Genomic DNA, 57,671 nt, shown 5'->3' with positions numbered 1-57,671 from the left:
GCATCTGATAAGGCTCAATCAGCCTGGGTATCCAATATGGTCAATGCTGCTGAATCAAATGACAGAGATCCGGTGTATGCAGAAGCCATGGCCGATCCTGGAGTGGATCTGCCTGATTACCGTGCCGGTGAAGGCGAGCTGTTAACGCTTACAGCCTCGGAGGCAGCTTCTGAGGAAGTAGGTTATGCAGAATACATTGCTGACAGCAGAGAGGATCTTCTCAGCCAGATGAACCTGGGAGACGCGGCAGTAGAAGAAGCAGACATCAGTGCAGCCGAGCAGATAGCCAGATGGGTGACCAGTCCCTATGTAATCCCGATTTTACTGAGCGTCGGCATGATCGGGTTAATACTTGAAGTGTTTTCGCCGGGCTTTGGCATTTTTGGAGGTATCGGCCTTGCGTCTTTAGGACTTTTCTTTTTTGGTCATATGATTGCCGGGTTTGCTGGCTTCGAAGGGCTGCTTCTGTTTGGCGTCGGCTTAATATTACTGCTGGTAGAATTCTTTGTTCCTGGTTTTGGAATTTTTGGTATATTAGGTATAGGGGCAGTTGTCGGCAGCTTATTTATGTCCTCGTTTTCTGTTTCGGTCATGGCAATTTCCGTGGCGCTGGCAGCCGTAGCGGCTATCATTGCAGCGGTAGTCATGGTGGTTGGCTTTGGAAAACGGGGGCCGATGAAAAAGCTGGTCCTGCAGGATACTTTCTCTTCGAAGGAAGGATACGTGTCGAGTGAAAGCAGAAAAGATTTATTAGGCAGGAAAGGAACAGCATTAACCCCGCTGCATCCTACCGGCGCGGTAGATATTGACGGTGAAAAAATCGATGTTGTTTCAGACGGCCGCTATCTTGACCGCGGAGACGATGTGCAGGTAGTGCGTGTAGAAGGCACGCGTGTTGTAGTAAAGCCATACTCTAACAAAGAAAGAAGGGAATCATAACATGGGCATTGATTTAGGTCTCGTTGTTGTATTAGCTATTATTTTAATAGCACTCGTCATTCTATTTACTTTTGTACCAGTTGCGCTTTGGATTTCGGCGCTTGCAGCAGGGGTGAAAGTAGGTATTTTCCAACTGGTCGGTATGCGGCTCCGGAGGGTTATTCCGTCAAGAGTAGTAAACCCGTTGATTAAAGCGGAAAAAGCCGGACTTGATATTGAACTGAACAAGCTTGAAGGCCACTATCTGGCCGGTGGTAACGTGGACCGGGTGGTCAACGCCTTAATTGCTGCCCAGCGTGCAAATATTGAACTTACATTTGAGCGTTGTGCCGCCATTGACCTTGCCGGCCGTGACGTACTGGAAGCTGTACAGATGAGCGTTAACCCGAAAGTTATTGAAACACCGTTTATCGCCGGTGTTGCAATGGATGGTATTGAAGTGAAAGCAAAAGCAAGAATAACCGTACGGGCAAACATTGACCGTCTCGTGGGGGGCGCTGGTGAAGATACCGTCATCGCCCGGGTTGGTGAAGGCATTGTTTCAACGATCGGTTCATCCCAAAACCATAAGCAAGTATTGGAAAACCCGGACAGCATTTCCCAGACGGTTCTTTCCAAAGGCTTGGACTCAGGTACGGCTTTTGAGATTTTATCCATTGATATAGCCGATATTGATATCGGCAAGAACATCGGCGCAGAACTGCAGACGGACCAGGCGGAAGCAGATAAAAACATCGCCCAGGCAAAAGCCGAAGAACGTCGTGCGATGGCTGTAGCCCAAGAGCAGGAAATGAAAGCACGTGTAGAAGAAATGCGCGCGAAAGTTACCGAATCCGAAGCAGAAGTACCAATGGCAATGGCGGAAGCACTGCGTTCCGGAAATCTTGGTGTTATGGATTACATGAATATTCAAAATGTAATGTCTGATACAGATATGCGTGAATCGATCAGTAAATCCGGTAAAGACGACGATCAAAACGGACCGTATAGCCGTCCGCACACCGATAATTAAGGGACTTTGCCCGTAGAAGAAGGTGAATAAAGCGATGGAGCAGCTATTTGAACTAGTGTTTAATAACCTGTGGATTTTACTGCTGCTCTTCGGCGGTTTGATTACGTTTATGGGCCGGGGGGACAGCAGCCAGCAGCAGGACGGCAGTGGCAGCGATTCGAAGAAACGGGGCGGTGCTTTCGGAAAACTTGAGGACTTGTTTGAGGAATTTGAAAACGCCCGGAAAGAAAACACACCGAACCGTCCTCAGAATGATCCTTCCGGACGTTCCGGCAGTCATCCCACCCGCCGGGTGCCGGAAGCAGAGGCAGAGCTGTACAAGGAAGAGGCAGATGAACCTCAGAATAAAAGCGCAGCTTTAAAAGAATACGAAAAACGCCGTGAAGAGCTGCAGCAGCAAAAAAAGAATGCAAGCCAGCGTCTTGAGCGTGCTTCAAGACAATCTGCTGAACATGGCAGCGTCATGTCAGAGGGAGAAATCGGTGGAAGACGGAGAAATCCGCATGCAATAAACAAAAAAGAAGCAGCGAATGGACTTGTGTGGGCGGAGGTTCTCAGTCCGCCGGTTACAAGACGCAGCGGCTATCCTTACCAGCGGCAATCAACAATGTCGCGTGAGATAGTCGCGCCGCACCGTTCCACCAAAAAAAGCAGCAATGAGTAAGCCTGGTCTTCAGATCAGGCTCTTTTTTTGCTTCAATTACGTAAAATGTCTGCTAATTTTTGCAACACCTAAAGCGTGGTGGTAGAGTAGAGTTAGCATACTAACGTAAAAACTGATGAGAGCAAGGATATGATAATATATTCGAGGAGACTGAGCTATATTGACCGAAAAGAAAACGCTAGAATTACAAGTGAATGAAATGAATGACATCCAGCAGCTGTTCGGCCCCAATGACGTGCACATTGAAAGGCTTGAAGAAAAATTGGATGTTTCAATAATTACCCGCGGTGGATCACTGATCGTGGAAGGCGATGAAAAACAAGCGGCACTGGTGGAAGAAGTGATTGAAGCATTAGCGAGACTTTTGAAAAAACGGGTGCGGATTTCAGAACGGGATGTCGTTTATGCAGCGCAGCTTGCCGAGGAAGGAAAGCTTGAAAAGCTTGAAGATTTATTTCAGGAACAGATCGCTATAAACGCTGAAGGCAAGCCAGTCATGATTAAAACCTTAGGACAGAAGGAATATATCGATCAAATCCGCCGTAAGGATATGATATTCGGTGTAGGTCCGGCAGGGACAGGTAAAACCTATTTGGCAGTAGTGATGGCGGTCAATGCCTTAAAAGAAGGACGGGTGAAACGAATTGTGTTAACCCGGCCGGCGGTGGAAGCCGGAGAAAGCCTTGGGTTTCTCCCGGGAGATTTAAAAGAAAAAGTGGATCCGTACCTGCGCCCGCTGTATGATGCCCTGCATAATATTTTTGGGGCGGAGCATACACAGCGGCTCATGGAACGGGGTACGATTGAAGTAGCCCCGCTTGCTTACATGAGAGGGCGGACGCTTGATGATGCTTTCGTTATTCTTGATGAAGCACAAAATACGACGAAAGAGCAGATCAAGATGTTTTTAACAAGGCTGGGCTTTGGTTCAAAAATGATTGTCAACGGAGACCTCACCCAGATTGATCTTCCAAAAGGACAGCAATCTGGTTTGAAGGTTGCAGCCCGAATTTTAAGAAGCATTGATCATATCGGATTCGTTTATCTCGAAGCGACAGATGTTGTCCGGCATACACTAGTGCAGCAGATTCTGGATGCCTATGAACAGGAAGAAGGCGATCCAAAGCGTACGGTGAACCGGCCGGACAAACCAACAAACAACTAGCCGGGGGTGGACACGTGTGAGTATTGAAGTGGATATGGTGGATGAGACGGAGCGAGTAGAGTCAAAACACTGGGAGCTGGTACAGAATATACTGCAGTTCGCATGTGAAGAGGAAGGAGTCGTAGACGGGTCGGAAGTTTCCGTAAGCTTTGTAGACAATGAAATGATTCAAACAGTCAACAGAGAATACCGGGAAATTGACCGTCCGACGGACGTGATTTCGTTTGCATTGAATGACGACGAGATCCAGCCGCAGGCCGAAGGCATCCCGAACCTGCTTGGAGATATTATTATCAGCATCCCAAAGGCTCGGGAACAGGCGGAAGAGTACGAGCACTCATTTGAAAGGGAACTGGGGTTTCTGGCTGTTCACGGCCTGCTGCATCTGCTTGGTTACGATCATATGGAAAAAGAGGAAGAAGAGAGAATGTTTTCGCGTCAGGAAAGGATTCTTGAAGCGTATGGGCTACCGCGATAAATTGTTTCCCAAGCGCTGGAGAGACGGATTTGTGTTTGCCGGAAAAGGCATACGCCTGGCGTTTCGGGAGGAGCGTCATATGCGCTTCCATGTCTTTTTTGGCCTAGCAGCTGTCTTTCTGGGCTGGCTGTGCGGTATTGTATTATGGCAGTGGACCGTTCTCTTACTAGCGATCGCTGGCATGCTCGTCCTCGAAATGGTTAATTCAGCACTGGAGCGCCTGGTGAATTTGATTTCTCCGGAATGGAATAAAATCGCAGGAGACGTGAAAGATATTGCAGCCGGGGCGGTGCTCATTTACGCGGTATTTGCTGTTGCCATCGGATTGATGATTTTTGCGCCATTCCTTTGGGAATGGCTGAGCTGACAAAGGGGGAAGAACATTGGCTATAGAAAACGAACTGCTTGAACGGGCTAAACAGGCAAGAGAACAAGCATATGTCCCGTATTCCAAGTTCCCGGTTGGAGCGGTTTTCGTAGGGGAAAACGGCGAATGGTTCGAAGGATGCAATATTGAGAACTCGTCATATGGGTTAAGCAACTGTGCAGAACGGACAGCCGTATTCAGTGCACTGCGCACGGGCATGCGCAGTGGAAAAATGATAGCTGTCATTGCCGATACAAAAGGGCCGGTCGCCCCATGCGGCGCCTGCCGGCAGGTGCTTTCTGAGTTTCTGCCAAAGGACGCCCGGATTGTTTTAGGCAACCTGCAGGGTGACATGAAAGTAACAACAATGGAAGAGCTGCTCCCGGGAGCATTCGGCCCGGAGGATTTATAGTATGAAAGCAGGAAAGAAGAGGGAAAACAATGAGTGAATCGTATCGTTCCGGATTTGCCGCTCTAATCGGGCGGCCCAATGCGGGAAAATCTACATTAATGAATCAGGTGCTTGGCCAAAAAATTGCGATCATGAGCGACAAAGCACAGACCACGAGAAATAAAATCCAGGGAGTCTATACGACGGAAGAATCCCAGGTTGTTTTTATCGATACTCCGGGCATTCATAAACCGAAGCACAAGCTGGGCGATTTTATGGTTCGTGCTGCTTTGCAGACGCTGAACGACGTCGATATTATTTTATATTTGATTGATGCGTCCGAGTCCTACGGCCCCGGAGAAGAATATATTATCGAAAAACTGAAGCGGACAGACACACCGGTGTTTTTAATCGTAAATAAAATCGATAAAGTCCATCCGGATGAACTGCTCAAGGTTATTGCAAGCTATTCCGAACGGTATGATTTTGCTGAGGTAGTGCCGGTTTCTGCTTTGAACGGCAATAACGTGACGACGCTTCTCGAAGAACTTACCAAATACCTCGAGGAAGGCCCTCAGTTTTATCCGGAAGATCAGGTCACCGACCATCCGGAACGGTTTATTGTAAGTGAATTAATACGTGAAAAAGCTCTGCAGCTCACCCGGGAGGAAGTGCCGCATTCGCTCGCCGTCGTTATCGATGAAATGAAAGAGCGTGAAAATGGGGCCGTATATGTGGCGGCTACCATTGTCGTTGAGCGCCCGACCCAAAAAGGCATTATTATCGGCAAACAGGGATCGATGCTCAAGGAAATCGGCCAGCGGGCCCGGGCAGATATTGAATCGATGCTTGGATCGAAGGTATTCGTGGAACTTTGGGTGAAGGTGGAAAAAGACTGGAGAAACAGTGCGTATCTGCTTCGGGAGAACGGATATCGCGAGGACGAGTATTAAGAAAACGCCTGTGAGCGGAGGAACAGCATGATTCAGAAAACAGAAGGCATCGTTTTGCGGACTGCTTCGTACGGGGAATCCAACGTAGTGTTAACAGTATATACAAGAGAGCACGGCAAGATGGCGATGATGGCCAAAGGGGCAAAGAAACCAAGCAGCCGCCTGCGTTCAATCTCGCAGCCCTTTGTTTATGGAACATTTGTGTACTATCCAGGTAAAGGAATGAGGACACTCAGCCAGGGAGATGTAACAGATTCTTTCCGCAGCGTGCGCGAAGACATCGTTCTCACTTCCTACGCTTCCTATTTGTCCGAACTTCTTGATAAAGTTACTGTGGACCAGGAACGAAATCCCTATTTGTTTGAGCTGTTCTGGCAACTTCTGAGGCGTATCGACGAAGGGGAGGACGCCGAAGTGCTTATCCGCCTCTTTGAAGTGAAAATGACTGCGGTGGCGGGCATTCAGCCCGTGATTGACCGATGCGTGAATTGTGGCCGGCAGGAAGGAACATTTCATTTCTCTATTCGTGAAGCCGGATTTCTCTGCCACCATTGCTGGGAAATCGATCCGTACCGCTTCCGCATTCAGCCGAAGACGGTGCGGCTTTTGCGGACGTTTTTCTATATTGACGTGCATCGGATCGGTTCGGTTTCTGTATCGGCAGAAACGAAAAAAGAGCTGAAGGATGTCCTAAACAGCTATTATGATTCATACGCAGGTATTCATTTAAAGGCGAGGCGTTTTTTAGAACAGATGGAAAAGTGGAACGTCGAATGAGTGCTTGACACACTCGCAAATGTTAAGTACTATTTCAATACAATCATAACGATGCGCAAGGAAAGAAAGTAGTAGCAATCTTCTTCAGTCTTAGCGAGTGCAGGATAGTGAAAGCTGCACGCTGACAGGTTGTGAAGGCGTTCTGGAGCGTATGATGGATAAAGCGGCTTTTCGGTCATAGTGCCTAAAAGCAAGTAGGGTGGAACCGCGGTAATAACCGTCCCTATACCTGAGTGACAGGTATAGGGACTTTTTTAATGAAATAATCCAAAAGCAGAAGGGGTGTTTAACATGGCAATGAACATACAGGAAATGATTTTAACATTGCAGAATTATTGGGCCAGTCAGAATTGTATTATAATGCAGGCCTATGACGTGGAAAAGGGAGCGGGGACGATGAACCCGATGACGTTTTTGCGCAGCATCGGGCCCGAGCCGTGGAACGCAGCATACGTAGAGCCTTCGAGACGGCCAGGAGACGGCCGTTACGGAGAGAACCCAAACCGTTTGTATCAGCATCATCAGTTTCAGGTGGTCATGAAGCCTTCGCCGGACAATATCCAGGAGCTGTATTTAAAAAGCCTGGAAGCCATTGGCATTGACCCGCTTGCCCACGACATCCGTTTTGTGGAGGATAACTGGGAAGCCCCAACATTGAGTGCCTGGGGCCTTGGCTGGGAAGTGTGGATCGACGGCATGGAAATCACTCAGTTCACATATTTCCAGCACGTCGGCGGTATGGATGCTCACCCGGTGACAGCTGAGATTACGTACGGCATTGAACGGCTGGCGTCGTATATTCAGGACAAGGAAAATGTGTTTGACCTGGAATGGGTGCAGGGCGTTTCGTACGGGGATATGTTTTTGCAGGCAGAATACGAGCATTCGAAGTATTCGTTTGAAATTGCGGATAAAGAGCTGCTGTTGAATCAGTTCGCCGCCAGTGAAAAAGAAGCAGAACGGGCGATTGATGAAAAGCTGGTGCTGCCGGCCTACGACCACGTATTAAAATGCTCGCATTTGTTTAATCTGCTCGATGCCCGCGGGGCGATTTCAGTGACGGAAAGAACTGGATATATTGCACGTGTGCGCAATCTGGCAAGAAAATGCGGGAAGGCATATTATGAAGAACGGGAAAAACTAGGATTTCCGCTACAGAAGCAGGAGGCGATGAATTATGGCAGCTAATCATTTTTTACTTGAAATTGGCGTGGAAGAAATGCCTGCCCGCTTTGTGGAAGGGGCAGTAAAGCAGCTGAAGGAAAAAACAGAAACCTGGCTGGAGGAACAGCGCTTAAGCTATAGTGCCGTTCATATGTTTTCCACGCCGAGACGGCTCGCGCTCCGCGTGGAAGATCTGGCTGATTATCAGGAGGATATGGTCGAGGAAGCCCGCGGCCCGGCCAAGAAAATTGCCCTCACAGATGAAGGGGATTGGAGCAAGGCTGCTTTAGGATTTGCCAGAGGCCAGCAGGTCGATGCGGGGGATCTGTATTTTAAAGAGGTCAAAGGCACCGAATACGTTTTTGTGGAAAAAGAACATAAAGGACAATCAACTACAGAACTGCTGCAGGAAATGAAAACGATTATTACATCGCTTGCTTTTCCAAAAAATATGCGCTGGGGAAGCCATGAGCTCCGCTTTGTGCGTCCGATTCAATGGCTCGTTGCATTGTACGGTGAAGCAGTGATCCCGTTCACTATTACAGGCCATACAGCCGGAAATGTTTCTCACGGCCACCGGTTTTTGGGAAATGCGGTAACGATCCATAAACCGGAAACGTATGAGCAGCAGCTAAAAGAGGAGTATGTCATTGTAGACGCTGCTGAAAGGACAGAACTGATCCGCAGCCAGATCGAAGAGATCGAAGCGGAAAACAGCTGGCATATTCCGATCGATCAAGGGCTGCTTGCTGAAGTGAATCAGCTTGTGGAATATCCGACCGCGCTGCATGGCTCATTTGACGAATCATATTTGAATATTCCGCGGGAGGTGCTTGTAACCTCCATGAAAGAGCACCAACGGTATTTCCCGGTGGAAAATGATGAGGGCAGCCTTCTTTCATATTTCATTACAGTACGAAACGGTAACGCAGAACATCTTGACCAGGTTCGGAAAGGGAACGAAAAAGTGCTTCGTGCTCGCCTGGCGGATGCCCAGTTCTTCTATGATGAAGATCAGAAGCTATCACCGGATGAAGCGGTAGAAAAATTAAATCACGTTATTTATCAGGAAAATCTCGGTACAGTCGGTGAGAAGGTAATGCGGGTGGAAGCTGTCAGCACCCGGCTGGCAGAATATCTGCAGCTGGACAGCACAAAGGGGCAAAACATCAAACGCGCTGCCCACATTTCCAAATTCGACCTCGTTACGTTAATGGTGGATGAATTTACGGAACTCCAGGGTATTATGGGAAAAGAGTATGCCCTTCTGGCAGGAGAAAACACAGCAGTTGCCGAAGCTGTTGCAGAACATTACAAGCCCAAGGCTGCTGGCGATTCTCTGCCGGAAAACATTGAAGGCGCGGTCATTAGTGTAGTGGATAAAATGGATACTATCATTTCAAGCTTTGGGGTAGGGATGGTGCCCACCGGCTCCCAGGACCCTCACGGATTGAGAAGACAGGCAGCAAGTATTGTCCAGACAATCAACGGGCACCGCCTTCCGCTGACGATTCAACAGCTGATTGTCCTTGTAATGGATGAAATTAAAGAGCGTTCTCTTCTCCAGCGGGAGGAGGCGGATGTCTTGAAGGACCTCGAAGACTTCTTTGTTCAGCGTGTCCGCCAGAAGCTCCTTGATGAGGGGATCCGTCATGATATCGCGGATGCTGTGCTGCTTCATCTTGGCGAAAGAATTGATGTAGTGACAGAGAAAGCTGGATTTATTCAGTCACGTGCCGAAGAAGCAGACTTTAAAGAAACGGTGGAAGCCCTCAGCCGGGTGACCAATATCGCAAAAAATACAGATAGCGGCTCGGATATTCAAACAGAGCTGTTCCAGGCTGAAGAGGAAAGAGAGCTTTACGAAAAAAGCAAAACCTTGAATCAACAGCTCGATGACAGGCTCGACCAGGCTGACGTGGCCGGTGCTTATCAATCGCTTCAGGCAGTGACGCCAGCGATCAACGCCTACTTCGATCATGTCATGGTTATGGCTGAAGATGAACAGGTAAAGCAAAACAGACTGCAGCAGATGACACTGTTATCTAAAGAAATTGAACGGTTCGCCCGCTTTCGGAGTATTGTTTTTTCTTCATAAAACAGTGCCTCCGTGCGAAGCGCCGATGAAGGTGGGGAGTCATTATCGAATTAACAGAGCGTCAGGAAACCATCCTGCAGATTGTTAAAGACAACGGGCCAATCACCGGGGAGCATATCGCAGACAGACTCTCACTTACGAGAGCTACGCTGCGACCCGATCTGGCTATTCTCACAATGTCAGGGTTTTTAGAAGCAAGACCAAGAGTAGGGTATTATTACACCGGAAAAACGGATACGGAAGAACTGAATAATCAGCTGCACAAACTGACCGTTAAACATTATCAGTCGATTGCGGTGGTCGTTTCAGAATCGGATAGCGTGTACGATGCCATATGCACTATGTTCCTTGAAGATGTCGGTACCCTCTTTGTAGTGGATAAACAAAGCCACCTGGCCGGCGTCCTTTCAAGAAAAGACCTGCTGCGGGCTAGTCTTGGCCGCCAGGATACAGAAGCTATCCCGGTAAGTATTATAATGACAAGGATGCCCAATATCACAGTTTGTAAAAAAGAAGATCTGGTGGTTTACGCGGCCACCAAGCTGATTGAACGCCAGATTGACGCGCTTCCGGTCGTAAAAGATGCCGGCGGTGAAAAGTATGAAGTGGTCGGCAGGGTCACAAAAACGAATATAACCAAAGTATTGGTGGATCTGGCCAATAATCAATTATTTTAACCCGGGGAGGCAGACATGACCACAAAACAAGAGCGTCCAGTAGTGTACGTAGTGTCCGATTCGGTAGGAGAAACAGCTGAACTAGTAGTAAAAGCTGCTGCGAGTCAGTTTGGGGAAGACGGGATGGAGGTGCGCCGCATCCCGTACGTTGAAGATGAAGGCACGGTTGAAGAGGTCATCCAGCTCGCCAAGGAAGCCAAGGCGATGATTGCCTTTACGCTAGTAATTCCAGAAATCAATCAGTACCTTCGGGAACGTGCGGAGAAGGCTGGCGTAGATACTGTTGATATTATGGGGCCGGTGCTCGATAAAATGGTGACCCTCACGAACCAGCAGCCAAGATATGAACCTGGGCTCGTATATCGTTTGGATGAAGACTACTTCCGTAAGGTGGAGGCGATTGAGTTTGCGGTTAAATACGATGACGGCCGGGACCCGCGGGGCATCGTCCGGGCGGACATTGTGCTGATCGGCGTATCGCGAACTTCGAAAACGCCGCTTTCCCAGTATCTGGCCCATAAGCGCCTGAAGGTGGCGAATGTGCCGCTTGTACCGGAAGTGGACCCGCCGGAGGAATTGTTTAACATTCCAAGTGAGAAATGTATCGGCCTGCGGATCAGCGCTGATAAATTGAACCGTATTCGTTCAGAACGCCTGAAAGCCCTTGGACTGAGGCCGGAAGCAAATTATGCGAGCATGGAGCGTATCCAGGAAGAGCTTGACTACTCGGAAGAGCTGATGAACAAGATCGGCTGTACGGTCATTGATGTATCCAATAAAGCTGTGGAAGAGACAGCTAATATCATCTCCAATATGTTTCAGCAGCGCTAGGAGAGACTCAACATGACGAAAAAGGAACCCACAGTGTATGTGGACGCTGATGCATGCCCGCACAAAGAAACGATCGATACGTGGGGCGCAGATAAAAACATGGCAATCGTTTTTGTGGCGAGCAGTGCCCACGCATCAAATAAAATGTATGAAGCAGAGACCGTAATGGTAGAAAACGAACCCGAAGCAGCGGACATGTACATTTGGAATCATGTCTCTGCCGGCGACCTGGTTATTGCCGACGACCACGGCCTGGCAGCAATCGCCCTTGAGAAGGGAGCGTCAGTGCTCTCCTTCCGGGGGAAACGCTGGAAAAAAGGCGACGAAGAATGGCTGCTTGCCGGCCGGTATGCCGGCGTGTTGGCTAAACAGGGAAAGCAAAGAGTTAAAGGGCCTAAAGCAATATCGCCCGAAGAGCGCCAACGGTTTTTTGAAGGCCTGAAGGTTTTTGAAACAGGCGATAGTGCGTCCAAATGGTAATAGGCTCATCAGGGAGGAAGCAAATTGGCAGCGTTTATTCCGGAAGAAAAAGTTGCTGAGGTGCGGGAAAAGGTAGATATCGTAGAAGTTATCAATGATTACGTCCAGTTAAAGAAGCAGGGCAAACACTACCTTGGCCTGTGTCCTTTTCACGGGGAAAATACTCCGTCATTTTCCGTCTCGCCGGAACGGCAGTTGTATCACTGCTTTGGCTGCGGAGCGGGTGGCAACGCCATTTCTTTTTTGATGGAGCATGACGGCCTGACGTTTGTGGAAGCCATTCAGTCTCTCGCAGCTAAAACAAATGTGGATCTGCCTGAACTCGAAGATCAATATCCTGGCGAACGGGAACAGCATCAATCCAAAAAAGAAGCGCATCAAATGGCAGCCAAGTTTTATCATCACTTGCTGATGAATACAGAACAGGGAAAAGAAGCGTATGATTACTTAACAGCCCGGGGTATCAGTGAAGAGATTATTGAAGAATTTCAGCTCGGCTATGCGCCGGAGCGGAATGACATGCTTGTGCAGCTGCTTGAAAAAAGGGAATACGACCTTGAAGAAATGGAAGAGGCCGGCCTGATTCTCCGCCAGGAATCCACGTGGCAACGGTACGACCGCTTTCGAGGGCGGGTCATGTTTCCTATTCATAATCAGCGCGGGCAGGCTGTTGCCTTCGGAGGCCGTGCACTTGGGGAAGGAAAGCCGAAATACTTAAACAGCCCGGAAACGCCCATCTTTTTAAAACACGAAACGCTATATGCATTCCCCAAAGCGCGCCAGGCAATTCGCAAACAGGACGAAGCTGTCCTCTTTGAAGGCTACATGGACGTTATCGCCGCCTGGAAAGCTGGAGTGAAGAATGGAGTAGCGGGCCTTGGCACAGCTTTTTCCAAACGACAGGCCGAGCAGATCCGAAAAGCGACAGACAAGGCTGTAATTGCTTATGACGGTGATAATGCAGGTCGGGCAGCTGCCTGGAAAACCGGGGATACTCTTGTAAACCAGGGCGTTGACGTCCGGGTAGCGCTGTTTCCTGAACAGATGGATCCGGACGATTTTATCCAGGCCCGGGGCCCCGAAGCATTCAGAAAGCAGCTGGCGGAACGGGCTGTCCCTTTCATGTCCTTTAAGGTTCAGGAGCTTCGTGAAAATAAAAACCTTCAAAATGAAGGAGACCGGCTTGCCTATATCGAAGAAGTACTCCGGGAAACATCTGTAATCAGCAGTGCTGTGGAACGTGAATTTTACATGAAGCAGCTGGCAGAAGAATTTGATCTGTCGATGGATGCACTCCGGGAGGAAGAGCGCAAAGTCCAGAAAGAAGATCAGAAAGAAAAGGCTGCTAGGGCTCCGTCTGCTTCTGAAGCCGGTAAAAGATGGAGAAGCGGGGCGCTTCCGAAAAAGCAGGTATCGATGCGCTCAGCCTACGAAAATGCTGAACGGACGCTCCTTGCATTTATGCTTCAGAACCGGGAAATAGCTGAGGAGGTTAAGGAGCGCATTGGGGGAGAATTTAACATTGATGCCCATACAGCGCTTGCGGCTTATTTATATGCTTATTATGACGATGAGCATGAGCCGGACGTAAGTCGCTTTATGGAATACGTCGAAGAGCAGGAACTTATAAATCTTGTATCTGAGCTGGCGCATCTTGACATTCCAACAGAAATATCAGATAATGAAATGTCTGACTATGTTGAACAGATTAAAATTCGACCAAAACGGGAAGAATTACTGCAAAGGCAGAAACAGCTTAAAGACGCTGAAAGAAGTCGTGATTCAGAAGCAGCCCAAAAGCTGGGTGCGAGAATTATGGAATTGATGATGCAGCTGAAGAAAAACTAGCCTGAAGCAATTTGCTTGCGCTTTTCCTTTGTGGTTGATAAGATATGATCACGATAGTAGAAAAGCGTGCCAGTTTGATGTGCACGCTCTTTCTATGTGCCTGCCGTCCTTTCAACCAGCTAAGAAAATACCAGGAAAAGAAATCGTCGGCACAGACAATTGCGGGCATGTAAAGAGACAGGGTAGGATTCAAGGTGTGAAGCTTGGAAGGAGGGAGATCGAATGGCGGAAAAACCAAGCCGTCCGCTGGCGGAAGGTGAAATGTCGGTCGATCAGGTAAAAGAACAATTGCTCGAAACGGGCAAAAAACGTGGAACATTAACGTACGCAGAAATAACAGAAAAACTCTCCAGTTACGACCAGGATTCTGAGCAAATGGATGAGTTTTTTGAATACCTTGGTGAACAAGGCGTTGATATTATCAACGAGGGAGAAGAAGTTCCGAGCATGGAACAGGTAGAAAAAGAAGAATCTCTCGACTTGAATGATTTAAGCGTCCCTCCAGGCATTAAAATTAACGATCCAGTCCGCATGTATTTAAAAGAAATTGGCCGCGTGCCACTTCTTTCTGCGGAAGAAGAAATTAATCTTGCGACTAAAATCGAAGAAGGCGATGAAGAAGCAAAACGCCGTCTTGCAGAAGCCAACCTTCGTTTGGTGGTCTCTATCGCAAAACGTTATGTCGGGCGCGGCATGCTCTTTCTCGACTTAATCCAGGAAGGCAACATGGGCCTGATTAAAGCGGTGGAGAAATTTGACCACAGCAAAGGATTTAAATTCAGTACGTACGCTACGTGGTGGATCCGTCAGGCAATCACCCGTGCTATTGCCGACCAGGCGAGAACCATCCGTATTCCGGTGCACATGGTGGAAACGATCAATAAATTAATCCGCGTGCAGCGCCAGCTGCTGCAGGATCTCGGCCGGGAGCCGCTTCCGGAAGAAGTTGCCAAAGAAATGGACCTGACTCCGGATAAAGTCAGGGAAATTCTCAAAATTGCCCAGGAGCCGGTGTCGCTGGAAACTCCGATCGGTGAAGAAGATGATTCCCATCTTGGTGACTTTATTGAAGACCAGGAAGCAATGGCGCCTTCGGATGCAGCCGCCTATGAATTGCTGAAAGAGCAGCTTGAAGACGTGCTTGATACGCTTACGGACCGTGAAGAAAATGTTCTTCGTCTCCGGTTTGGTCTTGATGACGGGCGCACCCGTACGCTCGAAGAAGTGGGCAAAGTGTTTGGCGTAACAAGAGAACGTATTCGCCAGATCGAGGCCAAGGCGTTAAGAAAGCTTCGTCACCCTAGCCGCAGCAAGCGATTAAAAGATTTCATGGACTAATGAATTCATTATAGATACAAGGGGACGCATGCTTCCAATAAGCAGGTGTCCCTTTTTTATTTTACATAGAAGAGAGAGGAAAACATGAAGAAATCTGTATTGCCGGATAGACTGGCACTCATCGCTGAACAAATCGACCCGGGGGCGGTAGTCGCAGATATAGGCACGGATCACGGGCTTGTCCCGGTGGAAGCAGTGGCGCACCGCAAGGCGGAGCGTGCGGTGGCGGCAGATGTAAATGCGGGACCGCTCCAGGCTGCGTCGGACTACATTGCTTCCTGCGGACTGACTGATAAAATCGATATCCGCCTGGGCAGCGGTCTTGCTGTCTTAACTAAAAAAGACGCGGTTGATACGGTCGTTATCGCCGGAATGGGTGGCACACTGATCGCTGATATTTTAGAACAGGGGAAGATAAAGCTTCATTTTGTACAGAAGCTGGTTCTTCAGCCCAACGTTTCGGCGGTCCGCGTCCGCAAATGGCTGCTTGATAACGGCTGGAAGCTTACAGGCGAGCGAATCCTGAAGGAGGAGCGCCACGTATACGAAGTACTGACGGCTGTACCTGGAGAAGCAGAAGCGCCGTACCAAGAGTGCGGAGAACCGCTTGAAAAGCAGCTGCTGTTCGGGCCTTACCTGCTTGAAGAAAGAAACAATGCTTTTAAGGAGAAATGGATGAGGGAAAAAGATAACTGGCAGCAGATTTTGCACCAGTTGACAAACGCCGTTCCGACAGAAAAAATCACGGCAAAGAAACAAGAATTAAGCCAATACATTGCATGGGTTGAGGAGGTTATTGCATGAATACTGTACGTGACGTTATCCGGTTGTTTGAAGAGTGGGCGCCGCCATCGCTGGCTGTGGAAGGGGACCGGGTAGGGCTGATGATCGGGGATTGGAACCAGCCGGTAACAAAAGTACTTACGACCCTTGATGTGACCGAAGAAGTAGTGGATGAAGCGGTCAAAAACGGAGCAGAGCTAATCATTGCCCACCACCCGCTCCTGTTCCGCCCGATAAAGTCGCTTGACGTGGCGAACGGGCAGGGACCGGTAATTGAAAAGTGTATTAAGCATGATTTAACTGTCTATGCCGCTCATACAAACCTGGACATAGCTCCGGGGGGAGTGAATGACATGATGGCAGAAGCACTCGGTTTAACGAATACAGAAGTGCTGGCTCCAACTGGTGAAGATCAGCTGTACAAGCTGGTGGCTTTTGTGCCGGAATCCCACGCTGAAGAAGTACGGCAGGCAGTGGGAGACGCGGGCGCCGGTTATATCGGTGAATACAGCCATTGCACGTTTTCTGCCTCAGGGACCGGAACGTTTATCCCCGGAGACGGCACCGACCCCTTTCTGGGTGAGCAGGGAAAAATGGAATTTGCAGACGAAAAACGGATGGAAACGGTTGTGCCGCACTCCCTCCGGAAAAAAGTGGAAGCCGCTTTAACTGCCGCTCATCCATATGAAGAGCCGGCGTATGATCTGTACCCGCTTGCCCTCCCAGGAGAGCCTTACGGATTAGGCAGGGTTGGAGAACTCCCAGAGGAAATGACGCTTGACGCATTTGTGGAACAGGTGAAAAAGAGCTATGATGTGCCGTTTGTCCGGGTGGTGGACGGAAAAACCGACCGGATTAAACGCGTGGCACTGCTTGGAGGCGACGGCAACAAGTACTGGCAGCAGGCGCTTTCCAAGCAGGCAGATGTGTACATCACGGGCGATATTTATTTCCATACAGCCCAGGATGCAGCTATGGACGGTCTTACGATGATCGATCCCGGCCATCATGTGGAGAAAATCATGAAAAAGGGCGTTCAGAAGGAAATGCAAAGCCGCAGCCAGGGTCTGCTGCAGGTCGAATGGGTCGCTTCTGATCTGTCCACTGAGCCATTCCGGTTGGCGTAACAGAAAAATTCCTCCGCTTTTAACGGAGGAATTTTTTTATGATTTTGCTTTAACTTTTGGAAGAATTTTTGATTTATCGATCCGGGATTCGGTGTCCCACGTAGACGAATCATTAGGGTCGTACTGGTCGATAAACAAAATGACTTCCTTTGTGATTAGCGTCGGTGTGGAAGCGCCTGCTGTAACCCCGACAGAATTGACATTTTCAAGCCAGCTTAAATCCAGCTCGGCCAAGTTGCTGATCCGGTACGCAGTGGTTCCTGCAACCTGCTCCGAGACCTGGGCAAGCCGGTTGGAGTTGTTGCTTTTCGGATCGCCGACAACGAGCACAAGATCCACATCCTTTGCCTGCTCAGCTACCGCTTCCTGGCGTACCTGAGTGGCATTACAGATTTCGTTATGAACCTCTGCGTGCGGGTAAATTTCTCTCGCCCGGTCCATAATGTCGGAAACATCCCATTGACTCATCGTCGTCTGGTTGGTCATAATAATCCGTTCCGACTGGATATTTAAGCTCTCAAGATCATCGAGTGTTTCTACTAAATGTACGATGTCCGGAGCGACACCGACAGCGCCTTCCGGCTCCGGATGCCCCTTTTTGCCGACATAGATAAATTCATAGCCCTGGTCCCGTTTTTCCCGTATTAAGTCGTGCGTCACGGTAACGTCCGGGCAGGTAGCGTCAATAGTCGTCAGTCCTTTTTCTTCGGCGAGCTCGCGGACTTCCGGCGAAACGCCGTGAGCCGTAAAGACGACCGTGCCTTTGTCCACCTGGCGGAGTATTTCAAGCCGGTTGGGTCCGTCGAGAGAAATAACGCCTTCTTCCTCAAACGCGTCAGTCACGTGTTTATTGTGTACGATCATGCCTAAAATATAGATGGGGCGTGGGAGCTCCTGGTTGCCGGCGGCTTTCTTCGCCATTACCATCGCATCAACAACGCCGTAGCAGTATCCCCGTGGTGAAATTTTCGTTACTTCCATAAAGGCCTCCTGTTTCATAATTTGAACCGTGAGGTCTTGCGTGTACGCGCTGACTTTACGTATGCAGTCATATAAAACGATTCTGGATTCATTATACTACCTAAGCGTCTGGTTGAAAAGAAAGGACAGCTGGCCAAATACCATTCCTTTAATATTTTGTGAACAGAAGCAGAGGAGAAGCTATGGTTTCTATTTTAACTATGATAAAATATGGAGATGCAAAAAATGCGTAAATGAAAAGAGAGTTAGGTGAATAGCGTGGAAAACCGCTTTAAACAATATAACATTCCAGCTTATGCCCTCAAGCTGCTGGATAAAAAACGAATTCAAAAACCAACGGATATTCAGGAACGGCTGATTCCGTCTGCCATTAATGGAAAAGATGTTATTGGCCAGTCACAGACGGGGTCTGGAAAGACACTAGCGTACCTGCTCCCGATTTTGAGCAGGATCGACACCTCCAAAGCGGAATTACAGGCAGTCATTACAGCGCCTACACGTGAGCTTGCCGGCCAGATCTTCGGGGTGCTGAAGGAACTTATAGATGAAGACGAAACTTCTTCGGTACGTGCCAAGCAGGTGTCCGGAGGCACGGAACGCTCAAGGGTAATGGAGCAGCTCCGTAACCCGCCTCACATTATTGTAGCAACACCGGGCCGGTTGAAAGATATGGTAGGAGAAAATGTTATCAATGTGCATACAGCAACCATGCTCGTCATTGATGAAGCCGACCAGATGCTTGACATGGGCTTTCTGGAAGAGATTGACCCGGTGGCCGGTAAAATGGCGGACAATCTGCAGATGATGGTATTTTCTGCTACGGTTCCGGAAAGCCTGCAGCCCTTTCTGCGCAAATATATGAATAATCCGAAGCATGTACACGTCAAGCCGGAGCATGCGACACCGAAGGAGATGACTCATTACGGCATCGCCCTTAGGCACCGCAGCCGGCTCGATGTGACGATGGAGCTTGTGGACCGGCTGCAGCCGTTTCTAGCCATTATATTTGCGAGCACGAAGGACGAAGCCGATGAACTGGCTGGAGAAATGTTTAAAAAGCAATACCCGGTAGAAGTGCTGCACGGCGGGCTGCCTTCACGGCAGCGCAAGCAGGTCATGAAACGGATTCAAAATCTCGAAGTCCAGTACCTGGTAGCTACCGACCTTGCTGCCCGGGGCATGGATATTCCCGGAATTTCGCATATTATTAACTACAGTCTGCCGAAAGAGCTGGAATACTTTATCCACCGGACGGGTCGCGCTGGACGGGCGGGGCTGACAGGAGAATCGTATACTCTGATGGGGGAAGAAGACCGGAAAGCTGTGCTTTCCCTTCAGAAGCAGGGTATTCGTTTTACGTTTATGGACTTTCGTAAAGGCGCCTGGACTGAACTATCCAAGCCGCTGTTTGCGACCAAGCAGACGAAGCGAAAGCCTGCGCCTGCGTCAGATGCTATGCCGGTAAAAAAACCGAAGAAAGTGAAGCCGGGATATAAGAAAAAAGCAATGGCGGACCAAACAACATCCCGCCGCCGTAAACGAAAATAATAACCGAGGTGATGACTGTGCTTTTAGGCTCACATGTATCTATGAACGGAAAAAAAATGCTTCTTGGTTCGAGCGAAGAAGCGGCTTCGTATGGAGCGACAGCGATGATGATCTACACAGGAGCGCCGCAGAACACCAGGCGCAAACCTATCGAAGAATTAAATATCGAAAACGGGCATGCGCATATGAAAGAAAATGGCATCCAGGAGGTTGTGGTTCACGCACCGTATATTATTAATATCGGCAACACCACCAAGCCGGAAACGTTTCAGTTGGGCGTCGATTTTTTGCGCAATGAAATCAGCAGAGCCGAATCACTCGGGGCAAAGCAGATCGTACTTCATCCGGGTGCGCATGTCGGAGCTGGCACAGAGGCGGGAATTAAAAAAATCATTGAAGGATTAAATGAAGTCATATATCCGGATCAGAAGGTTCAAATCGCGCTTGAAACAATGGCCGGAAAAGGGTCGGAATGCGGAAGAAGCTTTGAGGAGCTTTCAGAGATTATCAGCGGAGTAACCCACAATGATAAATTGAGCGTCTGCTTTGATACATGCCACACCCACGACGCGGGCTACGATATCACAGGAGACCTTGACGGCGTCCTGGAAGCGTTCGATCATTATGTCGGCCTGGACCGACTGAAGGTGCTTCATATTAACGACAGTAAAAACGAGCGCGGAGCAGGCAAAGACCGCCATGAAAATATCGGTTATGGGTATATTGGCTACAATACGCTGGCGGAAATTGTGCACCACGAGGCATTTGCATCTGTGCCGAAAATATTAGAAACACCTTATGTAGGCACAGATAAGAAAAACAAACAACCACCGTATAAGCATGAAATTGCTATGCTCAGACAAAAAGAATGGAAGGCGAACTGGCGGGATGAACTCATGCCAGCAGAGGTATAAATGCCTGGTACAGGGGTGTAAATTACATCTGGGTTTCTGAGGAATCAAAACGGAGCAAAGAGATAGGCCTCTCCCATCACAAGCACGCCCTGCGCATTCATGAATGTGCAGGGCGTGGTTTTATTCGTTATTCATGTCCAGAAACCTTGATGCCCACTCAAATAAGACGAGCTGGCTGTTAATGGAAGGCTCTCCAGAGGAAGGCTCGACGTAATAATAACGGCCGCTGCTGTCCTGCTCCCGTGCTTTGACATTATCCTGCAGAATCAGCTGTAAAATGGAGTTGAGCCGTTCCTTTAAAATAGCTTCATAAACTGGAAACATAATTTCGATCCGTTTTTCCATATTGCGTGTCATCCAGTCAGCCGAGGACAAGTAATAATAGTCGCTGCCGCTGTGGGCAAAATAAAAAATGCGGGTATGCTCGAGAAATCGGCCGACAATGCTTCGGACGGTGATATTTTCGCTTACTCCGGGGATACCCGGTTTTAGGCAGCAAATACCGCGCACGATAAGTTCGATGCGAACGCCGGCCCTGGAAGCTTCATACAGTTTAATGATGAGGTCCTTGTCTGTTAAAGAGTTCATCTTCGCGATAATTCGTCCGTTCCCATCCCGCTGGTGACATTCAATTTCCCGCTGGATCAATTGGAGCAGCTCATCACGGATCCCGTCCGGAGAAGTGCTGATCTCATTCCAGGAAGGCTGCTGGGAAAACCCGCTTAAGTGATTAAAAAAGTTAGTAGCATCCTCACCGAAGGACGGGCGGGTGGTAATCATGCCCATGTCGGTGTATACCTTGGCGGTGGAATCGTTATAATTCCCGGTGCCGAGGTGCACATACCGTTTAATGCCGGCCGCTGTTTTTTTAACGATCAGCACAATTTTACTGTGAGTTTTGAGCGACGTGATCCCATAAATGACATGGACCCCGGATTTTTCGAGGGTCTTCGCCCACTGGATGTTATTTTCTTCGTCAAAGCGTGCTTTCAGCTCTACAAGTACCGTGACCTGCTTACCCTGCTCTGCAGCTCTTGCCAGCGCAGCAATAATAGGAGAGTCCCCGCTGACACGGTAAAGAGTCTGTTTAATGGCAAGTACATCAGGGTCATCGGCAGATTTGGAAATAAAATCAATCACCGGCTGGAACGATTCGTATGGATGATGCAATAAAATATCCCGTTCGTCGGAAGCGTTGAACACGTCGGAGTCGGCAATTAAATCTTCAGGCGGCTGAGGGATAAGCGTTTCGTACGAAAGGTGCTCCCAGGCCTCTCCTAGTTCATCGCAGAGCGGAAACAGAAAGGTTAAATCGATCGGGCCCTTCAGCGTATATACATCGTCCGTATGAATCTCAAGAGCCTCGAGCAGAAAGGAAAGAATATATTCGTCCATCATGCCTTGCTGGCATTCGAGGCGAACGGCAGCGCCCCATTTGCGCTTTTTTAATTCCTTTTCAATTTCCCTGAGCAAATCGCGGGCGCCTTCTTCATGGATCGTTAAATCCGCGTTGCGGGTAATCCGGAACGGAGAAGCACTTACCACGGAAAACCCCCTGAAAAGCATGTGTATAAATTCGGCAAGCACCTGCTCAAGCAGTATATACTCCCGGCTGCCGTTGGCTGATGGAAGTGCGAGGAAGCGCGGGAGCACGCCGGGGACCTGTACGATGGCGATGCTTTCCTTTTCTCCGCTATCCTCTTTTTGCAGCCGTACAGCCAGGTTTAATGACTTGTTCAGCAGCATCGGAAACGGACGATAGGCATCGACGGCCATTGGTGTCAGCACCGGCATAATATTGGACATGAAGTATTCCTGAATATATTCATACTGGCCGCTGTTTAATTCGAGCGTTGAAAGAAAACGGATATTTTCCGAGGCTAACAGCGGTACAGCTGTTTCTGTAAAAAAGTGATCCTGCAGTCGTACGAGCTCTGAATTTTTTTTAGTGATTTCGGAGAGCTGCTGCTTCGGCGTGAGCCCGGCTTTATTTTCAGGCTTATTAAATCCTGCTTTCACCTGGTCTTTTAAACCTGCGACCCGGACCATGAAAAACTCGTCCAGGTTGGAGCTGAAAATACCTAAAAACTTTAGGCGCTCAAGGAGCGGATTGGTTTCATCAAGCGCTTCTTCAAGCACCCGTTCATTAAAAGCAAGCCAGCTGATTTCGCGGTTGTTATAATATGCTGGATTATTGAGGTCAATATATGACTGTGTCGTTTCGGTCATAGTAGAATCCGCCTTTCTTTACACCCTGTTCACTTCTGGGCCAATTGTATCAATGAAATGTTAAGTGCATGTAAAGATCCACGAAAAAAGCATCGTTCAGCTTGAAAAAGCAGAAACGGGGGACTGTTCATGGAAATGAAGCACCACGTCCCGGCTGATCATTTTCTCCAGGTGTTTTTTGTACTTATCTGCTTTGGCTTCTTCAAAAGCAGAATGCATCCCCTCGCGGCAATAAATGTGGAAGTGGAGTTCTTTGCCTTCTTTGTCAATGCCGAGCCCTGAAACGATATTGCGGCGCGTGCGATTGAGCGAATAAGAGAACTTTAAGATGCTTCCGAGAAATTCGAGCCGTTTTAGGCTGTTTTTCTGAAGATAGGGACGAAACGGCTTTGCAAACTCTTTAAACATTGATTTTGATTTAAAGGATGATACAAGGGACATGGCTATGCGCTCTTCATGCATGATGCCATCGATGGAACGGTTGGTTAAAATGTAAAAAGTATGCTGGCTGCTCGCCTCAGAGCTGATGTACTCTCCGATATACAGCACCTGGGCGGCCCGGTTCAGCAGGCGATGATTATCTTCATGCAAATAGGATTTTGGAATATAAGGCTCGAGGCTATTGTACATAGAAGAAGCAATGTTACCGACTTCATCCACATAGTCTGGATTAATCTCAAATTCACGGTTCAGCTGGTAGAAGCTTTCTTCTATTACGTCCGGAAAATGAGGATATGTTTTGTCCCGAAGCAGCTCTTCAAACAGCAGACCGTCACGAAGACCCTTATTGCTGATTAAATAGGAGGGGGCATCGATATGATTGTAAAGCTGGGAAATGATCCGGACTGCCGGGATAATAACGTCCGCCCGGTCCTTGGAAAGACCCTCGATGTTTTCCCGTTCCGATAAGCTTGATTTTTCAAGAAGGTCCATGGTTTCAGCAATATCGCGACCGCTCATGGAATACTGATGCAAACCGGCCAGGGGATAGTTGATGGAAGCCTGGTGGACGAGCACCATGTTACGGGAACTGCCGCCGATACCGACAACCGGAAGATTTTCACCCTCCTTTTTTAACCAGGGCACCTTCTGGAACTGTTTTTCAATCCATTTATTCATTTGCTTTAAGTTACTTGAGGTAATTTTATCATCATTTGGAAGGAATTTCTGTTTTAAGGTGAGAGCGCCAAAAGGAAAGCTGTGAGTGCGTACAAGTTCCCTGTTTTTGAACATGGTCACTTCTGTACTTCCACCACCAATATCAATCGTAATACCTTCAGATAGACTGGTGGAATTCACGACTGCCAGATAGCCGTAAGAGGCTTCTTCCTCGCCGGAGAGCACGCGGATAGGAAAATCAATGCGTTCTTCAATGTATTGCAGAATTTCTTCACGGTTGGACGCACCACGTACAGCTGCGGTGGCCACGGCATGAATGGTTTGAACATCGTGAAAACGAAGAACTTCTTCAAACTGCTGCAGCGTATGCAGCAGAATATCTCTCCCTTCAGCAGTGAGCGCATCCTGATCATCAATATGGTTACTTAGGCGGGCGACGGTTTTTAAATTATGAAGTTCGCGGTAGCCCCGTTTTTCATCCACTTCATTAATTACAAGACGAATGGAATTGGAGCCAATATCGATAACGGCGACTTTTTCTTTCGCTTGAAACATATGCATCATTCCTTAGAATTGGATTTGATTTCGTTGCCTGCTTTTCTATTAACTATCATACAAAGAAAAACCATGAATTGTATATACGATTAAGCAAAGAAGATTTACAGAACCAAAAAGGTTTTGTATACTTTTCCTAGCAATAAATCGTAACCATTCTTAATTGTTTTTTGGAAAAAAGGAGGCTTCCTGATGGAAGATTCAACGAATACGCTGCTTGAAGTGAATCACCTGTCCTTTCGCTACGAGTCAGAACTCGTGCTCGATGACATCAATATGAATATAAACCACGGAGATTTTGTCGGCCTGGTTGGGCCGAACGGTTCAGGGAAATCCACGCTTGTACGGATTCTGTTAGGCCTGCATAAGCAATATAGAGGAGAAGTCCGCTGGTTTGGAACTCCGGCCCGCCATTTTCATCAATGGCCGAAGATTGGCTACGTATCGCAAAAAGCAAATCGTTTTAATGCCGGCTTCCCGGTAACTGTATATGAGGTCGTTGCGATGGGACTGTATGGTAAAAAAGGGCTGCTCCGGTTTTTGAACCGCAAAGACAAGCAGCGGATTCACGAAGCTCTCGAACAGGTGGATATGCTTGGCTATAAAAAGAAAAATATGGGCCGGCTTTCCGGAGGACAGCAGCAGCGGGTATTTATTGCGCGCGCGCTTGTAAGCGACCCTGAGGTGCTGATTCTGGACGAACCGACCGTGGGGGTGGATGCTGCCTCGGCTCAGTCATTCTATGAAAGACTGAGCTACTGGAACAGAGAGAAGGGCATTACTCTTATTCTTGTCACCCATGATGTAGGAGCGATGACCAAGTATGTAACAAAAGTGGCCTGCCTGAATCAGCAGCTTCATTTTCACGGAACGACGAGGGAGTTTGAAGAAAGTGATCTTGCCGGCACTTACGGGCACGATGTGCATATTATCCACCATGAGCATGATCACCACGCGGGAGGAGCCTAATGGTTTTTCTGGAATTTGATTTTCTAAGATATGCGCTGATCATCGGCCTTATGCTTGGAGTGGTTGCTCCGGCTGCCGGTGTCTTTGTGGTGGTAAGAAAGACACCGATGATTGCCGATGCCATGTCGCATACGGCATTAACCGGCATTGCCTTTCACCTTTGGCTTGCTTCTTTCTGGGTTTGGCTCAGCGAATGGAATCCTCTTTACACTGGCATTTTGTTTACTTTTATTGTCTCCTTCATCATTGAATACCTGCGCCGGCGGTTTAAAACATTTCAGGAGCTTTCAATACCAGTAGTAATGGCTTCGGCCATTGGGCTTGGAGTTGTTTTTATTTCTTTGGCAGACGGTTTTAACAACGATCTTTTTAACTTTTTATTTGGAAGTATTCTCACGGTGAACGTCACAGACACAATGGTAATAGGCATCATTTCCGCTGTGTCGCTGCTGCTGTTTCTGCTGTTTTACAAAGAATTATTGTTTTTGGCTTTTGATGAGGAGCAGGCTGATGCAAACGGAATTCCGGTTCAGAGAGTAAATTTATTATTTGCCGGCATCGTGGCTGTCGTAGTTGCTTCTTCCATATCTATTTTAGGAGTACTGCTTGTTTCTGCCTTAATTACACTGCCGGCCGCAGCAGCGCTCCGTGTTGCCTCCAACTTTAAAAGCATGTTCCTGTATGCCATAGTGTTTGGAGAAGCGGCTGTGCTGGCTGGATTTTTTGTTTCTTATTATTATGACCTCAGCTCCGGCGGTACAATAGCAGTCATTTCATTTGCAATATGGACAATTGTGGTGCTGGCAGAAAAAGTGGCTGGGCGAATAAGGCAGAGACCGTGGGAAGCGGCCAAATGGACGGACAAAGCAAATCAATAGCACAAAAAAGTGCTCATTGTGTAAAATAAAGAATAGAGAGTGACGGCTATGTTTGATATTAATTTTGTGGAACGAAGCATTATAGCAGCGGTGTTAATTGGACTGACGGCACCTTTGATCGGTTCATTTTTAGTTGTGCGCCGCTCTTCGCTGATAGCAGATTCTCTCGCTCACGTCACCCTTACCGGAGTGACAGCCGGAGTGCTCGCCGGTAATCTTCAGGCTTTTTGGGAAATTAATCCTTTGTATACCGGTTTTTTATTTGCGTTTGCCGGGTCGCTGATTATCGAACGTGTACGTCATACCTACGGAGGATTTCAGGAGCTTGCCGCTCCGATTCTAATGGCAGCGGCGGTAGGGCTCAGCGCCCTGTTTATGTCCATATCTGCGGATGGGGTGACGGAGTGGTATGGCTACCTGTTTGGCAGTGTCGTTTCAGTGCAGATGGAAGACCTTTGGTTTATTGGGGTGATGACAGTTGTTGCTTTAGGGCTGCTTGCAGCGTTTGGGAGAGAGTTAATGTTTCTTTCCTTTGATGAAGAAATGGCGGCATCTGCTGGAATTCCGGTTAAAATATTCAATGTGCTGCTTGCTGTGCTGCTTGCAATTGTCATATCGGCATCCATGCAGGTTGTCGGCGTGCTGCTCGCAGGGGCTTTAATTACGCTTCCGGCAGCGGCTGCAATGCAGTGGGCCACTGGCTTTAAACGAATGCTTCTGATAGCTGTTATAATCGGGGAGATCTCTGTGGCAGCCGGGGCGGCCGGTTCCATCTTTTTTGGGGTTGCTTCCGGCGGCGGTACGGTGGTAACAGCTGCTTTTATACTTTTAGCCACTTTAATTCTTAGAGCATGGATTAACTGGAAAAGAAACAGGAGGCTTAAATATGAACGTCACCAAAGCGCTTAACATTATGAAAGAACAAGGGTTTAAATATACTGCGAAGCGCGAAGAACTGCTTCAGCTCTTTTCTGATGAAAAGCGCTACCTGACAGCGAAAGAGGTACTGCAGTCCCTGCAAAAAAATTACCCTGGAATGAGCGTGGATACTGTCTACCGAAACCTGGCCATATTTGAAGAAATGGATATTCTTGAAATGACCGAACTTGAAGGCGAAATGCATTTTCGTTTCTCCTGCTCAACGACGGCTCACCATCATCATCTTATCTGTCTTGAATGTGGAAAAACCAGAGAAATTGAAACGTGCCCGATGGACTGGCTGAATGAAAACGTCGACGGCGGTTTTGAAGTGACCGGTCATAAATTTGAGATTTACGGCCTGTGCGCTGAGTGCAAACGAGCAAAACAAAGAGAAGCAGCACCGGCATAAACGCTGGAGCTGCGATGATAACAATAAAAGCAAAAAAGAGGTCCACCCGCAACGGGTGGACCTCTTTTGCACGAGAAGCTTAGTTCGTCAGTTCCTTTTCTTTAGCTTCGCGTTCTTTTTCTGCCTCTTTAGCGTAGTGCTCTTCAGCAATTTTATCAACTTCAATTTTCAGTTCTTCCACCATGGTTTCTTCCGGAACCTTCCGGATGATTTCCCCGTGGCGGAAAAGAAGACCTTCGCCTTTTGCACCGGCAATACCGATATCGGCTTCTCTTGCCTCACCAGGGCCATTAACTGCGCAGCCGAGCACTGCTACTTTAATTGGGGCTTTAATTGTGGATATATACTCTTCGACATCGTTAGCAATACTAATCAGGTCAATTTCGATACGTCCGCAGGTAGGGCAGGAAATAAGTGTAGCGGCGTTCGACGCAAGGCCGAACGTTTTCAGAAGTTCGCGGCCTACTTTTACTTCCTCCACCGGATCGGCACTGAGAGAAATACGCAGTGTACTTCCGATGCCTTTACTTAGAATAGCGCCAAGGCCGGCCGAACTTTTAACCGTACCGGCGAACTGGGTGCCTGATTCAGTGATGCCCAAATGAAGCGGATAGCTGAAGGCTTGAGCTGCTTTTTCATAAGCTTCAATAGCAAGGTGCACGTCCGAAGCTTTCATTGAAACGATGATATCGTAAAAGCCGAGCTCTTCGAGAATGGAAATGTGGTAGAGAGCACTTTCAACCATTCCGTCTGCAGTTGGATACCCGTATTTATCAAGAATTCGTTTTTCGAGGGAGCCAGCGTTCACACCGATACGGATCGGAATGCCTTTGGCTTTGGCTGCTTCAACAACCTCTTCTACTTTTTCCCGCTTGCCGATGTTGCCAGGATTGATCCGGATTTTATCGGCGCCGCCCTCAATGGCTTTTAAAGCCATATTATAGTCGAAGTGGATATCGACCACGAGCGGAATATTGATACGCTGTTTAATTTTCGGAATTGCTTCAGCATCCTTCATCTGCGGGCATGCGACACGGACAATCTGGCATCCGGCTTCTTCAAGACGGTGGATTTCTGCGACGGTCGCTTCCACATCGTGGGTTTTTGTTGTGGTCATGCTTTGTACTACTACTTCATTGCTTCCACCGATCGTCACATTACCTACTTTGACTGCTCGGGTTTCGCTGCGGTGGGTTATTTGGCTCATGTATCCATTCGCCCCTTTATATTGGTGAATTTATTTCGTGCTTCTTCTAGTGCAACAACAATAGTTGACAGTGGTCTATAACACAACGTAATTGTATCAGTGGGCGTGTGCTCTTGGCAAGCAGTTGCTTCTAACGCAGTGAAATGAAATGCACTGCGCCGGCATTTTGTAAAATGATGAGAAACTAACGAAAGCGTGCGGGTAGTGTAACTTTTTTGCAAAGCTTACGACTATAGATGCGACGAATATAAATATATTGGTCAAAAAAGCATATGATTTGGAAATGAAAGGGCATAAGAAGGAGAGCTGATTATAATGAAGTGGTGGCAACAGACATTAGCAGCCGGGGTAGTTACGTTAGGGGCTCTCGGGGTAAGCCAGCAGGTGTCAGCGGACGCAGCGACAGGAGATGTAACAGTGACACTCGGCCAGGACCTTTCCTCGGAACAAAGAAGTTCTCTGCTCGAAGAGATGGAGGTAACCGAAGGGGAAGTCCCGGTGGTTGAAGTTACAAATGAAGAAGAGTATCAGTATCTTGGGGATTATTTAAGCAGTTCCGAAATTGGCTCGCGGGCATTATCTTCTGCAAAGATTACTGCGGCTGAAGACGGTGAAGGCATTGATATTGAAACGAATAAAATAGATACTGTTACAGAAGGGATGTATGCCAACGCGCTTGCCACAGCAGGAGTGGAGGATGCAGAGGTTTACGTAACAGCCCCGTTTAATGTATCCGGCACGGCCGCGCTGACAGGAATTTTAAAAGCCTACGAACAGCAGAACAATGTCAGCATATCTGAGGATCAAAAACAGGTGGCAAATGAAGAGATTGCCAAAACATCTGAGCTTGGCGAAGACATCGGCAAAGAAGAAGCAACAACACTGATCACAGAAATCAAGCAGGAGATTAATAACACTGAGATTAATAATACGGAAGACATCCGGATTATCGTACAGAATGTTTCCAGTGATATGAATATTGAGCTGAGCGAACAGCAGCAAGATGAGCTTGTTTCCTTATTCGACCGGATGCAGAACTTAAATATCGACTGGTCACAGATGGAAAACCAGCTGAATAAGGCTACCGAAAATATTGACAGCTTTATGAACAGCGAGGACACGCAGAACTTCCTTTCACGCATTGTCGCTTTCCTCGAACAAATGCTTGATTCCGTCCAGGGATGGTTCAACAGCGATTCCGGGGAATCGGCATAATATTGGATAAAAGAGAAGAGGCCGCTAGGGTCTCTTTTTTTATGGAAAGAAGACGCTTTCAGCTGACAACTGGCAGACGGAAGAGTTACAATATATGTGAAACGATACTGGCTGCTTACGCGTATATATGATTATCAAGCGCTTATGAAACGAATAGAGTAGGCAATATAAAAGCTTTGTGGAAGGGAGTATATACGATGGAATGGTTAGCGAACCCGAGTGTAGGATTTATTGTCGTTTTCCTTGGAACGATGTTTTTAATCTCCGAATTTCTGGTTAAGTCCAAAAGCTTATTTTTTATTCTGGGCACAGCCTTTATGGTCTTATTCTTTTCTTATCATCTTGAAGGGGCAGCCGGCATTTGGGTGCTGGTGCTGTATGCAGCGGGGCTTGGTCTGATTCTGCTTGACGGCAAGCTTATCGGAGATGGCACTGTCTCTATTGTAGGACTTCTGCTGATGGGGGTATCTATTGCAGTACCGACTCCTACCATTATTTACGGCGTACTCGTTATTTTCGGATTCCTGGCAGGAGCGATGGCAGCTATGTTTTTCCTGAAGGTTTTTCCGCGCCGGGATCTGTGGTCGAAGCTGATGCTTAAGGATAGTTTAACGAGCGATCTGGGCTACAATTCGATTAACCAGACGTACGGAGGGCTGGTCGGTAAAACGGGGACTACCGTTACTCCTTTCCGTCCGACTGGGACGATTGATATTGAGGGAGAACGTTACAGTGCGACAAGCGGCGATCAGTGGCTGAATGCCAACGAAGAAATTGAGGTAACCTCTGTGGACGGTACACGCATCCGGGTGAAGCGTCTCGATTCCGCAGTAAAAGAACAATAATTTCCATATAATAAAAGGTTGTAGATGAAAAAAGAGGAGGCTTTGGCTTGCTCTTTTTTTACGGCATAAAAACAAAAGTTAAATAACTTTGGAAAAAAGTAATATTTCCTTTACAAACCATTTAAATTACTTTAAAAATAGACTGGGCGCGGCAAAAAACTGCCAAAATTCATAAAGCGACTAAGGAGATGTAGAGTTTGGATATTCAAACGATTTTGTTTACTTTTTTTGGTGGTTTGGGGATATTCCTGTTTGGAATTAAATACATGGGGGATGGTCTGCAGAAGATTGCCGGTGACAGGCTTCGGGACCTTCTGGATAAATTCACCTCCAACCCGTTTATGGGCGTGCTGGTCGGTATTATCGTAACTATACTTATTCAATCAAGTTCAGGAACTACAGTACTTACAGTCGGCCTTGTAAGCGCCGGCTTTATGACGCTGCGCCAGGCGATTGGCGTTATTATGGGGGCAAACGTCGGGACAACGGTGACGGCGTTTATTATTGGGATCAAACTCGAAGAATACGCTCTTCCAATTATATTTATTGGTACAGTACTGATCTTTTTCTTTAAAAACAAAAAAATAAACAACATAGGACAAACTTTTTTCGGCTTTGGGGCCCTGTTCTTTGGGCTCTCACTTATGGGGGACGGAGTAGCACCGCTTGAAGAACTGCCGGCGTTTAACGATTTAACGATAAGCATGAGTAATAACCCGCTTTTAGGGTTGCTGGTAGGGGTCATCTTTACCGTCGGGCTGCAGAGCTCTTCGGCGACCATTGGCCTTCTTCAGGAATTGTACACGCAAAATGCAATATCGCTGGATGCTGCGCTTCCAATACTTTTTGGCGACAATATAGGTACGACTGTTACAGCGGTCATAGCAGCTATCGGCGCTTCCGTGGCAGCAAAGCGTACTGCGTTGACCCACGTCATCTTTAACCTGATCGGTGCAACAATTGTACTCATCCTGCTTGTGCCGTATACAGCATTTATCAGCTACCTGCAGGAAGCACTTAACTTAAATGAGCCAATGACGATTGCGTTCGCCCACGGAATTTTTAACATTTCAAACATGATTATCCAGCTGCCTTTTGTGGGCGTTTTGGCGTACATCGTTACCAAGCTGGTTCCTGGAAGCGATGAAGAAATTGAATACAAACCGAAACACTTGGATCCGAGCTTTATTTATCAATCCCCGGCGATTGCTTTAGACCAGGCGAAGCTTGAAACGCTCCGAATGGCAGATTACGCTGGAAGAGGTCTCAAGAAAAGCGAAAGCTATCTGGATACGAAAAACAAAAAGGACGCCGAGAAGATTGTTCGGTATGAAGAAGCGATCAATAACCTTGATAAAGACATTACGGAATATTTGATCGGCATTTCCGCCCGGTCTTTGTCTAAAGAAAATTCGCGCAAACACTCTGTCGTAATGGATACTGTCCGCGACATCGAGCGGGTGGGCGACCATATGGAAAACGTCATGGAGCTTGTCGACTATCAGCTGTCCAATAAAGTGACGCTTTCAGAGGAAGCATATAAAGATTTACATGAAATGTTCACACTGACGATCAGCACATTCACCCGCGCCGTTGAAGCGCTTGAAAAGGATGACTATGAAATTGCCCAGCAGGTGGCAAAACAGGAAGAAGACATCGATAAGATGGAACGGAAGCTGCGTAAAAAACACATTCTCCGTTTGAATGAGGGGCGCTGTTCCGGGTCTGCCGGTATTGTATTTGTCGATATGATCAGTAATCTCGAACGTATCGGCGACCATTCGGTGAATATAGCCGAAACAGTACTAGATGATCGGGAAGTTTCATAAGAAGAGAAGGAGGGAGGACACCTCCTTCTTTTTTGTGGCTGGTCCAAAGGGGACTAAGACTATAGAACAAAGTATATCTGTATAAGGAGGAAACTATGGAAATTATCTGGTATTTGCTTGGGTTCGCCTGCTACGTGCTGGCGCTTGTGGCAGTTATTTACCCGATTCTCCCGGGCGGGATATTTCATGCAGCTGCTGCTCTTTTGTTTGCACTCGGGTACGGGTTCACAGACATTGGCATTGCATACTGGATTATCCAGGCAGTGATCGCCGTGCTGTTGTTTGCCATTGATTACGTCGCTAACTATTATGGTATCCAGCGAAGCGGGGGAACGAAGTACGGCATTTGGGGAAGCCTGATCGGCCTGGTCGTCGGGCCGTTTATTATTCCGGTTGCTGGTATTCTGATTGGCGCACTTGCCGGAGCTGTCATCGGAGAATTAATTGGGGGCCAGAAGTCGTGGAAACAGCTTGGCAAAATTGGCGTTGGCTCTGTTGGGGGATTTATCGCAAGTGTTATTGTAAAGGGCGGTATATTGCTAGTGAACGCTATTTATATTATAATAATTCTTGTTTAAAAAGTGCGAAAATCTGTTTGACGCTTTTTAAGGGAAATGATATAGTAATTACTGTCGTAAAAACGGCAGTAACACATTCCGCAGTAGCTCAGTGGTAGAGCAATCGGCTGTTAACCGATTGGTCGCAGGTTCGAATCCTGCCTGCGGAGCCATGGCGGCGTAGCTCAGCTGGCTAGAGCGTACGGTTCATACCCGTGAGGTCGGGGGTTCGATCCCCTCCGCCGCTACCAATACATTTACATAAGCATACGGCGGTTGTGGCGAAGTGGTTAACGCACCGGATTGTGGTTCCGGCATTCGTGGGTTCAATTCCCATCAACCGCCCCATTTTTTTCTCTGGAATACTCTTAGGGACCCTTAGCTCAGTTGGTTAGAGCAGACGGCTCATAACCGTCCGGTCGTAGGTTCGAGTCCTACAGGGTCCACCACTTTAAAAACAGTGGATGAATATTCTCATGGAGGAATACCCAAGTACGGCTGAAGGGGACGGTCTCGAAAACCGTTAGGAGCTTTACGGCTCGCGAGGGTTCGAATCCCTCTTCCTCCGCCATTATTAAACTATGATTGTAAACACAAACGGATTTAATATAGACATCCACTAAACTTTTTCGGCAAAGCCGGGGAAGTTTTTTTGTTTGAAAGCCAGGTTGGTCCGGAAAAGGGACGATCGTGTATGCAGACATTTTTAAGCTTTTGATTTTCTGGTTTTCAGCAAACACTGCCGAATTTTTTATGTTTAAAGAAAAAGCAAAAGGGAATAATCAATCGTGGCAGGCTTTCTAGTTTGAATTAGCCAGAAAGCTGATTTGAAAAATAAGTATTGTTTTGGTAAAGTGAAAGTAGACTAAGTGTAATTTTGTATACTAAATTATTGCATAGTCACTTTGTACAAATCACCAGAACTTTCAAGGAGGGCATTTTGTATGAGTACACATCAACTACCAGATCTACCTTATGCACCAAACGCATTAGAGCCTCATATCGATGAGCAGACAATGAACATTCACCACGATAAACACCACAACACGTATGTAACAAAATTAAATTCAGCCTTGGAAAACCACAGCGATCTTCAAAACAAAAGCGTTGATGAACTGATCAGCGATTTGAACGCTGTACCTGAAGATATCCGTACCGCAGTAAGAAACAACGGCGGCGGCCATTCCAACCACTCCATTTTCTGGAAGCTTCTCAGCCCGAACGGCGGTGGAGAACCAACAGGCGAAGTGGCAGATGCCATTAAGAGCAAGTGGGGGAGCTTTGACAAATTTAAAGAAGAATTCGGCGCAACGGCTACCGGTCGTTTTGGCTCCGGCTGGGCATGGCTCGTCTTAAACAACGGTGAGCTTGAACTTATGGATACGCTCAACCAGGACTCCCCAGTTATGGAAGGGAAAACTCCTCTTCTCGGCCTGGACGTTTGGGAGCACGCTTATTACCTGAAATATCAAAACCGTCGCCCGGATTACGTAGCAGCATTCTGGAATGTTGTGAACTGGGACGAAGTTGAAAAGAATTATCAGGAAGCAAAATAATATTTCTGCAGAATCCGTTCCCATTTTCGGGAGCGGATTTTTTGTTTTGGCAGAAAGCAGAAGTTCGGCAGCAGCCTCTTTCTGTGCTATAATTAATAAGTGATCAGCAAACATATATACATTAAGAGAGGGATTGCGTGTGGCTTCTGGAAAAAATAAAAAACCTACCATTCCTTTTCGGCTGAACGTTCTTTTTTTCGCCGTTTTTATATTATTTTCTATATTGATTTTGCGGCTTGGGTACGTACAGATCGTTGAAGGTGATACATATGAAGAAGACGTAAATGAGACAGCATCCACTTCTGCAAGCCGCGTCGATGCCCCGCGAGGGATCATGTACGACCGAAATGGCACAGAGCTGGTGGGCAACAACCTTATTCTGACATTAACGTACACGAACCAGAGAAGCTACGAGGACGACGAACGTATTCAGACAGCTGAAGAGCTGGCTGAGCTGATTGAGTTTGATGAAGAAGAAACAGATCGCGATAGCATGCCCGAAAGAAATTTGCAGGACTACTGGCTTTTGACACGGGAAAATGAAGCGGATAAACTCGTTTCGGATAAAGAAGAGCAGCGGCTGATGGAAAACGGTAAAGATCCGTATGAAGTTCAGCTTGACCGGATTACAGACGAACAATTAAATGACATCAGTGACGAAGAACTGGAAGTGGTGGCCATCTGGAGTGAAATGATTTCTGGCTACTACGACTCTCCGCAGCGTGTGAAACGGGATTTAACAGAGGGAGAAGCCACTGCTATTAGTGCCCGCCTCGATGAGCTGGAGGGCGTGGATGTAACAAGAGACTTCAGGCGCGACTATCAGTACACAAAGGCGTTTCAAAGTCTGTATGGAAATGTAGGATCGATTCCTCAAGAAACGGTGTCTGAGTTTCTGGCCAAAGGATACCAGCGTTCCGATGAAGTAGGCCAGAGCTTTCTCGAAGAACATTATGAAGATACACTGAGAGGCAAAAAAGGAACCGTCAGTGGTGAAGACGATGAAGCAGAGGAAACGAGTAACGGAAGCCGCGGTAATGACCTGGTGCTATCGATTGACATGGATCTGCAGCGGGAAGTACAGACGATAATTGACGATCAGATGGGGCAGTCAGAGGGCTCATTTCCAAACGATCAGCAGGCGTACGTGACTGCGATCGACCCGAATACTGGAGAGATACTTGCCATAAATGGCTACGATGATCAGCTCGGGAATATAACGAACACGTATGAGATGGGTTCCACGATCAAGCCCGCGACAGGTATGATTGGTCTCCAGGAGGAAGTCATTACGGAAGACACGAAAATCAACGACAGGCCGATTGACCTTCCCGGTCCAGGGGGAAAAGTCAGCTCTTCTCATGAAATCGGCACGATAGATGTTGTCGGTGCTATTCAAGAATCCTCCAACGTGTTTATGTCTGAAATTGCAATGCGGCTGATGGATTACGAGTATGGAAGTAACGATGGTTTCAACAATCAAAAAGTGGACGAAGCATATGCGACGATGAGAGACTACTATCACCAGTTTGGCCTCGGGGTGGAGACAAGTGTCGATCTTCCATCAGAAGCTACCGGTTTAAATGCTGGTACACAGGTGCCAGGCAGCTTGTTATTTTTCTCCTTCGGCCAGCTTGATACGTACACGCCGCTGCAGCTGGCGCAGTATTCTGCGACTATTGCTTCGGACGGAAAACGGATGGAGCCGCACCTGGTAAAAGAAATTCGTGAACCTAACCGTAATACCGACGAGATGGGAGCAGTGCTCCACCAGTTTGAACCGAACATGCTGAACCAAGTTAATATTGACAAAGAATACTTTGATATCGCCCAGGAGGGCATGTATGACGTGGTAAACACCGAGCTTGGCACAGCGGACAGCTATTTTACCGATGTAAATATGGAAGTTGCCGGGAAAACTGGTACGGCTGAGCGCAGTGTGCGCAGGGAAAGCGATAATGAAGTAGTAGATGTTAACAACCAGACCTTTATTGCCTACGGGCCGTATGAAGACCCGGAGATTGCGATTGCGGTAGTTGTTCCTAATACTTATTCAAGTGATGAGGGCGGACGATCGGGTATTGCCAACAGCATTGCTGCCGATACGATGCAGGCCTATGAAAACCTTAAAGAAGAGCGCCCGGGGGCCGGCAGTGGTGAAGGTGACGCTGAAGAAGAAAACGGAGAAGAGAATGCGGAAGGCGAAGAAAATGCAGAGGGCGATGAAGCATCCGCGGACGAAGAACAGTAATCCTTTGGGAACAACAGCCGGAGGCTGAGCCTCACATTAATACCGTGTTTGCCTGATTTGCCGCTTTTAAGAAAAATCTTCTTAACTTTCCTTGGAAAAACTAACACCACAGACTTGAAGCACAAATAGGAATCTGATAGTATTACTAAGTATGAAAAATGTACGAAAGTAGGGAGGGAATCACATGCGTGTACAAATAACGCTTGCCTGCACAGAGACTGGTGACCGTAATTACATTACCAGCAAAAATAAACGCACGAACCCTGAGCGTATTGAATTGAACAAATATTCTCCTCGTTTAGGAAAGCACACTCTTCATCGCGAAACGAAATAAGCAGCAGGAGATTACATCTCCCAGCTGCTTTTTCTTTTGTCTTAAAGCAACGTATAAGGAAAAATAACGTGGAAGGGGGATGCAATTGAATAAACATAGGCTCCGCCAGAAGATAAACAGCTCGTACCAGGCCCTTTCCGGAAGCGAGCGTCTGAAGGCGGAAAAGAAAATTTACGAATATTTATTTCAATGGGACGGCTGGAAACAGGCGGATACGATCGCGGTAACGGTATCACTCAAAAATGAAATAAACACCGGACCAATCATTGAAACTGGCTGGCAGCAAGGAAAGCGGATATGTGTACCTAAAATAGATCCCGAACAGCGTGGAATGGAATTTTATGAAATTCAGAATTTCGGTGAGCTTGAACGCTCGATCGGCCAGATATACGAGCCTAAAAAAAGCGTCTGTGCCCTCGTTCCTCCGGAGCAGCTTGACCTTATTCTTGTGCCTGGTCTAGTGTTTAATAAAGAAGGCTATCGTATTGGATTTGGAGGCGGGTACTATGACCGTTTTCTAAACCGGGCGGATTTTTCCACGGCTGCCCTGATTCATACTTTTCAGCTTCAGGAGCATATTCCGGTAGAAGCGCACGATGTGCCGGTACAGACTCTGATCAGCAGTGACGGGCTTCTTCATGTGGGGTGAAACAGCACTGGGTCTAGTGTTCGCGCTGTTTTTACTCACCATTTGGCAAAAACGATCCCTAACGCTTTTCGGTACGATGTCAGCAGGGGTGCTTGGTACGCTTATCTACGTATGGACAAGTTGGCCGGGAACAGCGGCCCTGCTTATTTTTTTTATTAGTTCGACAGCCCTCTCACGCTTGAACAGGCAGGAAAAGGTCCAGCGGGACAGCTGGCAGGTATGGGCAAATGGGGGGCCGATGCTTTTATTTGCCGCCTTATACAGCGCAGTTCCGTGGGAGGGATTTTTGGCTGCTGCTGTTGGGGCAGTGGCGGCATCGAATGCGGATACGTGGGCTTCAGAGATCGGCCGGCGCTTCGGAGGCCGCCCCTTTCATATTCGCAGTCGAAAACAAACAGAAAATGGATGGTCCGGAGCGGTTTCAACAGTTGGAACACTGGGTGCCTGCGGGGGCGCCGCCCTTATAGGAGGGGCCGTCTTTTACTTATCTGAAGAGCTTGGGATGTTTATGCTTGTTTCCGTGTGTATCGCAGGAGCAGGAGGCTGCTTTATAGACACGTTTCTCGGAGCGTACGCAGAGCGGATAAACTGGTGCAGTGAATGTAAGTCTTACACAGAAGCAGAGGTTCATCACGGCAGAAAAACCATTTATGCTTCGGGCGTTTCATGGATGACCAATAACGCTGTGAATGCGCTAAGCTCTTTTGGCGGCGGGATGATAGTTACAGCATTGTACGCTGCCCTTCTTTTTTCCTTTTGATTTCGCCTTTTGCGGGAGGTTGCTATAATGGAAGGAAGAAAGGTGGCACAAGTACATGCGCTGGACAACAATTTGTTTCGATCTGGACAACACCCTTTATGATCACGAAAAAGCTTTTCAGAAAACAATCAAGGCTGTGTTTGTCTCCATCAGAAAGCAATTAAATAGCGAAGCCCCGTTTGTTCATGAAGACAGATGGTTCGAAGTGTTTAAATATCACTGCGATTTGTTTTGGCAGGAATACGAGGAAGGCAGTCTTACTCAGGAGCAGTACCGGATCAAGCGGTATGAAGAAACCATGCATGTGTTCAGACTTCCGAGTTCGGCCCGCGAAGCACTTAGCTTTCATCAGGAATACGAGCAGCGTCTGCCCGAATTCAGCGAACTATATGAGAGCGTACCTGATTTGTTGGAATCGCTCACAAAAAGCAACGTGCGCCTGGGGATTATTACCAATGGGTCGGAGGAGCTCCAAAAAGAAAAATTTTATCAGCTCGAGCTTGACCGCTGGATAGATCGCAGGCATCTTTTTATTTCGGAAACGGCTGAAGCCCCGAAGCCGAAGGCGGCTATTTTTGACGAAGCGCTGCAGCATTTGGGGAGCCGCAGAGAACAGGCGCTGTTTGTCGGAGACTCCTGGGACCATGATGTAAAGGGAGCGGAAAATGCAGGGTGGGAAGCCTTTTATGTAAACACCCGGGGGGAAGAAAACGATCATTCGTCGAAAACAGTAAGAAAGTTTAGCAATTTTAACAAAGCAGCCCTGTATTTAAAAGAAATAGCGGAAGAAGGACGGCGTTCGGATGTCTAAACGGGAAACGCACCAGTTTTGGAAATTTACAGAGCAGCTCATGGAAGAAGAATCGTTCCGCCTGATTGATGTCGGGCCCGACCGAAAACGTATATGGCTTCAGGGGGACGTGAACGGGCAGCCGTGGGTGGTACGCATGGCGCGCGTAGAATATGAACGCCTTGAACGGTTAGAAGAGGACAGGAGAGAGGCTGAAAAAAGCTTTCACGGCTGGAAGCGCAGGCTTGCCTTAAGGAAAGCAAAATTTGCCAATGTCTATATTACTTCGTATCCGCCCGCTGATATGGAAGCGCCAATGGAGAGCGGAGAACATGAAGCCTATTCCTTTTTGTTCGCCGACGACAATGGACGCGGCATAGCGGATCCGCCTTCGGCCGTCAGTACGTATTTAAAGACTAATGAATGGATATGGGGAGAGCTCGAAGAAGAGCTTGATCCCGAAGAGCATGAACAAAGAGCCTCTTTTTACCGCCGGCAGGCAGAGAACAAACAGCGGGAGCTTGAACAGCAGGATATGTCCTTTTTTTCCAGTGGAAAGCCAATTGTCACTTACACTGTCCTGGCATTACTGGCTGCGATTTTTTTAGTGCTGGAACGCGCTGGCAGCAGCATGAATATCAACACGCTTATTGAGCTGGGGGCGAAGTACAATCCGGGTATTGTCGAAGGAGAATGGTGGCGGCTGGTTACTGCTATGTTTCTTCATATTGGTTTTCTGCACTTATTTATGAACAGTCTGGCCCTGTTTTTTATTGGCGGTATCACAGAACGTATTTACGGCACAGGGCGGTTTATTATTATTTATTTTGCTGCTGGTGTATTCGCCTCTACGGTCAGCTTTGCTATGAACGAACAAGTCTCGGCAGGAGCAAGCGGAGCCATTTTTGGCTGTTTTGGCGCTCTTTTATATCTGGGACTGGCCCATCAGCGCCTGTTTTTCCGTACACTTGGCATGAATGTGCTTGTGATTCTCGGCATCAACCTGGCATTTGGATTTACCGTACAGGCAGTAGATAACGGGGCGCATATCGGTGGTCTTATTGGCGGGTTCATTGCTTCTGTGTTTGTGCACCTGCCGGGCCACCGCTGGCAGTTTGTGCGTATAGGAGCATTTGTGATGTTTATTTTAGCATTCGCCACCTTTTTCGTTATCGGCATGTACCGGTGGAGCTGAACAAAATACGTAGTAGAAAATTGCCTTTCGCTTGCTATAATGAAAGGAAGCAGGATAACGATGGAATCCATGACAGAAATCCGGACGTGGCTTCGTACGGTCGGAGCCTTCATTTATACAAAAAATCGTTTGATGGACTTAGATTTAATGGAAGAAGAAATCAAGGAAGCGTATCGTAACGGTCTTTTGGATGTCAGAATGTATCAGACTGCTTTATTGACGATAAAAAGAGAACGACGAATCGAGTAGGAAAAGGGGTAAACAAATGGCTGGAAAATATGTAATAGGAATCGATATCGGCGGCACTGCAGTGAAAATGGCTCTGTTCGATCAAAACGGCGGCATGGACCACAAATGGAGTATCAAGACGAGTAAGGAAGAAAACGGAAAATACGTGCTCGATGAAATAGCCGCATCCATTCAGCATGAGCTTCAAGAAAAGCACATCCCGTTGACGGAAGTCGCCGGCGCCGGCGCGGGGCTTCCGGGGTTTATTGACATAGAAAAGGGTATTATTGAATTTGCAACAAACATAGGCTGGAAAGACTATCCGGTCGCACGTATTCTTGAAGATAAGCTTGGATTCCCCGTAGCGCTCGACAACGATGCCAACCTGGCAGCCGCAGGGGAATATTGGAAAGGCGCCGGCACAGACGTCCAGAACATGATTTTTATTACCCTCGGTACGGGCGTTGGCGCGGGCATTGTGCTTAATGGGAATTTGGTGAACGGCAAAGACAACATGGCTGGGGAAGTTGGCCATGTGACCGTCAAACCAGAGGGAGGCCGGCTTTGTAACTGCGGGAAGCGTGGCTGCCTGGAAACTATCTCATCAGCCACGGGCATGGTCCGGGGGGCTCTGGAGCATATAGACGAAGCAGAGGGCTCTCCGATTTATGATGTGCATCAGCGCGGAGAAGAAATTACCACCAAGGACTTGTTCGCGTACGCGACATCCGCGGACCCTTATTGTGCCGGCGTGATTGATCATGCTATGTATTATTTAGGGCTTGCCGTCGGCAATATTGCCAACACCCTGAACCCCGAGCGGATCGTGATTGGAGGCGGGGTGGCAGCTGCCGGTGACGATTTACTGCATACGCTTCGTGCTCATTTTGATGTTTTCGCGCTCGACAAAGTAAAAAAAGGAACAAATTTTGTCATTGCGGACCTCGGGAACGACGCTGGCGTAGCGGGAGCCGCGTGGCTGGCGAAACAGCATTACATGAACGACTGAGACAGAAAAAACGATTGTTAAAAAGGGGCTAAAAACATGGAAAACTACCGTGTGGAACGTGACTTTTTAGGAGAAAAGAGAGTGCCTAAAGACGCTTATTACGGCATCCAGACGCTCAGGGCAAAAGAAAATTTTCCAATAACCGGGTACCCGCCGCACACGGAATTAATTAAAGGGTTTGGGTACGTTAAAAAAGCTGCGGCCACGGCGAATACAGAAGTCGGTTTTTTAAATGAATCAATTGCCGAGGCGATCATCGAAGCAGCAGATGAGGTCATTGAAGGCAAATTTGATGATCAATTTATCGTGGACTCTATTCAGGGCGGAGCAGGTACTTCCTTTAATATGAATGCAAACGAAGTCATCGCCAACCGAGCCATTGAAATACTCGGAGGCGAGAAAGGGGATTATCTGCGGGTCAGCCCGAACACTCACGTGAATATGGCCCAATCCACCAATGATTCCTTTCCGACCGCTATTCATATTTCAGCACTGCGCCTTTCCAGGGGTCTTGTAACTGCGCTTGATAACTTAATCGAGGCGATGGGCGAGAAAGAAGAAGAGTTTGACAATGTGATTAAAATGGGGCGAACACATCTGCAGGACGCAGTGCCTATCCGCCTCGGCCAGGAGTTCGGAGCCTACCGTAGGGTGCTTACAAGAGATCTGCGGCGAATTAAGCGTTCAGTGGATCATTTGTATGAAATTAACCTTGGGGCGACAGCTGTCGGTACAGGGCTTAATGCTATGCCTGAATATATCGGGCGTGTAGCAGAGATTCTTGCCGAGCATACTGGGATGCCTTTTTACAGCGCCACCGATCTGGTGGATGCAACGCAGAATACGGATTCCTACACTGAATTATCTGCGGCACTTAAAGTACATGCCATTAACCTTTCTAAAATGGCGAATGATCTCCGCCTGATGAGCTCTGGCCCGAGGACCGGCTTAAATGAAATCAACCTTCCTTCCCGACAGCCGGGGTCCTCAATTATGCCAGGAAAAGTGAACCCGGTAATGTGCGAATTAATTAACCAGATTTCTTTTCAGGTGATTGGGAACGATCATACAATCAGCCATGCCTCGGAAGCGGGCCAGCTTGAATTGAACGTAATGGAACCGGTCCTCGTATTTAATCTGCTTCAGTCGCTGTCTGTGCTGCAGAATGGCTTAAAGGTGTTTCAGGAATACACGATTGAAGGCATTACAGCCAACATTGACCACTGCCGGAACATGGTGGAGCGGAGCGTAGGCATTATTACAGCTATTAACCCGCATGTTGGGTACGAAACAGCAGCCCGCATCGCAAGAGAAGCCATCGAGACCGATCAGAGCGTACGCTCCATCTGCATCGAGCGGGGAATATTGTCGGAAGAAGAGCTTGATGAAATTCTGGATGCCAAAGAAATGACCAAGCCGGGGATCGCCGGTTCTAGATTCATGTACGGCGAGTAAAGGGCGGGATGAAAATCCGCGGGCTTTCTTATCAGCATGGAGTGCTTTTCTTTGGAGCTTCCTTTATTAGCAGAGCTTATATTGACAGGGAAGGAAAGATCCACAATGAGCTGCTTCCGCTTTCCCTGCGGTCTTACTTAAAGGTAATGACAGCAGTTGCAAGTGCCATGCCTGGGTGGTACAAGCTTGCAGCTGCGGCGTGGTTCACAGCCGCAGCCTTTCAACTGCTTCCGTTTTATACATTTCTGCTGTTTGCCATGGGAACACATTTTATTTTTCCGGAACAGCTTAAAAAGTTTCACGGGGCGGAACACAAAATTTTCAGCTTTTCGGGGGTCCCGCGAAAAAGCTCCTGGAGAAGAATCAAGCTTGCTTCAATTACAAATCCCCACTGCTCCACCAATATTGTGTTTATATACTTCATTTTGTTTCTTGTTATGGCGTCTCCGGTTTACATTGTTTCTTCTCCGGGAAATGTTTTTATAGCTGTCAGTGCCTATATATCACTGCCAATGGCTTTTGCGGCAGAAAAAGTGCTTCAACGGCACTTTGCAGGCAGCAGAAAAACATGGCTGAAGCCTTCGTATTGGCTTCAACGAAACATTACTTGTTCGGTGCCGGAGAAAGTACATGTTCAAACCGCAATTACGGCTTTTCGCACGCTGGCTGAACATGAATTTCCACACCGGCTCCGACGAAAACGAAAGGAGCAGTTATCTATGGCAATTGTTGATGTGACAGTCTCTCCTATAGACAAACAGGGGACTGGGATGTCGGACACCGTGGCAAAAATTCAGGACGTGCTCGAAAAGCATAACGATAAAATCGATATTGAAATGACACCGATGAGTACCCTTCTCGAAGGAAATATTGATGATCTGCTTCAGGCAGTCAGAGAGATACACGAGATCCCATTTCAGGAAGGCTACCAGCGGGTGTCAACAAATATCCGTATTGATGACCGCCGGGACGCAGAAGGAAAGCAAATGAAAAAGAAAATGGAGTCCGTGCAGAACGCAAGAAAACAATAGCACGAGAGTAAAGCCGGCAGAATTATTCTGCCGGCTTTACTTATGCTCTGTACGGGAGCGGGCTTCATAAATAGAAGATTTCCATTCTGTTGGGTAAACCACCTGTTTGGAAAACCCCATACGGTGGCGGGCCGTGAATTTAGTTTCGCCATGCCTGCTTTCTTCCCACTCCACGCTCCCCTCGGGCATGGAGAGGAGGCCGGCTTCGGAAGGAGCTTCAATATAAATATTTTCAGCATTCCGTATCATCCATTTCACATCCTGGGAGCCGAACTCTTCATTCTGCTGAAGCAGCTGAAGCTTTAAAAGCCCCGCAGCCAGTATCATGAATAAAAAGACAAACAGAAGAAAGAAGATGGTGGAAGGAAGGATAAAGCCTTCACGCAGGGCGGAGTTTCTCTTTGGCTGTATGGTAGGAAAGAAAGGTTCGGATCGGCTGTCCATTATTTAAGATCACCTCCACATCTGCGCCGTAATCCCCGGCCTCAACAAAAAAAGCAGAGGCTCCCTGAAGCATAATTTCAAACCCTTCATTATCTACTCGGCGTATCACCCGGCCTTCTGACATGAAATATTCGTACGTGTTTTCATGGGCTTCAATGTAGAATCGCTGTTCTTCATACCTTAGTGTGTGAGCGGTCTGCATATCCTCTTCCATTTGCTGAACAAATAAACGCGCTTCAGTATCAGGCGCAGGGACGTCGGTTAAAAGCAGGCTGCTGAATTTTGCGGCGGCGAGAGCCCAGAGGCTGAACAGTATAAGCGTAATAATCATCTCAGGAAGCGTGATGCCTTTATTGTTTCGGAAGTACATAGACACACTGCTCGTTTCTCGTGTCTTCGATGGAAGTACACACGTTATAGCCTTTTTTGTGTACTTTAATATGAACATGGATTTTTCCTTTCGTATAGGCAGCAGGGGCGACAGCAGCAGAAGCAGACTGGTGAATACGCCCTGCTTCCTTTTCCATCACGTACAGCTGCTCGTAATACAGCTGCTGGCTGCCCCAGGTTTTGTAAGTTTGATGAAGCAGGGGAAGTGTAAGTAAAAACACAGCGAATAGAAGTGAGAGAGCGCTGACGGCTTCGATCAGGGTAAAGCCATTACGGGGATTTCTCAACACGAAGCCGCCCCCTTCCGATTTGAAAGATAAAACGGTACGACTGGGACGGGCCGTGGAGAATTATGGTCCCTGGTTTTTTAATAGCGCCATTTCCATTATAGGATATCTCTTCGAAGAAAATCTTGGAGGTGGTAGGCGAAAAAAACCCTTCGGGGATGGTCCGGTGGATGTATAGTTTGTTGCGGTCGTTGCCTCTAAGAATATAATAGTTCTCCTCCTGGTTCCACTCCATGCGGGTGGAGGTGTTATAGGAGTACGCATAGTGCTGGCTGTAAACGAGGTCCGCCTCCAGCTGCTTGACGAAGTGATCTTCACGTGCACTCTCGTATGCTGACGAGAAATGAATAAGCGGCACGGCAGCAAGTACGCTGAAAATAAGCAGTACTGCGATAGCTTCCGGGAAGGTATAGCCCCGTGAACAGAAAAAAGACATCAGGATCCTTTACTTACAGCTCCGTTACTGTAAACGAGCGGGGTATTGTCCGGGCAGGTAATAGTTTCTACATAATCAGCCTCCACAAGGTCCTGCAGGGAAGAGGGTTCACTACCATACTCCACTTCGTATGCTGCGGCCTGGGTTTCTAAAAGCTGAATAGTGGCATCGCATCCTTTAGACTGGGCAACCTGATTGTTTGTACCGATATTTGGGATCGCAATTAAAAGAAGCACGGTAATAATAAGCAGCACAATCAGCATTTCCACCATGGTGAAACCTTTACTGTCTTTAAACATAGTTTTTTTCCTTTCTGGAGGCCCGGGATTGGCGAAGCAGCTGAAGTAAAGAAGCGATGTCTTCTTCTTTATGGTTTTCAAGATCCGTCAAGCGTTTTTCAAGAACCAAAAGTCGTTCAAAAAAATAATCGTGAGGTATTTGCATAAATAGTCGCTCCTTTTTATTGTATAGAAGTAATCATGTGGTACATAGGCAAAAATACGGCAGCAAAAAGACTTAAAATTAGAATGCCGACGGAAAAGAAAAGAATAGGCTGGGCGGCCATGGTCAACCGCTGGATGCTCGTTTCGAGTTTATGCTGCGTTTGGCTGCTGTATTGTACAAGCACCTTGCCAAGAGATCCAGTGGACTGCCCGTATTGAACCGCCTGCCTAAGGCTTTCGAGATACCAGGGAGGCCGGAACGTTTCTGCCAGAGGAGTCCCGGAAGTAAGCAATTGCTCGAGGCGCCCTCCTTCTTCCTGAAACAACGGAGAGTGTGCCTGATTTTTTAAGACAAGACAGCTTTCGGCAAGAGAGAGGCCATTTAATAGTAGGTAGCCGAACTGCTCGGCAAAAGAGGAGGTAGTCCTCATAGCAATAAAAGGGCGGAGAAACGGCACCCTTGACCAAAAAAGAATCCGTGTAGAAGCAGGCTTTAGCCGGACAGCAAAAGCGTAAAACAGCCCGAACCCCGCCAGCAGAATAAAAATGGATACAAAAAATACAGGGGCAAAGGAAATCATTTTCATCATCATTCTGGTATAAAAGGGGAGGTCCATGCTCAGCTGTTCAAACAGCTCGAGAAACTGGGGGAAAAGATAGCGCACAAAAACATAAGCGAGAACAATCAGGAGCCACAGAAGAAACATTGGATAATACAAAACTTTACGAAAGCTGCTCCATGCTTCCAGCCGGTTCATAAAATGGCTGCCTGCTGCAGCTAATCCTTCGGAAAGACGTCCGGACTGTTCTGCAAAATAAACAAAAGCAGCAATGTCGGAGGGGAAATGGTGGTCAAGTAAAAGCTGATGCAGTTCCCGGCCGCTTCGAAGGTGTCTTCGTATGCTTCGAAGAGAGTCAGTGACGAAAGCAGGCTGTTCCCAGGAAAGCATTTGAATGGATTGATCCAGATGATAGCCGCTGCCAAGCAGTTCACCTAGCTGCTGAAGAAACAGTGCTTTCGCTTCCGGCTTCCAGTTCTTTTTTGACAGCCGGCTCATAAAGGAGCCTCTGAAAAGGTTTCTTTACCAAATAAGCCGAGCGCGTATCCTCGTTTCAACTGGTCATTCATTCGGGAGAAATCGAGTGGTTGATCGGAATGAAGCATGGAATGAATATCTGGACGTGTGGAAAAATCAAATAACGCTAGTCGCCTGGGAGCGGAAAGAGAAGAAGTGGAAACGAGCCGTTGGTGGGCGATGAAGGTAATAGTTTCAAACAAATCTGTTTTTGAGAGCCCAAGGTCGAGCAATCTGCGGAGCACCCCGAACGTACTGCCGGCATGCAGAGTAGTGAGCACCAGATGGCCGGTGAGCGCCGCCCGCAGTGCCAGATGTGCTGTTTCCCCGTCCCGGATCTCCCCTATCATAATTACATCCGGGTCATGCCGCATGGAAGCTTTCAGCAGAGAAGCATAGGTCAGGTCGGCTTTATCATTGACTTCGGTTTGGATGCAGCCGGGAAGACGAAGTTCGACAGGGTCTTCGATCGTGATGATACGCTGTGGCTGGGTGGAAAGCAGATGTTCAAGCATAGCGTAAAGAGTAGTAGATTTTCCCGAGCCTGTGGCACCGGTTAAAAGAACCAGCCCTTTACGGGAAGCAAGCACGTTTTCGAATGAGCGGGTAGTGTGGGAAGTTAAAAACAGCTGTGGAAAGGTATAGTGAAAGGTTTGCGGAAGCAGCCGGATAGAAAAGCTTTCCATACGTTCTGAAGGCATGGTAGAAAGGCGAAGGTGTACTGGAGGATGAAGCGAGCGGTACGTAAGAGAGCCGTCCTGCGGACGTCTTCGTTCACCGATATCCATACCGGCTCTGAATTTCAAATGGGTAATGAGCCTGTGTGCGAAAGCCGCTGAATAAGTGTCTGAAAGCTCGAGACGTCCGTGAATACGAAAATATAGAGAAGCTTCTGCATAAGACGGCAGCAGATGAATATCCGATGCCCCTGCAGCTATTGCCTGCTGCACCAACTGCCGTGTAAACGATTCGATATTGGTCAAGGCCTCACCTTCTTTCTGAAAAGTAATTTTATTATATGGTAAAACTGCGCAATAATCTACCATTTTTTTCAAGTAAATAATTTTTTAAAGCGAACGTAACGGACTTAGGGGTATGATAGAATATAAAAGACTGCTCATTATTCCCTTAAGGATTTAAAACCGACTTGACACATAAGAATTATACGGATAAAATTGAGCGTAATAAAATGACCAGTTTATACACATGGATAAAATAAAGACAGAGAAAAAATTATTTTGTCCTTAGAATGATAAGATTGCAGTTAAATTTATTTGTGAGGTGGAGAGAGTGCAATTGCAGGTTACCAATAGTCCTTTTAGCCAGGAGCAGGTAGATTTACTGAACCAGCTCCTGCCAACATTAACAGAAAATCAGAAAATTTGGTTAAGTGGGTATTTAGCTTCCCAGGCGAGCGCGGGAGCAGCACCGGCAACAGCTGAAGCACCTGCTGTCCAAGAAACACCGGCACAGCAGGCCGAACAGGCCGAAACGGCTTCCAAAGAAGTAACTATTCTATTTGGCTCTCAGACTGGAAACGGCCAAATGATAGCCGAAGACAGCTCGAGAAGGCTGAAGGACCATGGATATAATGTAACCGTAAGTTCGATGGACGATTTTAAGACAAAAAATATGAAAAAGATTGAAAACCTTTTGGTTATTGTAAGTACACACGGAGAAGGCGATCCACCGGATAACGCTCTTTCCTTTTATGAGTTCCTGCACGGACGTAAAGCTCCGAAACTTGAAGATGCACGCTTTTCTGTGCTTGCACTCGGTGATACTTCTTATGAACATTTCTGCCAGACAGGTAAAGATCTGGATCAGCGGATCGAAAACCTTGGAGGTGCTCGTCTGTATCCGAGAGTAGATTGTGATGTTGATTTTGACGACGATGCTGAAGAATGGATCCAGGGGGTTCTATCAAGCCTGAATGAGCTTCAGGAAGAAACAGCACAGGCAGCAGCGGCCCCTGCAGGAGCAGCCGCACCAACTGCTCCGACTGCAGAGCAGCCGGCATATTCAAGGACAAATCCGTTTCGGGCCGAAATTTTGGAGAACATTAATTTAAACGGCAGAGGATCCGCAAAGGAAACCCGCCACGTAGAGCTATCGCTTGAAGGCTCAGGTTTAACCTTTGAACCAGGGGACAGCCTCGGCATGTTCCCGGAAAACGATCCGCTTCTGGTGGACCAGCTAATCCGTGAAATGGACTGGAACCCGGAAGAAACGGTAGTATTGAACAAGCAGGGAGATATTCGTTCGCTTCGGGAAGCACTCCTCTCTCATTTTGAAATTACAGTATTAACGAAACCACTGCTCGAAAAAATGAGCAAACTGACAAATAACGAAAAGCTTCAGGAACTCCTGGAAACAGGACAGGCTGATGAGCTGCGCACGTACCTTGAAGGACGCGACCTGTTAGATTTATTAAAGGATTATGGACCGTGGCAGGGGGGAGCTGCCGACGTGGTGGGTAATCTGAGGAAAATACCGCCTCGCCTGTACTCCATTGCAAGCAGCCCATCTGCCAATCCGGATGAAGTGCATTTAACGGTAGGCGCAGTTCGCTACGATGCCCACGGGAGGCCACGCACTGGCGTTTGTTCTGGACAGTGTGCAGAACGCACAGAGCCGGGGGATACGCTCCCTATTTACATTCAGCACAACCCGAATTTCAAGCTTCCGGAGAACCCGTCTGCCCCTGTGATCATGGTAGGGCCCGGAACTGGAATCGCGCCATTCCGTTCATTTGTTGAAGAGCGGGAGGAAGTGGAAGCGGACGGAAAATCCTGGCTGTTTTTCGGAGACCAGCATTTCCGGACCGATTTTCTCTATCAGACAGAATGGCAGCAGTGGCTTGAAGACGGTTCCTTATCCAAAATGGATGTAGCCTTCTCGAGAGACAATGAAGAAAAAGTATACGTTCAGCACCGGATTCTTGAAAACAGTGGAGAGGTGTACCAGTGGCTGCAGGATGGCGCGTTCCTATACATCTGCGGTGATGAAAAGCGGATGGCCCATGACGTACATGAAGCTCTCGTGACCGTGCTTGAAAATGAAGGAAATATGACCCATGAAGAAGCTGAAGCGTACATGCTCGATCTTCAGCAGCAAAAACGCTACCAGCGTGACGTATATTAATAACTACCGGGGAGGAATTAAACGCATATGTCAGAATACACTAGCTTAAAAAACATTCAAGATGCCCCGTTAAATGGCATGGAGCACTTGAAAAAAGACAGTAACTTCTTACGCGGTACGCTTGTTAAAACAATGGCAAATCCTATCACTGCAAGCATTCCTGAAGCAGATGGAAAGCTGATGAAGTTTCACGGAAGCTATATGCAGGATGACCGGGACCTGCGCAACGAGCGCCGCCAGCAAAAGCTTGAACCCGCATACCAGTTTATGCTCCGCGTACGTTTGCCGGCAGGCGTCATTACACCGGAACAGTGGCTCACAATGGACGAAGTGTCGCATAAATACGGCAACGGCACTCTCCGGCTCACTACCCGGCAGACGTTTCAAATGCACGGGATTCTCAAATGGAATATGAAAAAGAATCTGCAGGAAATTAATGCAGCCATGATGGATTCGATCGCCGCCTGTGGAGACGTTAACAGAAACGTTATGTGTAACGTGAACCCGCATCAATCTGATGTGCATGAAGAAGTATATGAATATTCCAAACAGATCAGCGACCATTTGCTGCCGCGCACCACGGCCTATCATGAAATTTGGCTTGATGAAGAAAAAGTGGCGGACAGTAAAGAAGTAGTTGAACCCATCTACGGCGAAACGTATCTGCCGAGAAAATTCAAGATCGGCGTAGCAGTGCCCCCGTCCAATGATATTGATGTTTTCTCCCAGGACATCGGATACATTGCCATTGTGGAAAATGGGGAGTTGCAGGGCTTTAACGTCTCCGTTGGCGGCGGCATGGGGATGACGCATGGTGAGCCGGATACGTACCCGCAGCTTGGGCGTGTGATCGGCTTTGTGCCAAAAGAAGAAGTGGTGAATGCTTCCGAGAAGCTGCTGACGATCCAGCGCGACTACGGCAACCGTTCCAACCGGAAAAATGCCCGGTTCAAATATACGATTGACCGTTACGGGGTTGAATGGCTGAAAAGCGAATTGAACGAGCGTCTCGGCTATGAAGTAGAGGCCGCCCGTCCATATGAGTTCGAAAGCAACGGGGACGAGTATGGATGGGTTAAAGGCAATGACGGTAAATGGCATTTTACCCTGTTTATCGAAAATGGGAGAATCAAGGATCAGGAGAACTATCAATTAATGACCGGCCTTCGTGAAATAGCCAAAATTCACACCGGTGATTTTCGAATGACACCGAACCAGAATGTGGTTATTTCTGATATTACGAGCCATAAAAAACGGCAGATCAATAAATTGATTGAGGATTATGGCCTTACAGATGGAAAACACTATTCTGCTCTCCGCCGGAATTCTATGGCCTGTGTGGCTTTCCCGACCTGTGGACTCGCGATGGCAGAAGCCGAGCGTTACCTTCCGTCCTTGGTCGATAAACTTGAAGTGATGCTTGAGGAGCAGGGCCTGCGGGATGAAGATGTTATAATCCGCATGACGGGCTGTCCAAATGGCTGTGCCCGTTCTGCGCTTGGGGAAATCGGCTTTATCGGAAAAGCTCCCGGTAAATATAACATGTATTTAGGAGCAAGCTTTAACGGAGACCGCCTTAGCAAGCTTTATCGGGAAAATATCGGGGAAGAAGAGATACTAAGCGAGCTTGAACCAATGTTTGCCCGTTTTGCCAAAGAGAGGTATGAAGGAGAGCATTTTGGGGATTTCGTTATCCGCGCAAATTATATTGAAGCAACTACTGACGGCACAAATTTTCATGACTGATAAAAACGGGGGCAGCTTACGCTGCTCCTGTTTTTTATGAAATTAAAAAGATATTTTCCGGCAGCAGCTTTTAGTTTCAGGGTTGTATCCTGTTTCTATGTGCCATAAGATGAACTATAGTGCGATGAGGCAATTATGAGCAAGGTAATAGAACTATGCAGGAGGCAGTCATGAGTATAAGAATCCGAACCGTAGAAGCAGAAGATATTCCGGAACTTGCAGAAGTAATGCAGACATACATTGTAGACCACTATGATCACCCCGATCCCGGCATCGGCAAATTAAAAACGTTAATTAAAAAACTTTTGGCCCAGCCAGAAACAGGCATTCAATTTATTGTGGAGTATTACGGTGACCTGATCGGCTTTGCTACTTTATACCAGACATTCAGCACCCTTAAGGTTAAAAAAACAGCTATCTTAAACGATCTGTATATCACTCCGGAGTTTCAGGGGCACCATTACGGGAAAGAGCTTCTCGAATTTGTGCTTTCTTATGTACAGTCGGAGGATTTTGCCGGAATGGTGCTTGAAACAGACCGGATGAATCACAAAGCACGAAGGCTTTACGAGTCGCTCGGCGGGGCAAAAAGTGCCTGGACTCATTACGAGTGGGAGTTTTAAGTGGCGAACAATGTTTTACTCTGATAAAGTTTGAGCAGGCTAAAGGATTTATGCTAAAATCTTCTTTGTGCGTTTAACACACATTCATATACATAAACGATCAAAGAAGAGAAACGAGGGAAACAAAGTGGAGTACGCAGTTATTGTTTCAGTGCTGGTATTAATTGTACTGAGTCTCTTCCGGCTGAATGTCATTCTTGCACTAATGGGGGCAGCAGTCACCGCAGGACTGATCGCCGGACTTTCATTTACCGATTCCGTCGAAATGCTCGTATCAGGCATGGGCGGCCGGGCGGATACCGCTCTCAGCTATATCCTGCTCGGTGTTTTTGCTGTCATGATTGGTTATTCGGGTATTACAGGTTTTTTAGTTACGCATTTAGTGAAGCTGTTAAAGAATAAACGGGCGGCTTTACTGCTGACTATTGCAGGGGTGGCCTGCCTGTCGCAGAATGTTATCCCAGTACATATTGCCTTTATACCAATACTCATCCCGCCGCTTTTGTATTTGTTTGACCATATGAAAATCAACCGGCGGGCGGTGGCGGTCAGCTTGACTTTCGGCTTAAAGGCGCCGTATATGCTGATTCCTGCAGGATATGGTTTAATATTTCATCAAATTATACAGGAGAGCATGAACGAAAACGGCATGAATATTGCTTTCGGACAGATTTGGCAGGCGATGCTTATTCCAGTAGTGGGCATGGTGGCCGGTCTGCTGGTGGCTGTATTCATTACGTATCGCAGGGAAAAAGAAACCGGGGCAGGAAACGTAGACGTTACAGAAGCGGAAAATGGCTTGAAAAACACAAATAAATTCCGGTTGTCACATCTATTGACGTTAATTGCGATCGTCTGTGCGCTCGTGGTTCAGGTATGGACAGAATCTTTAGTAATTGGTGCGTTGACAGGTATTGCAGCCATGTTCATTTTCCGGGTGGTGCCAATTATAGAAGCCGACCAGACAGTGAATGACGGTGTACGCATGATGGGGATGATCGCCTTTGTTATGCTGCTTGCCTCCGGATATGCTACCGTGCTCCAGGACACAGGAGCAGTGGAGGAATTAGTGGCAGTTACTTCTGACATACTTGGAGGAAGCCAGCTGCTCGGGGCAGTAGTAATGCTTTTAACAGGGCTATTGATTACCATGGGCATCGGCTCTTCGTTTGGAACGATTCCTATCCTTGCAGCGTTGTTTGTGCCACTAAGTGCTTCACTCGGCTTTTCACCGCTTGCTACAGCAGCTTTAATCGGCACTGCTGGAGCAATTGGAGACGCGGGCTCCCCGGCTTCTGACAGCACACTCGGCCCAACAGCGGGGCTGAATGCTGATGGCCGTCATGATCATATTTGGGACACATGTGTACCCACATTTCTACACTTTAATATCCCCTTGTTTATCTGTGGCCTGGCAGCGGCGTTTATTTTATAGCATCCATCCAGTAAATCCATTCATTGCAAAATTGATTCAAAACAGGTAAAGTGAAATGTGAATAAAAAATGAATATTTTATACAGACGATAGAAATTTTTAGACAATAGGGCTGAAAATAAGTCGTTATAGTGACGGAAGATAAGGTTCATGGACCCTTTTTCGGAGGGCTCCACGTACAACCAAATAACATAGTGATTGATGCAGGATCGTTAGACATTTGAGCTAAACGGTAAGCTACAAAGGATATTTTTCCTCTGTGGCTTTTTTTATGCTTTTATAAGGCTTCGCGCGTTTCTTTAGGTTGCTGTATATAAGCTTGTACAACAAGATAAGGTTTGAAAGAAAAGGAGAAGAGTGTTATGTCAGAAGTAAAGGAAGTGCAATCAGCAATAGCTGGATATATCGGAAAGGTATTGCGGGAGAGCTTTGGAAAAGGCCCAATCTCTGTACATACGACATGGGCACCGCCGTATTTTTGCGTCCATATTCGTGATTTTCTGGTACCGATGGAACAAATTTTGATTCAAAAAAATGAGGGCAGAAAAGTGGAAGAGCTTAGGGAGATGCTGATGGGTGTCCTGTATGCCGATATTAAAGCAGAGCTTGAAGCAGTGACTGGAGAGGAAATACTCGACATTTACACGAACTGGAACCTGCACCATCGCTCCGGGGTCATTTTTGGTACAATCGATACGCCTTTGGAGCAGGAATCCGGCACAGCGGATAAATGGCAAGAAGAGGTAAACAGCGTAGTGAAAAAAGCGGGAGAAAATAAAGAAGGGCTCTCAGCTGTAGTAGATACAAAGCCTTTAAACCACCGCGTAGTACTGATTGAACGAACCAGTGTATTGACCCCGGTAGAGCGCCAGCTTATTGAGGAAGGCCATGCCGGGGAAATTGAAGCCGCGAAAACGACACTTGTGAAAAGCATTATTGAAGAAACAAATTTACTGGCTCTGATGCCCCGGGAAGTGATTGATCCGTTTATTATCTGGGACTTAGACAAAGATATTAATTATTTAATATTTATCTGCAGCAGCAAGGAGTCTGAAGCAAAATAAAGCCGCACATTTATAGATGAAGTGCGGCAAGAATATTATAGGGAAGTTGGTTTTACTACAATTTCTTCTTTTTGGGCGGCGTATTTATGATACAGAGATTTTAAAGGATGCCTGGTGTTTGGCTGCCACGGTTTTTCCGGGCCGGTATAATGGATAACGGCCGGGTTTCCGGCAGCGCTGGTTACCTTTTTTCCCTGCCTGGTATCGGGCACAGCCTTCAGGAACATATCGGTCATCGTATTCCATTTCGGGTGGAGCTCGAACCAATGGTTATAAAGCACAGCATTCAGACCGTCCTGGTCGTGGTAAAGCATCCGGCTTTCATGCTTCTGGATAAACTGAACGACTTGATCGGTCACCTGGTGTTTTTTCCAATTCGGAACCTGAATCATCATCACTCCGGAATTAAAATACTTAGCTTCGGGGGGCATAAATAGGTCATCATTACGGTAAAAACCGCCGAAGTTTTCTACTGCGGCAATAACCTGGCGCCGCAAGGGAACCTTCCAGAGTACTGTAATATCCTCTTGAATGATGGTATCGCAGTCGATATACAATACTTTATTTACGTCGGTAAACAAGTATGGAATGGATAACCGGTAATAGGCAGCGTTAGTAATGTGATAAGAATATTTATGGTTTGCCTGAAAAAGGTTTTTATACTTGTTTGTGTCGATCGCATGGAAGACGACACGGGATTTAAAATGAGCTCCGAGTTGTTCGAGCATTTGCTTTTGGTAGCTGCTCCAGCCAGTTTCGATAACGTGAAATTCGATACTTTCCGGCTTCGCTGTGTTCGTAAGCAAGGAAGTCAGGGAAACAGCTGTATGCTCCGCATAATTTGCGTCAGCAACCGTTGTAACAATATAGGGAGAAGAATAAGACATTGCAAGCACTCCTTCATGGGGTAATAGTAATAATCTGGTTTAGTCACAGAAGCACCCGATGCATGCCTGGAACTAAAAAGAATCAGCGCTCGGGCTTTTTCTTTTCAGCTTATGATTAGCTCCCAATGGTCTAACTCATTGCTGCTGAAGCCTGGTAGAGTCACTTTTAAAAACAGCATAAAAATATGCAGGTAACTATACATATATCCCTGACGCATCTTTTTGAAACAATAAAACGGGGTATTGAGGAAAAATGAACTGTTAGAACTAGATTTAACGCTTGCTGCTTCTAATTTATATTAAAAAAGATGACGGTATTCATATATTCAGGTAATGGCTGCATGTTAAGGTGAAATAGAACAAAACAAGGAAGGAGATAAAATAAATGGATATGAGTGAAGTCACCGCCAAGCTGATAGAAGCAAAAAATCGAAAAAGAGCTACTTATCAGGATCTAGCGGAAGCTGTGGGTCGCAATAAAACATGGGTGGCTGCTGTTATTCAGGGCCAGGCATCGATGGATGAAAAAGAAGCAGAAGCGCTCTTGAACTACCTTGAAATTCCTTATGAGGAAATCAAGCATGAACTGATGACGCCACCGTACAAAGGCTCATTAAGCGAAGACGTTCCAACAGATCCGCTTATTTATCGATTCCATGAAATTACTCAGGTATACGGCACCACATTAAAGGAAATTATTCATGAAGAATTCGGTGATGGCATTATGAGCGCCATCGATTTTAAAATGGACGTAGAGCGTGAGGAGGATCCAGGTGGAGACCGGGTAGTAGTCACGTTGAACGGTAAATTTCTCCCGTACACAAAATGGTAAACGACTAAAGCTATCATAAAAGAGACGCCTTTCCAATCAAAATGGAAAGGCGTCTTTTCATTTCACTATAAAATCCAATAAGTAGATTAGTCTACTACGGTTACTTCAACGCTTCGGCGCCCAAAAGAATATGCTTCAGATTTGCTTGGAACGTGAACGTCAATGCGATTCCCGTTGATGGCTCCGCCAGTATCCGCTGCCGTATAAGTACCCATGCCTTCGATTTGTACTTCAGAGCCAAGTGGAATAACATCAGGGTCTACAGCTATTACTTTTGCATAACGGTTGGTATTTAAGTTAACCCCTGTAGCAGTGATGCCGCTGCAGCCTGCGCAGTCA

General features: G+C 47.4%; 59 protein-coding genes and 5 tRNA genes (2 of these 64 only partly in view). 50 read left to right on the top strand and 14 right to left on the bottom strand.

Features of this window, described 5'->3' with window-relative positions:
• The 18 genes from CHL76_RS04510 to CHL76_RS04425 all read left to right on the top strand — a co-directional run.
• Positions 1-939, top strand: partial view of an NfeD family protein gene (locus tag CHL76_RS04510; protein WP_094907968.1) — the 3' portion only. It extends 417 nt beyond the left edge of the window; only the last 939 of its 1,356 coding nucleotides appear in the window; its start codon lies off the left edge, out of view; it ends in the stop codon at positions 937-939.
• Between the two features lies 1 nt (position 940).
• Complete coding sequence (gene floA, locus CHL76_RS04505; protein WP_371862268.1) at positions 941-1,951, top strand: flotillin-like protein FloA; 1,011 nt, start codon at positions 941-943, stop codon at positions 1,949-1,951.
• A 34-nt stretch (positions 1,952-1,985) separates the two neighbouring features.
• The gene (locus tag CHL76_RS04500; RefSeq protein ID WP_094907967.1) at positions 1,986-2,615 is read left to right on the top strand and encodes a hypothetical protein; all 630 of its coding nucleotides are present in this window, start codon (positions 1,986-1,988) and stop codon (positions 2,613-2,615) included.
• Between the two features lie 160 nt (positions 2,616-2,775).
• Positions 2,776-3,780, top strand: a complete 1,005-nt coding sequence (locus CHL76_RS04495; protein ID WP_094907966.1) for a PhoH family protein — start codon at positions 2,776-2,778, stop codon at positions 3,778-3,780.
• A gap of 16 nt (positions 3,781-3,796) precedes the next feature.
• Positions 3,797-4,258, top strand: a complete 462-nt coding sequence (ybeY, locus tag CHL76_RS04490) for an rRNA maturation RNase YbeY (RefSeq protein WP_094907965.1) — start codon at positions 3,797-3,799, stop codon at positions 4,256-4,258.
• The gene (locus tag CHL76_RS04485; RefSeq protein ID WP_079476849.1) at positions 4,242-4,625 is read left to right on the top strand and encodes a diacylglycerol kinase family protein; all 384 of its coding nucleotides are present in this window, start codon (positions 4,242-4,244) and stop codon (positions 4,623-4,625) included. The genes ybeY and CHL76_RS04485 overlap by 17 nt, the downstream gene beginning before the upstream one ends.
• A 16-nt stretch (positions 4,626-4,641) precedes the next feature.
• Positions 4,642-5,037: a cytidine deaminase gene (locus CHL76_RS04480; RefSeq protein WP_079476848.1), complete on the top strand. Its 396-nt coding sequence runs from the start codon at positions 4,642-4,644 to the stop codon at positions 5,035-5,037.
• 29 nt (positions 5,038-5,066) lie between these two features.
• A complete protein-coding gene (gene era / locus CHL76_RS04475) occupies positions 5,067-5,969 on the top strand; it encodes a GTPase Era (protein WP_079476847.1) in 903 nt (300 codons plus the stop codon).
• 27 nt (positions 5,970-5,996) lie between these two features.
• Positions 5,997-6,746: a DNA repair protein RecO gene (gene recO, locus CHL76_RS04470; protein ID WP_079476846.1), complete on the top strand. Its 750-nt coding sequence runs from the start codon at positions 5,997-5,999 to the stop codon at positions 6,744-6,746.
• Positions 6,747-7,043: 297 nt separating this feature from the next.
• Positions 7,044-7,934: a glycine--tRNA ligase subunit alpha gene (glyQ, locus tag CHL76_RS04465; protein ID WP_094908028.1), complete on the top strand. Its 891-nt coding sequence runs from the start codon at positions 7,044-7,046 to the stop codon at positions 7,932-7,934.
• A complete protein-coding gene (gene glyS, locus CHL76_RS04460) occupies positions 7,924-10,008 on the top strand; it encodes a glycine--tRNA ligase subunit beta (RefSeq protein WP_094907964.1) in 2,085 nt (694 codons plus the stop codon). Before glyQ ends, glyS begins: the two co-directional genes overlap by 11 nt.
• A gap of 44 nt (positions 10,009-10,052) precedes the next feature.
• A complete protein-coding gene (locus CHL76_RS04455; protein WP_079476844.1) occupies positions 10,053-10,685 on the top strand; it encodes a helix-turn-helix transcriptional regulator in 633 nt (210 codons plus the stop codon).
• 15 nt (positions 10,686-10,700) lie between these two features.
• Positions 10,701-11,516, top strand: a complete 816-nt coding sequence (locus tag CHL76_RS04450) for a pyruvate, water dikinase regulatory protein (RefSeq protein ID WP_079476843.1) — start codon at positions 10,701-10,703, stop codon at positions 11,514-11,516.
• A 12-nt stretch (positions 11,517-11,528) separates the two neighbouring features.
• Positions 11,529-11,996 (top strand): DUF188 domain-containing protein, encoded by a 468-nt coding sequence (locus CHL76_RS04445; protein WP_094907963.1) that lies wholly within the window; start codon positions 11,529-11,531, stop codon positions 11,994-11,996.
• A gap of 24 nt (positions 11,997-12,020) precedes the next feature.
• Entirely contained in the window at positions 12,021-13,844 is a 1,824-nt protein-coding gene (dnaG, locus tag CHL76_RS04440) for a DNA primase (RefSeq protein WP_094907962.1), read from the top strand.
• Positions 13,845-14,066: 222 nt separating this feature from the next.
• Positions 14,067-15,182, top strand: coding sequence for an RNA polymerase sigma factor RpoD (gene rpoD / locus CHL76_RS04435; protein ID WP_079476840.1), 1,116 nt, complete (start codon positions 14,067-14,069; stop codon positions 15,180-15,182).
• Between the two features lie 84 nt (positions 15,183-15,266).
• Positions 15,267-15,986 carry a tRNA (adenine(22)-N(1))-methyltransferase gene (locus CHL76_RS04430; RefSeq protein WP_094907961.1) on the top strand — a complete coding sequence of 240 codons (720 nt, stop codon included), beginning with the start codon at positions 15,267-15,269 and terminating at the stop codon, positions 15,984-15,986.
• Positions 15,983-17,092, top strand: coding sequence for a Nif3-like dinuclear metal center hexameric protein (locus CHL76_RS04425; protein ID WP_094907960.1), 1,110 nt, complete (start codon positions 15,983-15,985; stop codon positions 17,090-17,092). Before CHL76_RS04430 ends, CHL76_RS04425 begins: the two co-directional genes overlap by 4 nt.
• Before the next feature lie 36 nt (positions 17,093-17,128).
• Here the strand turns inward: CHL76_RS04425 and CHL76_RS04420 are convergent, their stop codons facing one another.
• The gene (locus CHL76_RS04420) at positions 17,129-18,073 is read right to left on the bottom strand and encodes a 4-hydroxy-3-methylbut-2-enyl diphosphate reductase (protein ID WP_079476837.1); all 945 of its coding nucleotides are present in this window, start codon (positions 18,071-18,073) and stop codon (positions 17,129-17,131) included.
• A 258-nt stretch (positions 18,074-18,331) separates the two neighbouring features.
• Between CHL76_RS04420 and CHL76_RS04415 the strand changes: the two genes are divergently transcribed.
• On the top strand, positions 18,332-19,621 hold the full coding sequence (locus CHL76_RS04415) for a DEAD/DEAH box helicase (protein ID WP_079476836.1): 1,290 nt from the start codon (positions 18,332-18,334) through the stop codon (positions 19,619-19,621).
• Positions 19,622-19,632: 11 nt separating this feature from the next.
• Complete coding sequence (locus CHL76_RS04410) at positions 19,633-20,535, top strand: deoxyribonuclease IV (RefSeq protein ID WP_094907959.1); 903 nt, start codon at positions 19,633-19,635, stop codon at positions 20,533-20,535.
• Between the two features lie 120 nt (positions 20,536-20,655).
• Here CHL76_RS04410 and CHL76_RS04405 read toward each other — a convergent pair whose 3' ends face one another.
• Both CHL76_RS04405 and ppx read right to left on the bottom strand, forming a co-directional pair.
• Positions 20,656-22,764, bottom strand: a complete 2,109-nt coding sequence (locus CHL76_RS04405; RefSeq protein ID WP_079476834.1) for an RNA degradosome polyphosphate kinase — start codon at positions 22,762-22,764, stop codon at positions 20,656-20,658.
• Between the two features lie 96 nt (positions 22,765-22,860).
• Entirely contained in the window at positions 22,861-24,438 is a 1,578-nt protein-coding gene (ppx, locus tag CHL76_RS04400; RefSeq protein ID WP_079476833.1) for an exopolyphosphatase, read from the bottom strand.
• A 192-nt stretch (positions 24,439-24,630) separates the two neighbouring features.
• On the opposite strand from ppx, the gene CHL76_RS04395 reads away from it, so the two are divergent.
• From CHL76_RS04395 to CHL76_RS04380, 4 genes are read left to right on the top strand one after another with little or no spacing between them, the layout of a single operon-like run.
• Complete coding sequence (locus CHL76_RS04395) at positions 24,631-25,407, top strand: metal ABC transporter ATP-binding protein (RefSeq protein WP_079476832.1); 777 nt, start codon at positions 24,631-24,633, stop codon at positions 25,405-25,407.
• Complete coding sequence (locus tag CHL76_RS04390; RefSeq protein WP_079476831.1) at positions 25,407-26,285, top strand: metal ABC transporter permease; 879 nt, start codon at positions 25,407-25,409, stop codon at positions 26,283-26,285. The genes CHL76_RS04395 and CHL76_RS04390 overlap by 1 nt, the downstream gene beginning before the upstream one ends.
• Before the next feature lie 48 nt (positions 26,286-26,333).
• Positions 26,334-27,194 carry a metal ABC transporter permease gene (locus CHL76_RS04385; protein WP_079476830.1) on the top strand — a complete coding sequence of 287 codons (861 nt, stop codon included), beginning with the start codon at positions 26,334-26,336 and terminating at the stop codon, positions 27,192-27,194.
• Entirely contained in the window at positions 27,172-27,615 is a 444-nt protein-coding gene (locus tag CHL76_RS04380; RefSeq protein WP_079476829.1) for a Fur family transcriptional regulator, read from the top strand. Before CHL76_RS04385 ends, CHL76_RS04380 begins: the two co-directional genes overlap by 23 nt.
• A gap of 79 nt (positions 27,616-27,694) precedes the next feature.
• Here the strand turns inward: CHL76_RS04380 and ispG are convergent, their stop codons facing one another.
• Positions 27,695-28,822 (bottom strand): flavodoxin-dependent (E)-4-hydroxy-3-methylbut-2-enyl-diphosphate synthase, encoded by a 1,128-nt coding sequence (ispG, locus tag CHL76_RS04375; protein WP_079476828.1) that lies wholly within the window; start codon positions 28,820-28,822, stop codon positions 27,695-27,697.
• 315 nt (positions 28,823-29,137) lie between these two features.
• Here ispG and CHL76_RS04370 point away from each other — a divergent pair, with 315 nt between their 5' ends.
• The 20 genes from CHL76_RS04370 to CHL76_RS04275 all read left to right on the top strand — a co-directional run bounded on the left by CHL76_RS04370 (position 29,138) and on the right by CHL76_RS04275 (position 44,526).
• The gene (locus tag CHL76_RS04370; RefSeq protein WP_094907958.1) at positions 29,138-30,037 is read left to right on the top strand and encodes a DUF1002 domain-containing protein; all 900 of its coding nucleotides are present in this window, start codon (positions 29,138-29,140) and stop codon (positions 30,035-30,037) included.
• Positions 30,038-30,234: 197 nt separating this feature from the next.
• Positions 30,235-30,882, top strand: a complete 648-nt coding sequence (locus CHL76_RS04365; RefSeq protein WP_079476826.1) for an NfeD family protein — start codon at positions 30,235-30,237, stop codon at positions 30,880-30,882.
• Positions 30,883-31,079: 197 nt separating this feature from the next.
• Positions 31,080-32,711: a Na/Pi cotransporter family protein gene (locus CHL76_RS04360; protein WP_094907957.1), complete on the top strand. Its 1,632-nt coding sequence runs from the start codon at positions 31,080-31,082 to the stop codon at positions 32,709-32,711.
• 95 nt (positions 32,712-32,806) lie between these two features.
• Entirely contained in the window at positions 32,807-33,289 is a 483-nt protein-coding gene (locus CHL76_RS04355; RefSeq protein WP_079476824.1) for a DUF456 domain-containing protein, read from the top strand.
• 77 nt (positions 33,290-33,366) lie between these two features.
• Positions 33,367-33,441: transfer RNA gene (locus tag CHL76_RS04350), tRNA-Asn, on the top strand.
• A 1-nt stretch (position 33,442) separates the two neighbouring features.
• Positions 33,443-33,519, top strand: a tRNA-Met gene (locus CHL76_RS04345).
• A 21-nt stretch (positions 33,520-33,540) separates the two neighbouring features.
• Positions 33,541-33,616: transfer RNA gene (locus tag CHL76_RS04340), tRNA-His, on the top strand.
• A 24-nt stretch (positions 33,617-33,640) separates the two neighbouring features.
• Positions 33,641-33,717 (top strand) — tRNA-Ile (locus CHL76_RS04335).
• A 29-nt stretch (positions 33,718-33,746) separates the two neighbouring features.
• A tRNA-Ser gene (locus CHL76_RS04330) sits at positions 33,747-33,839 on the top strand.
• Positions 33,840-34,212: 373 nt separating this feature from the next.
• On the top strand, positions 34,213-34,824 hold the full coding sequence (locus CHL76_RS04325; protein ID WP_079476823.1) for a superoxide dismutase: 612 nt from the start codon (positions 34,213-34,215) through the stop codon (positions 34,822-34,824).
• A gap of 139 nt (positions 34,825-34,963) precedes the next feature.
• Positions 34,964-37,075: a peptidoglycan D,D-transpeptidase FtsI family protein gene (locus CHL76_RS04320; protein WP_094907956.1), complete on the top strand. Its 2,112-nt coding sequence runs from the start codon at positions 34,964-34,966 to the stop codon at positions 37,073-37,075.
• Between the two features lie 184 nt (positions 37,076-37,259).
• The gene (gene rpmG / locus CHL76_RS04315; protein ID WP_079476821.1) at positions 37,260-37,409 is read left to right on the top strand and encodes a 50S ribosomal protein L33; all 150 of its coding nucleotides are present in this window, start codon (positions 37,260-37,262) and stop codon (positions 37,407-37,409) included.
• 85 nt (positions 37,410-37,494) lie between these two features.
• Positions 37,495-38,058: a 5-formyltetrahydrofolate cyclo-ligase gene (locus CHL76_RS04310; protein WP_158219065.1), complete on the top strand. Its 564-nt coding sequence runs from the start codon at positions 37,495-37,497 to the stop codon at positions 38,056-38,058.
• A complete protein-coding gene (locus tag CHL76_RS04305; protein ID WP_094907954.1) occupies positions 38,048-38,818 on the top strand; it encodes a DUF92 domain-containing protein in 771 nt (256 codons plus the stop codon). The genes CHL76_RS04310 and CHL76_RS04305 overlap by 11 nt, the downstream gene beginning before the upstream one ends.
• A gap of 55 nt (positions 38,819-38,873) precedes the next feature.
• Positions 38,874-39,629 (top strand): HAD family hydrolase, encoded by a 756-nt coding sequence (locus CHL76_RS04300; protein ID WP_094907953.1) that lies wholly within the window; start codon positions 38,874-38,876, stop codon positions 39,627-39,629.
• Positions 39,622-40,803 carry a rhomboid family intramembrane serine protease gene (locus CHL76_RS04295; RefSeq protein WP_233133214.1) on the top strand — a complete coding sequence of 394 codons (1,182 nt, stop codon included), beginning with the start codon at positions 39,622-39,624 and terminating at the stop codon, positions 40,801-40,803. Before CHL76_RS04300 ends, CHL76_RS04295 begins: the two co-directional genes overlap by 8 nt.
• Positions 40,804-40,863: 60 nt before the next feature.
• Positions 40,864-41,052: a YqgQ family protein gene (locus CHL76_RS04290; protein ID WP_094907952.1), complete on the top strand. Its 189-nt coding sequence runs from the start codon at positions 40,864-40,866 to the stop codon at positions 41,050-41,052.
• Positions 41,053-41,068: 16 nt separating this feature from the next.
• Entirely contained in the window at positions 41,069-42,040 is a 972-nt protein-coding gene (locus CHL76_RS04285; protein WP_094907951.1) for an ROK family glucokinase, read from the top strand.
• A gap of 36 nt (positions 42,041-42,076) precedes the next feature.
• Complete coding sequence (aspA, locus tag CHL76_RS04280; RefSeq protein ID WP_079476814.1) at positions 42,077-43,495, top strand: aspartate ammonia-lyase; 1,419 nt, start codon at positions 42,077-42,079, stop codon at positions 43,493-43,495.
• 8 nt (positions 43,496-43,503) lie between these two features.
• Entirely contained in the window at positions 43,504-44,526 is a 1,023-nt protein-coding gene (locus tag CHL76_RS04275) for an MTH1187 family thiamine-binding protein (protein WP_094907950.1), read from the top strand.
• Positions 44,527-44,562: 36 nt separating this feature from the next.
• On the opposite strand, the gene CHL76_RS04270 is transcribed toward CHL76_RS04275, so the two are convergent.
• From CHL76_RS04270 to comGA, 8 genes are read right to left on the bottom strand one after another with little or no spacing between them, the layout of a single operon-like run.
• Positions 44,563-44,853: a hypothetical protein gene (locus CHL76_RS04270; RefSeq protein ID WP_147041515.1), complete on the bottom strand. Its 291-nt coding sequence runs from the start codon at positions 44,851-44,853 to the stop codon at positions 44,563-44,565.
• A gap of 52 nt (positions 44,854-44,905) precedes the next feature.
• The gene (locus CHL76_RS04265) at positions 44,906-45,340 is read right to left on the bottom strand and encodes a competence type IV pilus minor pilin ComGF (RefSeq protein ID WP_186807350.1); all 435 of its coding nucleotides are present in this window, start codon (positions 45,338-45,340) and stop codon (positions 44,906-44,908) included.
• Complete coding sequence (locus CHL76_RS16810) at positions 45,321-45,650, bottom strand: hypothetical protein (protein ID WP_079476810.1); 330 nt, start codon at positions 45,648-45,650, stop codon at positions 45,321-45,323. The genes CHL76_RS04265 and CHL76_RS16810 overlap by 20 nt, the downstream gene beginning before the upstream one ends.
• Complete coding sequence (comGD, locus tag CHL76_RS04260; RefSeq protein WP_094907947.1) at positions 45,631-46,083, bottom strand: competence type IV pilus minor pilin ComGD; 453 nt, start codon at positions 46,081-46,083, stop codon at positions 45,631-45,633. The genes CHL76_RS16810 and comGD overlap by 20 nt, the downstream gene beginning before the upstream one ends.
• Positions 46,083-46,382, bottom strand: coding sequence for a competence type IV pilus major pilin ComGC (gene comGC, locus CHL76_RS04255; RefSeq protein WP_079476808.1), 300 nt, complete (start codon positions 46,380-46,382; stop codon positions 46,083-46,085). The genes comGD and comGC overlap by 1 nt, the downstream gene beginning before the upstream one ends.
• On the bottom strand, positions 46,375-46,527 hold the full coding sequence (locus CHL76_RS16960; RefSeq protein ID WP_158219063.1) for a hypothetical protein: 153 nt from the start codon (positions 46,525-46,527) through the stop codon (positions 46,375-46,377). Before CHL76_RS16960 ends, comGC begins: the two co-directional genes overlap by 8 nt.
• Before the next feature lie 16 nt (positions 46,528-46,543).
• Positions 46,544-47,584, bottom strand: coding sequence for a competence type IV pilus assembly protein ComGB (comGB, locus tag CHL76_RS04250; RefSeq protein WP_094907946.1), 1,041 nt, complete (start codon positions 47,582-47,584; stop codon positions 46,544-46,546).
• Complete coding sequence (comGA, locus tag CHL76_RS04245; RefSeq protein WP_158219062.1) at positions 47,581-48,585, bottom strand: competence type IV pilus ATPase ComGA; 1,005 nt, start codon at positions 48,583-48,585, stop codon at positions 47,581-47,583. The genes comGB and comGA overlap by 4 nt, the downstream gene beginning before the upstream one ends.
• Before the next feature lie 307 nt (positions 48,586-48,892).
• On the opposite strand from comGA, the gene CHL76_RS04240 reads away from it, so the two are divergent.
• The 5 genes from CHL76_RS04240 (at position 48,893) to CHL76_RS04220 (ending at position 55,613) form a co-directional block, all read left to right on the top strand.
• Entirely contained in the window at positions 48,893-50,746 is a 1,854-nt protein-coding gene (locus CHL76_RS04240) for an assimilatory sulfite reductase (NADPH) flavoprotein subunit (RefSeq protein WP_094907944.1), read from the top strand.
• A 27-nt stretch (positions 50,747-50,773) separates the two neighbouring features.
• Positions 50,774-52,492: an assimilatory sulfite reductase (NADPH) hemoprotein subunit gene (cysI, locus tag CHL76_RS04235; protein WP_094907943.1), complete on the top strand. Its 1,719-nt coding sequence runs from the start codon at positions 50,774-50,776 to the stop codon at positions 52,490-52,492.
• 170 nt (positions 52,493-52,662) lie between these two features.
• Positions 52,663-53,115, top strand: coding sequence for a GNAT family N-acetyltransferase (locus CHL76_RS04230; RefSeq protein ID WP_158219061.1), 453 nt, complete (start codon positions 52,663-52,665; stop codon positions 53,113-53,115).
• A 127-nt stretch (positions 53,116-53,242) separates the two neighbouring features.
• Positions 53,243-54,550, top strand: coding sequence for a Na+/H+ antiporter family protein (locus tag CHL76_RS04225; RefSeq protein ID WP_079476802.1), 1,308 nt, complete (start codon positions 53,243-53,245; stop codon positions 54,548-54,550).
• Between the two features lie 361 nt (positions 54,551-54,911).
• A complete protein-coding gene (locus CHL76_RS04220; protein ID WP_094907941.1) occupies positions 54,912-55,613 on the top strand; it encodes a Na-translocating system protein MpsC family protein in 702 nt (233 codons plus the stop codon).
• A gap of 35 nt (positions 55,614-55,648) precedes the next feature.
• Here CHL76_RS04220 and CHL76_RS04215 read toward each other — a convergent pair whose 3' ends face one another.
• Positions 55,649-56,500, bottom strand: coding sequence for a glycosyltransferase family 8 protein (locus CHL76_RS04215; RefSeq protein ID WP_094907940.1), 852 nt, complete (start codon positions 56,498-56,500; stop codon positions 55,649-55,651).
• A gap of 385 nt (positions 56,501-56,885) precedes the next feature.
• On the opposite strand from CHL76_RS04215, the gene cynS reads away from it, so the two are divergent.
• On the top strand, positions 56,886-57,332 hold the full coding sequence (cynS, locus tag CHL76_RS04210) for a cyanase (RefSeq protein ID WP_094907939.1): 447 nt from the start codon (positions 56,886-56,888) through the stop codon (positions 57,330-57,332).
• 86 nt (positions 57,333-57,418) lie between these two features.
• Here the strand turns inward: cynS and CHL76_RS04205 are convergent, their stop codons facing one another.
• Positions 57,419-57,671, bottom strand: the 3' portion of a protein-coding gene (locus tag CHL76_RS04205) for a 3D domain-containing protein (RefSeq protein ID WP_079476798.1). Its footprint extends 455 nt past the window's final position; 253 of the gene's 708 nt are visible here — the last part of the coding sequence; its start codon lies beyond the right edge, outside the window — the gene reads right to left on this strand; it ends in the stop codon at positions 57,419-57,421.

The organism is Marinococcus halophilus (assembly GCF_002265875.1).
Lineage (GTDB): Bacteria > Bacillota > Bacilli > Bacillales > Marinococcaceae > Marinococcus > Marinococcus halophilus.
Note: the sequence above shows the minus strand (reverse complement) of the source record. Positions and strands in the feature narration are given on the sequence as shown.

What these genes read in the sequence shown, in the direction of transcription:
- floA (WP_371862268.1), top strand. Translation starts at nt 941, where the DNA reads ATGGGCATTGATTTAGGTCTCGTTGTTGTATTAGCTATTATTTTAATA.
- CHL76_RS04500 (WP_094907967.1), top strand. Translation starts at nt 1,986, where the DNA reads ATGGAGCAGCTATTTGAACTAGTGTTTAATAACCTGTGGATTTTACTG.
- CHL76_RS04485 (WP_079476849.1), top strand. Translation starts at nt 4,242, where the DNA reads ATGGGCTACCGCGATAAATTGTTTCCCAAGCGCTGGAGAGACGGATTT.
- era (WP_079476847.1), top strand. Translation starts at nt 5,067, where the DNA reads ATGAGTGAATCGTATCGTTCCGGATTTGCCGCTCTAATCGGGCGGCCC.
- recO (WP_079476846.1), top strand. Translation starts at nt 5,997, where the DNA reads ATGATTCAGAAAACAGAAGGCATCGTTTTGCGGACTGCTTCGTACGGG.
- glyQ (WP_094908028.1), top strand. Translation starts at nt 7,044, where the DNA reads ATGAACATACAGGAAATGATTTTAACATTGCAGAATTATTGGGCCAGT.
- glyS (WP_094907964.1), top strand. Translation starts at nt 7,924, where the DNA reads ATGGCAGCTAATCATTTTTTACTTGAAATTGGCGTGGAAGAAATGCCT.
- CHL76_RS04450 (WP_079476843.1), top strand. Translation starts at nt 10,701, where the DNA reads ATGACCACAAAACAAGAGCGTCCAGTAGTGTACGTAGTGTCCGATTCG.
- CHL76_RS04445 (WP_094907963.1), top strand. Translation starts at nt 11,529, where the DNA reads ATGACGAAAAAGGAACCCACAGTGTATGTGGACGCTGATGCATGCCCG.
- rpoD (WP_079476840.1), top strand. Translation starts at nt 14,067, where the DNA reads ATGGCGGAAAAACCAAGCCGTCCGCTGGCGGAAGGTGAAATGTCGGTC.
- CHL76_RS04430 (WP_094907961.1), top strand. Translation starts at nt 15,267, where the DNA reads ATGAAGAAATCTGTATTGCCGGATAGACTGGCACTCATCGCTGAACAA.
- CHL76_RS04425 (WP_094907960.1), top strand. Translation starts at nt 15,983, where the DNA reads ATGAATACTGTACGTGACGTTATCCGGTTGTTTGAAGAGTGGGCGCCG.
- CHL76_RS04420 (WP_079476837.1), bottom strand. Translation starts at nt 18,073, where the DNA reads ATGGAAGTAACGAAAATTTCACCACGGGGATACTGCTACGGCGTTGTT.
- CHL76_RS04410 (WP_094907959.1), top strand. Translation starts at nt 19,633, where the DNA reads ATGACTGTGCTTTTAGGCTCACATGTATCTATGAACGGAAAAAAAATG.
- CHL76_RS04405 (WP_079476834.1), bottom strand. Translation starts at nt 22,764, where the DNA reads ATGACCGAAACGACACAGTCATATATTGACCTCAATAATCCAGCATAT.
- ppx (WP_079476833.1), bottom strand. Translation starts at nt 24,438, where the DNA reads ATGTTTCAAGCGAAAGAAAAAGTCGCCGTTATCGATATTGGCTCCAAT.
- CHL76_RS04395 (WP_079476832.1), top strand. Translation starts at nt 24,631, where the DNA reads ATGGAAGATTCAACGAATACGCTGCTTGAAGTGAATCACCTGTCCTTT.
- CHL76_RS04390 (WP_079476831.1), top strand. Translation starts at nt 25,407, where the DNA reads ATGGTTTTTCTGGAATTTGATTTTCTAAGATATGCGCTGATCATCGGC.
- CHL76_RS04385 (WP_079476830.1), top strand. Translation starts at nt 26,334, where the DNA reads ATGTTTGATATTAATTTTGTGGAACGAAGCATTATAGCAGCGGTGTTA.
- CHL76_RS04380 (WP_079476829.1), top strand. Translation starts at nt 27,172, where the DNA reads ATGAACGTCACCAAAGCGCTTAACATTATGAAAGAACAAGGGTTTAAA.
- ispG (WP_079476828.1), bottom strand. Translation starts at nt 28,822, where the DNA reads ATGAGCCAAATAACCCACCGCAGCGAAACCCGAGCAGTCAAAGTAGGT.
- CHL76_RS04370 (WP_094907958.1), top strand. Translation starts at nt 29,138, where the DNA reads ATGAAGTGGTGGCAACAGACATTAGCAGCCGGGGTAGTTACGTTAGGG.
- CHL76_RS04365 (WP_079476826.1), top strand. Translation starts at nt 30,235, where the DNA reads ATGGAATGGTTAGCGAACCCGAGTGTAGGATTTATTGTCGTTTTCCTT.
- CHL76_RS04355 (WP_079476824.1), top strand. Translation starts at nt 32,807, where the DNA reads ATGGAAATTATCTGGTATTTGCTTGGGTTCGCCTGCTACGTGCTGGCG.
- CHL76_RS04325 (WP_079476823.1), top strand. Translation starts at nt 34,213, where the DNA reads ATGAGTACACATCAACTACCAGATCTACCTTATGCACCAAACGCATTA.
- rpmG (WP_079476821.1), top strand. Translation starts at nt 37,260, where the DNA reads ATGCGTGTACAAATAACGCTTGCCTGCACAGAGACTGGTGACCGTAAT.
- CHL76_RS04305 (WP_094907954.1), top strand. Translation starts at nt 38,048, where the DNA reads ATGTGGGGTGAAACAGCACTGGGTCTAGTGTTCGCGCTGTTTTTACTC.
- CHL76_RS04300 (WP_094907953.1), top strand. Translation starts at nt 38,874, where the DNA reads ATGCGCTGGACAACAATTTGTTTCGATCTGGACAACACCCTTTATGAT.
- CHL76_RS04295 (WP_233133214.1), top strand. Translation starts at nt 39,622, where the DNA reads ATGTCTAAACGGGAAACGCACCAGTTTTGGAAATTTACAGAGCAGCTC.
- CHL76_RS04290 (WP_094907952.1), top strand. Translation starts at nt 40,864, where the DNA reads ATGGAATCCATGACAGAAATCCGGACGTGGCTTCGTACGGTCGGAGCC.
- CHL76_RS04285 (WP_094907951.1), top strand. Translation starts at nt 41,069, where the DNA reads ATGGCTGGAAAATATGTAATAGGAATCGATATCGGCGGCACTGCAGTG.
- aspA (WP_079476814.1), top strand. Translation starts at nt 42,077, where the DNA reads ATGGAAAACTACCGTGTGGAACGTGACTTTTTAGGAGAAAAGAGAGTG.
- CHL76_RS04275 (WP_094907950.1), top strand. Translation starts at nt 43,504, where the DNA reads ATGAAAATCCGCGGGCTTTCTTATCAGCATGGAGTGCTTTTCTTTGGA.
- CHL76_RS04270 (WP_147041515.1), bottom strand. Translation starts at nt 44,853, where the DNA reads ATGATACTGGCTGCGGGGCTTTTAAAGCTTCAGCTGCTTCAGCAGAAT.
- CHL76_RS04265 (WP_186807350.1), bottom strand. Translation starts at nt 45,340, where the DNA reads ATGTACTTCCGAAACAATAAAGGCATCACGCTTCCTGAGATGATTATT.
- comGD (WP_094907947.1), bottom strand. Translation starts at nt 46,083, where the DNA reads ATGTCTTTTTTCTGTTCACGGGGCTATACCTTCCCGGAAGCTATCGCA.
- comGC (WP_079476808.1), bottom strand. Translation starts at nt 46,382, where the DNA reads ATGTTTAAAGACAGTAAAGGTTTCACCATGGTGGAAATGCTGATTGTG.
- CHL76_RS16960 (WP_158219063.1), bottom strand. Translation starts at nt 46,527, where the DNA reads ATGCAAATACCTCACGATTATTTTTTTGAACGACTTTTGGTTCTTGAA.
- comGB (WP_094907946.1), bottom strand. Translation starts at nt 47,584, where the DNA reads ATGAGCCGGCTGTCAAAAAAGAACTGGAAGCCGGAAGCGAAAGCACTG.
- cysI (WP_094907943.1), top strand. Translation starts at nt 50,774, where the DNA reads ATGTCAGAATACACTAGCTTAAAAAACATTCAAGATGCCCCGTTAAAT.
- CHL76_RS04230 (WP_158219061.1), top strand. Translation starts at nt 52,663, where the DNA reads ATGAGTATAAGAATCCGAACCGTAGAAGCAGAAGATATTCCGGAACTT.
- CHL76_RS04220 (WP_094907941.1), top strand. Translation starts at nt 54,912, where the DNA reads ATGTCAGAAGTAAAGGAAGTGCAATCAGCAATAGCTGGATATATCGGA.
- CHL76_RS04215 (WP_094907940.1), bottom strand. Translation starts at nt 56,500, where the DNA reads ATGTCTTATTCTTCTCCCTATATTGTTACAACGGTTGCTGACGCAAAT.
- cynS (WP_094907939.1), top strand. Translation starts at nt 56,886, where the DNA reads ATGGATATGAGTGAAGTCACCGCCAAGCTGATAGAAGCAAAAAATCGA.